The 57,671-nt window shown below is 50.8% G+C and carries 53 protein-coding genes (2 of these 53 only partly in view); 26 read left to right on the top strand and 27 right to left on the bottom strand.

The annotated features are described in order from the left end of the window. Together BZK40_RS01440 and ydfG are read right to left on the bottom strand one after the other, a co-directional pair. Window positions 1-132, bottom strand: partial view of a GntR family transcriptional regulator gene (locus BZK40_RS01440; RefSeq protein WP_003032396.1) — the beginning only. 555 nt of this gene lie to the left of the window's left edge; the window shows 132 of its 687 coding nt (coding positions 1-132); its start codon is at window positions 130-132; its stop codon lies off the left edge, out of view. 86 nt (window positions 133-218) lie between these two features. Continuing rightward, entirely contained in the window at window positions 219-965 is a 747-nt protein-coding gene (gene ydfG, locus BZK40_RS01445) for a bifunctional NADP-dependent 3-hydroxy acid dehydrogenase/3-hydroxypropionate dehydrogenase YdfG (protein ID WP_020996406.1), read from the bottom strand. Window positions 966-1,102: 137 nt separating this feature from the next. On the opposite strand from ydfG, the gene dcp reads away from it, so the two are divergent. The 3 genes from dcp to BZK40_RS01460 all read left to right on the top strand — a co-directional run bounded on the left by dcp (window position 1,103) and on the right by BZK40_RS01460 (window position 4,709). Then, a complete protein-coding gene (gene dcp / locus BZK40_RS01450; RefSeq protein WP_079934012.1) occupies window positions 1,103-3,148 on the top strand; it encodes a peptidyl-dipeptidase Dcp in 2,046 nt (681 codons plus the stop codon). A 218-nt stretch (window positions 3,149-3,366) separates the two neighbouring features. Continuing rightward, on the top strand, window positions 3,367-3,627 hold the full coding sequence (locus tag BZK40_RS01455; RefSeq protein WP_020996405.1) for a hypothetical protein: 261 nt from the start codon (window positions 3,367-3,369) through the stop codon (window positions 3,625-3,627). Window positions 3,628-3,782: 155 nt separating this feature from the next. Then, window positions 3,783-4,709 carry a diguanylate cyclase gene (locus BZK40_RS01460; protein ID WP_079934014.1) on the top strand — a complete coding sequence of 309 codons (927 nt, stop codon included), beginning with the start codon at window positions 3,783-3,785 and terminating at the stop codon, window positions 4,707-4,709. A 284-nt stretch (window positions 4,710-4,993) separates the two neighbouring features. Here the strand turns inward: BZK40_RS01460 and mgtS are convergent, their stop codons facing one another. Further along, the gene (gene mgtS, locus BZK40_RS24125) at window positions 4,994-5,089 is read right to left on the bottom strand and encodes a protein MgtS (RefSeq protein WP_003032406.1); all 96 of its coding nucleotides are present in this window, start codon (window positions 5,087-5,089) and stop codon (window positions 4,994-4,996) included. Window positions 5,090-5,575: 486 nt separating this feature from the next. Here mgtS and urtA point away from each other — a divergent pair, with 486 nt between their 5' ends. The 5 genes from urtA to urtE are packed head-to-tail and all read left to right on the top strand — an operon-like array spanning window position 5,576 to window position 11,043. After that, a complete protein-coding gene (gene urtA, locus BZK40_RS01465; protein ID WP_003832925.1) occupies window positions 5,576-6,847 on the top strand; it encodes an urea ABC transporter substrate-binding protein in 1,272 nt (423 codons plus the stop codon). A gap of 43 nt (window positions 6,848-6,890) precedes the next feature. Beyond that, window positions 6,891-8,465 (top strand): urea ABC transporter permease subunit UrtB, encoded by a 1,575-nt coding sequence (urtB, locus tag BZK40_RS01470; RefSeq protein ID WP_079934015.1) that lies wholly within the window; start codon window positions 6,891-6,893, stop codon window positions 8,463-8,465. Then, a complete protein-coding gene (gene urtC / locus BZK40_RS01475; protein WP_048214208.1) occupies window positions 8,465-9,538 on the top strand; it encodes an urea ABC transporter permease subunit UrtC in 1,074 nt (357 codons plus the stop codon). The genes urtB and urtC overlap by 1 nt, the downstream gene beginning before the upstream one ends. Then, window positions 9,538-10,335, top strand: coding sequence for an urea ABC transporter ATP-binding protein UrtD (urtD, locus tag BZK40_RS01480; RefSeq protein ID WP_079934016.1), 798 nt, complete (start codon window positions 9,538-9,540; stop codon window positions 10,333-10,335). Before urtC ends, urtD begins: the two co-directional genes overlap by 1 nt. 9 nt (window positions 10,336-10,344) lie before the next feature. Beyond that, the gene (urtE, locus tag BZK40_RS01485) at window positions 10,345-11,043 is read left to right on the top strand and encodes an urea ABC transporter ATP-binding subunit UrtE (RefSeq protein ID WP_079934017.1); all 699 of its coding nucleotides are present in this window, start codon (window positions 10,345-10,347) and stop codon (window positions 11,041-11,043) included. Between the two features lie 40 nt (window positions 11,044-11,083). On the opposite strand, the gene ydeE is transcribed toward urtE, so the two are convergent. After that, window positions 11,084-12,271: an efflux MFS transporter YdeE gene (gene ydeE / locus BZK40_RS01490; RefSeq protein WP_032943415.1), complete on the bottom strand. Its 1,188-nt coding sequence runs from the start codon at window positions 12,269-12,271 to the stop codon at window positions 11,084-11,086. Window positions 12,272-12,469: 198 nt separating this feature from the next. On the opposite strand from ydeE, the gene eamA reads away from it, so the two are divergent. After that, window positions 12,470-13,369, top strand: a complete 900-nt coding sequence (gene eamA, locus BZK40_RS01495) for an O-acetylserine/cysteine exporter (protein ID WP_032943417.1) — start codon at window positions 12,470-12,472, stop codon at window positions 13,367-13,369. A 761-nt stretch (window positions 13,370-14,130) separates the two neighbouring features. On the opposite strand, the gene marB is transcribed toward eamA, so the two are convergent. The 3 genes from marB to marR are packed head-to-tail and all read right to left on the bottom strand — an operon-like array spanning window position 14,131 to window position 15,216. Beyond that, window positions 14,131-14,349, bottom strand: a complete 219-nt coding sequence (gene marB, locus BZK40_RS01510) for a multiple antibiotic resistance protein MarB (protein WP_008784747.1) — start codon at window positions 14,347-14,349, stop codon at window positions 14,131-14,133. Window positions 14,350-14,379: 30 nt separating this feature from the next. Continuing rightward, entirely contained in the window at window positions 14,380-14,763 is a 384-nt protein-coding gene (gene marA, locus BZK40_RS01515) for an MDR efflux pump AcrAB transcriptional activator MarA (protein ID WP_003032424.1), read from the bottom strand. Between the two features lie 18 nt (window positions 14,764-14,781). Next, window positions 14,782-15,216, bottom strand: a complete 435-nt coding sequence (gene marR / locus BZK40_RS01520) for a multiple antibiotic resistance transcriptional regulator MarR (protein ID WP_003832935.1) — start codon at window positions 15,214-15,216, stop codon at window positions 14,782-14,784. A gap of 257 nt (window positions 15,217-15,473) precedes the next feature. Here marR and BZK40_RS01525 point away from each other — a divergent pair, with 257 nt between their 5' ends. After that, complete coding sequence (locus BZK40_RS01525) at window positions 15,474-16,139, top strand: MarC family NAAT transporter (RefSeq protein ID WP_003832936.1); 666 nt, start codon at window positions 15,474-15,476, stop codon at window positions 16,137-16,139. A gap of 43 nt (window positions 16,140-16,182) precedes the next feature. Here BZK40_RS01525 and BZK40_RS01530 read toward each other — a convergent pair whose 3' ends face one another. Next, complete coding sequence (locus BZK40_RS01530; RefSeq protein WP_032943422.1) at window positions 16,183-17,379, bottom strand: sugar transporter; 1,197 nt, start codon at window positions 17,377-17,379, stop codon at window positions 16,183-16,185. Between the two features lie 222 nt (window positions 17,380-17,601). Next, entirely contained in the window at window positions 17,602-18,477 is an 876-nt protein-coding gene (ptrR, locus tag BZK40_RS01535) for a putrescine utilization regulator PtrR (RefSeq protein WP_008784750.1), read from the bottom strand. A 102-nt stretch (window positions 18,478-18,579) separates the two neighbouring features. Between ptrR and sad the strand changes: the two genes are divergently transcribed. The 7 genes from sad (at window position 18,580) to BZK40_RS01570 (ending at window position 26,293) form a co-directional block, all read left to right on the top strand. Continuing rightward, a complete protein-coding gene (gene sad / locus BZK40_RS01540; protein ID WP_060682221.1) occupies window positions 18,580-19,968 on the top strand; it encodes a succinate-semialdehyde dehydrogenase in 1,389 nt (462 codons plus the stop codon). 103 nt (window positions 19,969-20,071) lie between these two features. Next, the gene (locus BZK40_RS01545) at window positions 20,072-21,649 is read left to right on the top strand and encodes a methyl-accepting chemotaxis protein (protein ID WP_008784752.1); all 1,578 of its coding nucleotides are present in this window, start codon (window positions 20,072-20,074) and stop codon (window positions 21,647-21,649) included. 62 nt (window positions 21,650-21,711) lie between these two features. Beyond that, window positions 21,712-22,638: a glutaminase B gene (gene glsB / locus BZK40_RS01550; RefSeq protein ID WP_003832944.1), complete on the top strand. Its 927-nt coding sequence runs from the start codon at window positions 21,712-21,714 to the stop codon at window positions 22,636-22,638. Then, window positions 22,638-22,997, top strand: coding sequence for a DUF4186 domain-containing protein (locus BZK40_RS01555; RefSeq protein ID WP_008784753.1), 360 nt, complete (start codon window positions 22,638-22,640; stop codon window positions 22,995-22,997). Before glsB ends, BZK40_RS01555 begins: the two co-directional genes overlap by 1 nt. 80 nt (window positions 22,998-23,077) lie before the next feature. After that, the gene (locus tag BZK40_RS01560) at window positions 23,078-23,605 is read left to right on the top strand and encodes a GNAT family N-acetyltransferase (protein WP_079934019.1); all 528 of its coding nucleotides are present in this window, start codon (window positions 23,078-23,080) and stop codon (window positions 23,603-23,605) included. 106 nt (window positions 23,606-23,711) lie between these two features. Further along, window positions 23,712-25,163, top strand: coding sequence for a tagaturonate reductase (locus BZK40_RS01565; protein WP_079934020.1), 1,452 nt, complete (start codon window positions 23,712-23,714; stop codon window positions 25,161-25,163). 215 nt (window positions 25,164-25,378) lie between these two features. Continuing rightward, the gene (locus BZK40_RS01570) at window positions 25,379-26,293 is read left to right on the top strand and encodes a bestrophin family protein (protein WP_048235395.1); all 915 of its coding nucleotides are present in this window, start codon (window positions 25,379-25,381) and stop codon (window positions 26,291-26,293) included. Here BZK40_RS01570 and BZK40_RS01575 read toward each other — a convergent pair. Beyond that, window positions 26,290-26,667, bottom strand: coding sequence for a GFA family protein (locus tag BZK40_RS01575; protein WP_003832953.1), 378 nt, complete (start codon window positions 26,665-26,667; stop codon window positions 26,290-26,292). The two genes, BZK40_RS01570 and BZK40_RS01575, sit on opposite strands and share 4 nt — an antisense overlap. 131 nt (window positions 26,668-26,798) lie before the next feature. Next, window positions 26,799-27,557: a trans-aconitate 2-methyltransferase gene (gene tam, locus BZK40_RS01580; protein WP_057067518.1), complete on the bottom strand. Its 759-nt coding sequence runs from the start codon at window positions 27,555-27,557 to the stop codon at window positions 26,799-26,801. Between the two features lie 110 nt (window positions 27,558-27,667). Between tam and BZK40_RS01585 the strand changes: the two genes are divergently transcribed. Then, the gene (locus BZK40_RS01585; RefSeq protein ID WP_079934021.1) at window positions 27,668-28,189 is read left to right on the top strand and encodes a GNAT family N-acetyltransferase; all 522 of its coding nucleotides are present in this window, start codon (window positions 27,668-27,670) and stop codon (window positions 28,187-28,189) included. 9 nt (window positions 28,190-28,198) lie between these two features. Here the strand turns inward: BZK40_RS01585 and BZK40_RS01590 are convergent, their stop codons facing one another. The 11 genes from BZK40_RS01590 to BZK40_RS01640 form a co-directional block, all read right to left on the bottom strand. Beyond that, on the bottom strand, window positions 28,199-29,035 hold the full coding sequence (locus BZK40_RS01590; protein ID WP_079934022.1) for a DMT family transporter: 837 nt from the start codon (window positions 29,033-29,035) through the stop codon (window positions 28,199-28,201). A gap of 52 nt (window positions 29,036-29,087) precedes the next feature. After that, entirely contained in the window at window positions 29,088-29,465 is a 378-nt protein-coding gene (locus BZK40_RS01595) for a hypothetical protein (protein ID WP_048235393.1), read from the bottom strand. A gap of 23 nt (window positions 29,466-29,488) precedes the next feature. Continuing rightward, the gene (locus tag BZK40_RS01600; RefSeq protein ID WP_079934023.1) at window positions 29,489-30,490 is read right to left on the bottom strand and encodes an HAD family hydrolase; all 1,002 of its coding nucleotides are present in this window, start codon (window positions 30,488-30,490) and stop codon (window positions 29,489-29,491) included. After that, window positions 30,487-31,500, bottom strand: coding sequence for a BatD family protein (locus BZK40_RS01605; protein WP_079934024.1), 1,014 nt, complete (start codon window positions 31,498-31,500; stop codon window positions 30,487-30,489). Before BZK40_RS01605 ends, BZK40_RS01600 begins: the two co-directional genes overlap by 4 nt. Then, window positions 31,497-33,011 carry a vWA domain-containing protein gene (locus BZK40_RS01610; RefSeq protein WP_079934025.1) on the bottom strand — a complete coding sequence of 505 codons (1,515 nt, stop codon included), beginning with the start codon at window positions 33,009-33,011 and terminating at the stop codon, window positions 31,497-31,499. Before BZK40_RS01610 ends, BZK40_RS01605 begins: the two co-directional genes overlap by 4 nt. After that, window positions 33,008-33,985: a VWA domain-containing protein gene (locus BZK40_RS01615; RefSeq protein ID WP_079934026.1), complete on the bottom strand. Its 978-nt coding sequence runs from the start codon at window positions 33,983-33,985 to the stop codon at window positions 33,008-33,010. Before BZK40_RS01615 ends, BZK40_RS01610 begins: the two co-directional genes overlap by 4 nt. After that, a complete protein-coding gene (locus BZK40_RS01620; RefSeq protein ID WP_079934027.1) occupies window positions 33,978-34,418 on the bottom strand; it encodes a DUF4381 domain-containing protein in 441 nt (146 codons plus the stop codon). Before BZK40_RS01620 ends, BZK40_RS01615 begins: the two co-directional genes overlap by 8 nt. Next, window positions 34,419-35,324, bottom strand: a complete 906-nt coding sequence (locus BZK40_RS01625) for a DUF58 domain-containing protein (RefSeq protein WP_079934028.1) — start codon at window positions 35,322-35,324, stop codon at window positions 34,419-34,421. Next, a complete protein-coding gene (locus BZK40_RS01630; protein ID WP_079934029.1) occupies window positions 35,324-36,328 on the bottom strand; it encodes an AAA family ATPase in 1,005 nt (334 codons plus the stop codon). The genes BZK40_RS01625 and BZK40_RS01630 overlap by 1 nt, the downstream gene beginning before the upstream one ends. After that, window positions 36,325-37,620: an anaerobic sulfatase maturase gene (locus BZK40_RS01635; protein ID WP_079934030.1), complete on the bottom strand. Its 1,296-nt coding sequence runs from the start codon at window positions 37,618-37,620 to the stop codon at window positions 36,325-36,327. Before BZK40_RS01635 ends, BZK40_RS01630 begins: the two co-directional genes overlap by 4 nt. A gap of 81 nt (window positions 37,621-37,701) precedes the next feature. Continuing rightward, entirely contained in the window at window positions 37,702-39,294 is a 1,593-nt protein-coding gene (locus BZK40_RS01640; protein WP_079934031.1) for an arylsulfatase, read from the bottom strand. 626 nt (window positions 39,295-39,920) lie between these two features. Between BZK40_RS01640 and BZK40_RS01645 the strand changes: the two genes are divergently transcribed. From BZK40_RS01645 to BZK40_RS01670, 6 genes are all read left to right on the top strand, one after another. Continuing rightward, window positions 39,921-41,534: a mechanosensitive ion channel family protein gene (locus tag BZK40_RS01645; RefSeq protein ID WP_079934032.1), complete on the top strand. Its 1,614-nt coding sequence runs from the start codon at window positions 39,921-39,923 to the stop codon at window positions 41,532-41,534. Then, window positions 41,534-42,649, top strand: coding sequence for a BamA/TamA family outer membrane protein (locus tag BZK40_RS01650; protein ID WP_071446452.1), 1,116 nt, complete (start codon window positions 41,534-41,536; stop codon window positions 42,647-42,649). Before BZK40_RS01645 ends, BZK40_RS01650 begins: the two co-directional genes overlap by 1 nt. A gap of 28 nt (window positions 42,650-42,677) precedes the next feature. Then, window positions 42,678-43,616, top strand: coding sequence for a hypothetical protein (locus tag BZK40_RS01655; RefSeq protein WP_008784763.1), 939 nt, complete (start codon window positions 42,678-42,680; stop codon window positions 43,614-43,616). Further along, window positions 43,616-44,746, top strand: a complete 1,131-nt coding sequence (locus BZK40_RS01660; protein WP_048235381.1) for a BamA/TamA family outer membrane protein — start codon at window positions 43,616-43,618, stop codon at window positions 44,744-44,746. The genes BZK40_RS01655 and BZK40_RS01660 overlap by 1 nt, the downstream gene beginning before the upstream one ends. After that, window positions 44,747-45,862 (top strand): DUF4056 domain-containing protein, encoded by a 1,116-nt coding sequence (locus BZK40_RS01665; RefSeq protein WP_079934033.1) that lies wholly within the window; start codon window positions 44,747-44,749, stop codon window positions 45,860-45,862. A gap of 92 nt (window positions 45,863-45,954) precedes the next feature. Continuing rightward, window positions 45,955-47,142, top strand: coding sequence for an OmpP1/FadL family transporter (locus BZK40_RS01670; RefSeq protein WP_079934034.1), 1,188 nt, complete (start codon window positions 45,955-45,957; stop codon window positions 47,140-47,142). Window positions 47,143-47,439: 297 nt separating this feature from the next. Here the strand turns inward: BZK40_RS01670 and BZK40_RS01675 are convergent, their stop codons facing one another. The 3 genes from BZK40_RS01675 to BZK40_RS01685 all read right to left on the bottom strand — a co-directional run bounded on the left by BZK40_RS01675 (window position 47,440) and on the right by BZK40_RS01685 (window position 50,312). Beyond that, window positions 47,440-47,922: a GNAT family N-acetyltransferase gene (locus tag BZK40_RS01675; RefSeq protein WP_079934035.1), complete on the bottom strand. Its 483-nt coding sequence runs from the start codon at window positions 47,920-47,922 to the stop codon at window positions 47,440-47,442. Then, window positions 47,910-48,176: a type II toxin-antitoxin system TacA family antitoxin gene (locus tag BZK40_RS01680; protein WP_008784769.1), complete on the bottom strand. Its 267-nt coding sequence runs from the start codon at window positions 48,174-48,176 to the stop codon at window positions 47,910-47,912. The genes BZK40_RS01675 and BZK40_RS01680 overlap by 13 nt, the downstream gene beginning before the upstream one ends. A gap of 153 nt (window positions 48,177-48,329) precedes the next feature. Next, window positions 48,330-50,312 carry an alkyl/aryl-sulfatase gene (locus BZK40_RS01685; protein WP_079934036.1) on the bottom strand — a complete coding sequence of 661 codons (1,983 nt, stop codon included), beginning with the start codon at window positions 50,310-50,312 and terminating at the stop codon, window positions 48,330-48,332. A gap of 254 nt (window positions 50,313-50,566) precedes the next feature. Here BZK40_RS01685 and BZK40_RS01690 point away from each other — a divergent pair, with 254 nt between their 5' ends. After that, the gene (locus BZK40_RS01690; protein ID WP_008784771.1) at window positions 50,567-50,953 is read left to right on the top strand and encodes a KPN_03583 family lipoprotein; all 387 of its coding nucleotides are present in this window, start codon (window positions 50,567-50,569) and stop codon (window positions 50,951-50,953) included. 116 nt (window positions 50,954-51,069) lie between these two features. Here the strand turns inward: BZK40_RS01690 and BZK40_RS01695 are convergent, their stop codons facing one another. Continuing rightward, window positions 51,070-51,699 carry a winged helix-turn-helix transcriptional regulator gene (locus tag BZK40_RS01695; protein WP_079934037.1) on the bottom strand — a complete coding sequence of 210 codons (630 nt, stop codon included), beginning with the start codon at window positions 51,697-51,699 and terminating at the stop codon, window positions 51,070-51,072. 237 nt (window positions 51,700-51,936) lie between these two features. Continuing rightward, window positions 51,937-53,124: an OmpP1/FadL family transporter gene (locus BZK40_RS01700; protein WP_079934038.1), complete on the bottom strand. Its 1,188-nt coding sequence runs from the start codon at window positions 53,122-53,124 to the stop codon at window positions 51,937-51,939. Between the two features lie 632 nt (window positions 53,125-53,756). Here BZK40_RS01700 and BZK40_RS01705 point away from each other — a divergent pair. Then, window positions 53,757-57,671, top strand: partial view of a peroxidase family protein gene (locus tag BZK40_RS01705; RefSeq protein ID WP_079934039.1) — the 5' portion only. 1,419 nt of this gene lie beyond the right edge of the window; only the first 3,915 of its 5,334 coding nucleotides appear in the window; the start codon lies at window positions 53,757-53,759; its stop codon lies off the right edge, out of view.

The following is a 57,671-nucleotide window of genomic DNA, read 5'->3' on the forward strand; positions in this document are numbered from 1 at the left end:
GCGTACAGAAACCTCTTTCTCCGACAGCGGTGTACCGGGTGCAATCAGACAATGCACGATATCACGGCGAAGAATACGGTAAATCTGTTGATTTACTGGCTGTGTAGGGTTGAGCTGCGTTTCTACGGTCATTCATTCTTACTTTTTAGAGAGTTAACCCGGATATTTTATCACTTCTTTCAGGCTATCTATACCCGGCACAAGGCCGGGCAGAGAAATTAGCTCCGGTGGATACTCAGCCCGGCAAAAGACTGTGTGACAGGCATCATTTCAAGGGTGTTGATATTGACATGAGCCGGTAAAGAAGCCACCCACCATACCGCTTCTGTAACATCTTGCGGAGTCAGCGCCGTGGTATTTTCGTAGGCTTTTTCAGCTTTGGCGTCATCACCTTTAAAACGGACATTAGAGAACTCCGTACCGCCAACCAGACCCGGTTCGATGTCGGTAACGCGAATTGCAGTGCCGTGTAAATCAGTACGTAAATTCAGGCTAAACTGGCGAACAAACGCTTTGGTCGCACCGTAGACGTTACCGCCAGCGTATGGCCAACTGCCCGCGGTAGAACCGATATTGATAATATGACCGCGGTTGCGTTCAACCATGCCAGGCAGAACGGCACGGGTCATATAAACCAGCCCCTTGTTGTTGGTGTCGATCATATTCTCCCAGTCTTCAATGCTGGCCTTGTGAGCAGGCTCAAGGCCCAGCGCCAGACCCGCGTTGTTGACCAGAACATCAATATTGCGCCATTCAGCAGGAAGGGCGTCCATCATCTCTTCAATCGATGCACGATTACGTACGTCCAGTTGCGCGGTATAGAGGCGGTCACCCAATTCCTCTTTCAGTTCCTGCAGGCGCTCCTGGCGGCGTCCGGTGGCAATAACTTTATGCCCATTCTCAATAAAACGACGCGTAATGCACTCACCAAAACCTGCGGTTGCTCCGGTTACTAAAACGATCATCTCACTGTTCCTCAACGCTTTTTATGTCGTACTACCATAGCACGTCATTTCCGTTCAGAGCTATTCCTGCGTAACGCGATTGCGGTTGATTCCTGGGAAGTCTACTCTGGTAAACAAATCGTTTTCAGGAGTGAAAGATGTCGTTAACGAATCCTTTTTTACGTCACAGCACGTTGCCGTACCAGGCACCGCAGTTTGATCAGATAGAGGTGCAGCACTATCGCCCAGCGTTCGATGAAGGCGTGCGGCAAAAACGTGCAGAGATCGAGGCGATTGTGCAAAACCCGCAGGCCCCTGATTTTGCCAATACGTTGCTGGCGCTTGAACAAAGCGGCGCTTTGCTGACACGCGTAACCAGCGTTTTCTTCGCGATGACGGCGGCGCACACCAACGATGAACTACAGCGCCTTGACGAAGAATTTTCCGCAGAACTGGCGAACCTTGCCAATGATATTTATCTCAATGGCGCGCTTTTTTCGCGCGTTGAAGCGGTCTGGCAACGGCGAGGTTCGCTGGGGTTGGATAGCGAATCATTACGCTTGCTGGAGGTCATCCACCAGCGTTTTGTATTAGCCGGCGCGCGTTTAAATGAGGTCGATAAAGCGAACCTTAAAGCGCTCAATACAGAGTCCGCCACGTTGACCAGCCAGTTTAATCAACGTCTGCTGGCGGCGAACAAGTCCGGTGCTCTGGTGGTGGATGATGCACGTTACCTGGACGGACTCAGCGCAGAGGAAATTGCTGTTGCCGCCGAAGCTGCAAAGGAGAAAGGGCTTGAAGCGCGTTGGGTTATCCCGCTATTGAACACGACTCAGCAACCGGCGCTTGCGGCGTTACGCGATCGCCAGACCCGTGAGAATCTGTTCAACCGCGCATGGACGAGAGCAGAAAACAATGACGCTAACGATACTCGGGCGATTATTCAGCGACTGGTCGAGATCCGGATGCAGCAGGCGAAACTACTCGGTTTTGCCAATTACGCCGCCTGGAAAATTGCCGATCAGATGGCAAAAACACCGGAAGCTGCACTCAATTTCATGCGGGCGATTGTTCCCGCTGCGCGAGCCAGGGCATTGGATGAACAGGCCGAAATCCAGAATGTTATCAATCACGAACAGGGGAAATTTAACGTCGAGGCCTGGGACTGGGCATTTTATGCCGAGCAGGTTCGTCGTGAGAAATATGCACTTGATGAGGCGCAGTTCAAACCTTACTTTGCCCTTGATACGGTGCTGAACGAGGGCGTTTTCTGGACAGCTAATCAACTCTTTGGCATAAAATTTATAGAACGGTTCGACATTCCTGTTTATCACCCGGATGTTAGGGTATGGGAAATATTCGATCACGATGGCGTAGGGCTGGCGTTATTTTACGGCGATTTCTTTGCCCGGGAATCGAAAAGCGGTGGTGCCTGGATGGGCAATTTTGTTGAGCAATCGCAACTCAATGAAACCCGGCCGGTTATTTACAACGTGTGTAATTATCAAAAACCAGCAAAGGGTCAGCCTGCATTGTTATTGTGGGATGATGTTATTACGTTATTTCATGAGTTTGGGCACACGTTGCACGGCCTGTTCGCCACTCAGCGTTATGCCACGCTTTCAGGGACCAACACTCCGCGTGATTTTGTTGAGTTTCCTTCGCAGATCAACGAACACTGGGCGAGTCATCCGCAGGTCTTTGCTCGTTTTGCTCGTCATGTTGATACCGGGGAGCAAATGCCGCAGGCGTTGCGGAATAAGATGCAGCGGGCCAGCCTGTTTAACAAAGGTTACGACATGACCGAACTGCTCAGTGCCGCATTGTTGGATATGCGTTGGCACAGTCTGGAAAAGAGCGCGTTATCTCTTTCGGTCGAACAATTTGAACAGCAGGCGCTGGCGGCTGAAGGTTTGGATCTCAAGGCTGTGCCGCCTCGTTATCGCAGCAGCTATTTTGCCCATATCTTCGGCGGCGGTTATGCCGCAGGTTATTACGCCTATTTGTGGACGCAAATGCTGGCCGATGACGGCTATCAGTGGTTTGTAGAGCAGGGCGGATTAACTCGTGAAAACGGGCAAAAGTTCCGTGAAGCGATTTTGTCCCGCGGTAACGGTACTGATTTAACTGAACTTTATCGCCAATGGAGCGGGCGAGATCCAAAAATGGAGCCAATGCTGGAACATCGTGGTTTGAGCGTCTAAGAGATTATTAGCCAGAATATTGAGCCGGGCGTGATGCCCGGTTTTTTATTATTTTTAAAGATGGCAATTTTTAGGGTTTTATATGAAAGTTGACAATAATGGTTATCAACAAATGATGATGAAATATATTCAGGAATGCTAGTTTAATAATGATGATGCCTTTGGATGTTTGATAAGATTAGCGTTCATGTACGGGCAGGTTTCTCAGGTAATTGTTAATGAAAATAGGGGTTCTAATAGCTGTGCTTGTTATGTCCGGATGTGCAGATAGTACAATTGTACAATCCAGCGTCACTCCGTTTACGCCACATGTTTCACGTTCAAATGCTGAAATCATCGCACGGTATAAAGAAGCGCGTGAATCCGGGTTTTCCCATGGTTCTGCGTATCAATATGCCAGAGGCGACAAAACCTACACATCCGATCAATTAGAGGTGATTGGGCTTAATGAAATGCTGAATGAACCGTTATTGGTTTGACCACTTTAGTGACAACGCTATGCCACAACAGATGGTATAGCGTAATATCCTGTTAATTATGATTTATTAATTACTATTAAAAAATTTACATAAATTTTCTTTTTTATCGTTAAGATAATTCCATCAGAAACGCTCGAACAGGGAGGGAGAACGTGATGATGAGAAATACGAAGGAAATAGATGCAATTTTGATTGAGTTGAACAAATCCATTGATGCCCACTACAAATGGTTAGTGACCATGTTCCGCTGCGTGGTGTCTTCAGATGTTACGCAGCCAGATATTATGGGTGAAAACTCGCATTTTGTTTGTCGATTTGGACAGTGGCTTGATAATCAATCACGGTACAATGAGGATGATTGTAGTTACGTAAGCAAGATAAGCGCCACCCACGAAAAAATGCATTTATCAGGCAAGAAATTGCTAATGGCTATCGTGGAGAATCGTAGCCATTCATGGCATTTCGACAGCTTCCAGGACGCGCTGCTGGCATTTACCTCATCTGTAATGGACTACAAAATATATTTATTGAGTATCCGCAGTAATATCGACGCATTAACAGGTTTACCTGGCAGAAGAATGCTCGATGAGTCTTTTGATCGGCAGTTGCTCGATGCCGAACCGCTTAATCTTTATATATTGTTGTTAGATATCGATCGTTTTAAATACGTTAACGATACCTACGGCCATTTGGTTGGTGACGTGGTATTGCGGGCTCTGGCATCAAATTTATTGTCATGGACGCGATATGATGAGGCGGCGTACCGCTACGGTGGAGAAGAGTTCATTATCATCATCAGGACAAAAACGGACGAGCAGGCATGCCAGGCGGGTTTGCGACTTTGTCGTCTGATTGGTCAGAAAAAAATTCCCTACGCTGAGGGAGAGATCGGTATCACGGTGACGGCAGGCATAACCCGGGTTCAACAGGGTGAAACGCTGGATACCGCGCTTGGTCGGGCCGACAGGGCGATGTATCAGGGGAAACAGACCGGCAGGAATCGTTGCATGTTTATAGATGAAAATGAGCAAATTGCGTTGGTGGACACCAATGACGGAACCTCGTATCCCCTCAGTGCGTGAGTTTTCGAAAAACGCTTTGAGGTAGTTGCGTTTCGTTTAACTTTCATTGGGGTTGTCGGTGATAGGTTAGCTGACTATCCGTTATCTTCGCAGGGAATTGCCAGATAGCGTATAAAAGCAAAACACAAATCTATCCATGCAAGCATTTACCGCTGGTTTATCCGGCGGTTTTTTTTATCTGTAAATCAGGAAAAAGGCACAGCGAGTGCGATTCAGGTAAAAAAATGGCCCCTTGTGCAGTTACGCTACAAGGGGCCGGGTCGGTGCAGGACTATCTCCGTTCATCAATCATCCCATCTGTGGCTAAAATACGCGGCCAGGAAACCGGAAAATAAAATAATTCCCAGAACAGCCATAAAAATATTCATATTACCCAGCATAGTAAATGCTCCTTTATCTGTGAGTTTCCTCTCTTACCTTAAGTTCACCTCGCTTATGACTATAGTAGCAATTCAATCTTAAACAAAGGCTGAACTGTGTGATTATTTCGACTGAAAAGTAAATTTTTGACATGATCACGTCGAATAAAATAAATAATAGTGACGAGACACATTTATCTGCGCACAAATAACTCTGTTTTTAAACCCTGAGACGCGGTTATGACGGTGTGCTGCTGATACAGATTGTTGCACGTTTATAATGCAGAGTTGTCTCATTGTGGTTCAATTTTTCGTGTGATTAATCCTTTTGGCGGGAAAATGTAATACTGATCTATGTGCGCGAGATGCTAATTTGTTGATTTTATATGATGTTTTAATATCTGGCATCGTTTTTGCCTTATCACTTCTGAACACCCTTAATTTGCACCGTTTTGTCTGCCCGGCTGCACCGGAGCTTTCAGCAAGTCTAATTTCAGGAGTGAAACTATGCAGCGTCGTACATTTTTAAAAGCTTTTGCACTTTCTGCCTCTGTTGTCGCAATGGGCGTGAGTTTTAGCGTTCAGGCAGCCGACACCATTAAGGTTGGCATCATGCATTCGTTATCCGGCACGATGGCCATATCCGAAACGCCGCTAAAAGATGTGGCGTTGATGACCATCGATGAAATAAATGCTCAGGGCGGTGTGTTGGGTAAAAAGCTGGAACCGGTGGTGGTTGACCCGGCCTCGAACTGGCCGTTATTTGCTGAAAAAGCGAGACAACTGCTGAGTCAGGACAAGGTGGCGGCAGTTTTCGGCTGCTGGACATCGGTTTCGCGTAAATCGGTTCTACCGGTATTTGAAGAGTTGAACGGTCTGCTGTTTTACCCGGTGCAATATGAAGGTGAGGAGATGTCGCCTAACGTCTTCTATACCGGCGCAGCCCCCAATCAGCAGGCGATCCCTGCGGTTGAGTATCTGATGAGTGAGGACGGCGGTAGCGCGAAACGCTTCTTCCTGCTGGGCACAGATTATGTTTATCCGCGCACGACCAACAAAATTTTACGCGCTTTTTTGCACTCAAAAGGGGTCGCCGATAAAGACATCGAAGAGGTGTACACCCCATTCGGACACAGCGATTACCAGACCATTGTCGCCAGTATTAAAAAATTCGCCGCAGGGGGAAAAACGGCGGTGGTATCAACCATCAATGGGGATTCTAACGTACCGTTCTATAAAGAGTTAGCGAATCAGGGGCTGAAAGCCACCGATGTGCCGGTGGTGGCTTTTTCCGTGGGTGAGGAGGAGCTACGCGGTATTGATACCAAACCGCTGGTGGGTAACCTTGCCGCCTGGAACTACTTTGAGTCCGTCGATAATGCGGCCAACAAAAAGTTTGTCGCTGATTACCGGGCGTATGCCAAAGCGCACAAATTACCGAATGCTGATTCGGTGGTGACGAACGACCCAATGGAAGCCACATATGTTGGCCTGCATATGTGGGCGCAGGCGGTAGAAAAAGCCGGAACTACCGATGTGGATAAAGTTCGTGCAGCTATGGCGGGGCAATCCTTCGCTGCGCCATCAGGTTTTACCCTGACCATGGATGCGACCAACCATCACCTGCATAAACCCGTCATGATTGGCGAGATTGAAGGCAACGGCCAGTTTAACGTGGTGTGGCAAACCGATGAGCCGGTCCGCGCCCAGCCGTGGAGTCCGTACATCGCCGGTAATGATAAAAAATCTGAACAGCCTGTGAAAACCGCCAGCAACTGATCTAACGCCCTCCTGCGGGAGGGTAATGCTTTGGAGAACGCTCATGAAAGCTATGCGCTTTATTCGTGGTGTGTTGTTGCTGATGTGGTTTTTGCCGTGGATAGCCCAGGCCGCAGATGCTGATACCTTTACCGCCGCCAACCGTGCTCAGCAGGCCGCCTTGCTTGAACAATGGGCGGTGAATCCTGACGTTCAGCGCATCCCGCTGCTCAGCGCACTGCGAGATGAGAACCTGCTGACCGATAACACGAAAAATGCCTTCATCATGAACGGCTCGCACGTACAGCCGTTAGGAACAGCGACAGCCCCAAACGGCGAGCTAAAAAAAATTCGCCTGACTAACCGCCTGCGTAATCTGGTAGCCGGAGCGTTGGCTGTCCATCAGCTTTTAAGTGACAGTGTCACGATAAGGGAGGGGGCAGCTCGTACATTACAGCGTGAGGCGCAGCCGGGCATGCTGCCGTTTTTACAACAACGACTGGCTCAAGAGTCAGATGGCGATGTGAAATCCGCACTCGCTATTGCACTGGCAAATCTGCAACTGAGCAGCACCTCGCCGGAGGTCAGGCTTCAGGCAATCGAACTATTAGGGGCGTCAAATGATCCTGAAACTCAGGCGCGCCTGCAGCCATTCACCCGGGCTGAACATGAACCCGATGCCCGAGTGCGTGCTGCCGCTGATGAAAGTCTGAATTCCATCTCGCATCGCATGAAGGTTGGGGATCTTCTAGGGCAAGCTTTCATGGGACTGTCACTGGGTTCTATTTTGCTGCTTGCGGCATTGGGTCTGGCGATAACCTATGGATTACTCGGCGTCATCAATATGGCGCATGGCGAGATGTTGATGCTCGGGGCGTACTGTACCTGGATGGTGCAACAGCTGATGGGGCAGTTTTTCCCGCACGGGTTAGCCTGGTATCCAGTTATTGCGCTTCCGGTCGCCTTTTTACTTACCGCGGCGGTGGGAATGCTGCTCGAGCGCGGGGTGATTCGCCATTTATACGGACGTCCACTCGAAACACTGCTGGCGACCTGGGGGATCAGTCTGATGCTGATCCAGTTGGTGCGTATGACCTTCGGCGCGCAAAACCTTGAAGTCGCCAATCCGGCATGGCTTTCCGGCGGCATTCAGGTTTATGCCAATCTGATATTGCCGTGGAACCGAATTGTGGTGCTTGGCTTTGCCATGCTGGTGCTGTTCTTCACCTGGCTGCTGTTGAATAAAACGCGCCTCGGGCTGCGCGTGCGTGCCGTGACGCAAAATCGCAATATGGCGGCCTGCTGCGGCGTACCCACCGGACGAGTCGATATGCTGGCCTTTGGCCTTGGTTCAGGAATTGCCGGACTGGGAGGCGTGGCGCTCTCGCAACTAGGTAACGTAGGACCGGAGCTGGGGCAAAGCTACATTATCGATTCGTTTTTGGTGGTGGTACTGGGCGGCGTTGGACAGCTTGCCGGGAGCGTGGCTGCGGCATTTGGGCTGGGGATCTTCAATAAAATTCTGGAGCCTCAGGTGGGGGCGGTTCTCGGCAAAATCATGATCCTGGTGCTGATCATTCTGTTTATTCAGAAACGACCTCAGGGACTGTTCGCGCTGAAAGGGAGGGTTATTGACTGATGACGATGCCAATGACAATAACGCTGGCGCGTAAAGCGCCGCGTACAACACGCGTGCTGGGTCTGGGCTTACTGCTGGCGTTGATTATTCTGCCGTTTCTTGCGCTGTTACCTGCGGAGCATCCGCTGGCCATATCGGTTTGGACGTTGACGCTGGCCGGGAAAATTCTCTGCTATGCCATTGTGGCCGTTGCGCTGGATCTGGTGTGGGGCTATGCCGGAATGCTCTCGCTGGGACACGGTATTTTCTTCGCGCTGGGGGGCTATGCGATGGGAATGTACCTGATGCGCCAGGCTTCCGGCGAAGGATTACCGGCCTTTATGTCGTTCCTGTCGTGGAGCGAGCTGCCCTGGTTTTGGTGGGGGACGCAACATTTTCTCTGGGCAATGCTGCTGGTTGTTCTGGTGCCGGGCTTGCTGGCGCTGGTATTTGGTTGGTTTGCCTTCCGTTCAAAAATCAAAGGTGTCTATTTCTCCATCATGACCCAGGCCCTGACTTTCGCCGGAATGCTGCTGTTTTTCCGCAATGAAACCGGCTTTGGTGGAAATAACGGTTTTACCGGTTTTACCACCATTCTGGGGTTTCCGGTGACCGCGACGTCCACCAGGATCGCGCTGTTTCTGGCGACGGTTATGCTGCTGGTGCTGGCAATATGGCTGGGACTTGCGCTGGGCCGCAGTAAGTTTGGTCGTATTCTGACCGCCGTGCGCGATGCCGAGAACCGTTTGATGTTCTGTGGTTACGATCCGAAAGGTTTCAAGTTACTGGTGTGGACGCTTTCCGCTGTGCTGTGCGGCCTGGCCGGGGCGCTTTATGTCCCGCAGGTAGGGATTATCAACCCCAGCGAAATGTCGCCGACCAACTCGATTGAAGCGGCGATTTGGGTTGCTCTCGGCGGACGTGGAACCCTGATCGGCCCGGTATTTGGCGCTGTACTGGTGAACGGTGCTAAAAGCCTGTTTACCGTCATTATGCCGGAATACTGGCAGCTGTTTCTTGGCCTGATCTTTATTGGCGTTACGCTTTTTTTACCCCGTGGTGTGATTGGCCTGTTTCGCAAAGGAGACAAATAATGCAGCCGGATGAAGGACTTTTTACTCGCCAGATGCCGGGCGATCGGTTTCGCGAACAAACGGACCCGGTACTCCAACTGGAAAAAATTAACGTTAATTTCGACGGATTCCAGGCATTAACGGATCTCTCGCTCAATATTGGCGTCGGGGAGCTGCGCTGTATTATTGGCCCCAACGGCGCCGGGAAGACGACGTTAATGGATGTCATAACCGGTAAAACCAGACCGCAAAGTGGTCGTGCGATATACGATCAGTCGACCGATTTAACAACGCTGGATCCCATTGCCATCGCGCGTCAGGGGATTGGACGGAAATTTCAAAAGCCCACGGTATTTGAAGCATTAACGGTGGAAGAGAACCTGGAGCTGGCGCTGAAAAATGATAAATCTGTCTGGGGGGCTCTACGGGCACGACTCTCAGGCGAACAAAGGGATCGTATTGATGAAGTATTGGCGCTGTTGCGGCTTGGTAATGAGCGGGGCCGCCGCGCCGGTCTGCTTTCGCATGGGCAAAAACAGTTTCTCGAAATTGGCATGCTGCTGGTGCAGGAGCCGCATTTACTGCTACTGGATGAACCCGCGGCGGGGATGACGGATGCGGAAACGGAATACACGGCGGAGCTGTTTCGCCAGCTTGCCGGTAAGCACTCTCTGATGGTTGTTGAGCACGATATGGGATTTGTTGAAACCATTGCCGATCGCGTCACAGTATTACATCAGGGACGTGTCCTCGCTCAGGGGAGTCTTCGCGATGTGCAGGCCAACGAGCAGGTTATTGAAGTCTATCTCGGGCGTTAAGGAGTTCATATGCTGCAGGTGAAAGAACTGAATCAATATTATGGTGGCAGCCATATTCTGCGCGGGGTGAGCTTTGAAGCGCGTATCGGTGAGGTGACATGCCTGCTGGGGCGTAACGGCGTGGGGAAAACAACACTACTAAAGTGTCTGATGGGACTTATTCCGGCCCGTAGCGGAAGCGTGCTCTGGCAGGATAAAAATGTCACTCACTGGAAGCCGCATCAGCGGGTCAGGGCCGGTGTGGCGTATGTCCCACAGGGGCGTGATATTTTTCCGCGTTTGACGGTCGAAGAGAATCTGCTGCTCGGTCTTTCCCGTTTTTCAGCACCGGATGCCCGACATGTGCCTGATGATATTTACGCGCTCTTTCCGGTTTTACAGGAGATGAAGCATCGGCGTGGCGGAGATTTGTCCGGCGGGCAACAGCAGCAACTGGCCATTGGACGAGCGCTGGCAAGTCGCCCACAGTTGTTGATTCTTGATGAGCCAACGGAAGGGATCCAGCCGTCGGTGATTAAAGAGATTGGTCAGGTGATTTCTCAACTGGCGCACCGGGGGGATATGGCTATATTGCTGGTGGAGCAATTCTACGATTTTGCGCAGCAGCTTGCCGACAAATACCTGCTCATGTCGCGGGGCAGCATTATTCAAAGCGGCGATGGTAAAAATATGGAGGCCGAGGGCGTTCGGGGACTGGTTGCAATCTGAGGTATGCGACAGAGCGGCTTCGGCTCTGTCGCTATACTCATCAGCAGACCACCGTCTGCCCCCAGGGCTTGGCGCGCATGCCTTTTATCATGAGCGCCCAGGCAAGAACGATCGCCACTATCAGCGCGACAAACAGCGACCATGGCGGCAATGTGGTTAAAATGACGCCGCTGACTAATGGGTTAACCGCTGCGCCAAGCCAGCCCAACGACTGGGCGGAAAAATAGCTGGCTTTCATGCCTGCTGGCGCGATGTTGTCGATAAGCATGTATTCACCAGGCGCGTAAATGACTTCGCCGATAGTGAAAAAGGCAGCAGAAATCCCCCATAACAACAGACTGTTGCCGGAGAAAGCGAAACCGACCAGGCCAACGACAAAGAAGACTGTACCCACTGTCATCAGCGGGCGGATATTCGTGGCGGTGAGCCTGCGGCCAAGCGCGTATTGCAGTGATACTACGATGGCGGCGTTAACGGGCAAGACGACTGCTACCACTTTCTCGGCAAAATCGCCATCGGCGACCACCATAACGTATTGCGAAATACAGGACGCAAAAGCACCGCCAACAAACGATGCCAGAAAGGCCGACAACGTAAACCAGAATAATGCCCGGTCGCGCAGAAGTACCGATGGGGACCACACCGCGGCGTTTAAACCTTCTGATGGTGCTGTCGAACGTTTTACCCAGGTCTGGATAAACACCAGTGGCAATGCTGAACAGGCGGCAGCCAGCCAGAATGGCAGGTTAATGCTTTGCATCACCAGTAGAGTGCCCAGCGGTGGACCAACGGTCCAGCCAATATTCAGCACGGTATAGTTAAGCGAGAAAATTTTAGTCTTGTTGGTGGCAGACAGATTATCGGCAAACCAGGCCTTCAGCACCGTGGCGAAGACGGAGTAGGCACAGTTGATCAGGGCAAAGAGTAAAACCACTACCACCACGTTATGCACCAGCGGGATTGCAATAAAGCCGGAAGCAAAGCCACAAATTGCCAGCAGCATATAGCGTTTTTTATCGAACTTGTCGGCCAGAATACCAAAGCCAAGGCTGAACACCACGCCAATGGTCAGCGCGACCGTCATCGCATAGCCGATCAGGTCAACGCTCAGATGATACTGCCGACTGAGGTAAATCGTCATAAATGGCAGAGTGGCGCCACGGCCAATTGTTAATAATAATGATGACGCGAGTAACGCGAGAGTGGACCTTCTCAAGGAGATATTCATTTTCCTGCCCGACAATGCATGTTGTTATGTTTTTTTTAGATATAAGAAACAAATAGCATGTCAAAACTGTGATGTACACTCAATAAGTTGTCCGAAAATGCCTTGCGTGGCCTACCTGAAATAATGATCTGTTACGGCACAACGATTTCCGTTACTTTAACTTGTTTACAAAAATTTAATATTTGCAGGGGCGGTGGTATGTCGCGTAAAGACGGGTTGTTAGCGTTACTGGTTGTCGTGGTTTGGGGGCTGAACTTTGTCGTTATTAAAGTGGGTCTGCACAATATGCCACCGCTAATGTTGGCGGGATTACGTTTTTTACTGGTGGCGTTTCCGGCAATACTCTTTGTTGCCAGGCCGAAAATCCCACTTTCGCTGTTGCTCGGCTATGGCCTGACCATCAGTTTTGGGCAGTTCGCATTTCTCTTTAGCGCTATCAAATTCGGTATGCCTGCAGGGTTAGCTTCTCTGGTATTGCAGGCTCAGGCGTTTTTTACCATTGTTCTGGGCGCATTTGCTTTCGGTGAGCGCCTGCAGGGTAAACAATTGGTAGGGATTGCGCTGGCGGTATTTGGCGTGCTGGTACTGATTGAGGCCAGTCTGAACGGTCAGCATGTTGGCATGCTCGGTTTTATGCTGACGCTGGCGGCGGCGCTAAGCTGGGCCTGCGGTAATATCTTTAACAAAAAAATCATGCAGCATACCTCGCGCCCAGCCGTTATGTCGTTGGTGGTATGGAGCGCGTTAATTCCTATTGCTCCGTTCTTCCTTGCTTCATTAATTCTCGATGGCCCAACGCAAATGATCCACAGTCTGGTGGAGATAGATATGACCACCATTCTTTCACTGGTTTATCTGGCGTTTGTGGCGACCATTGTGGGTTACGGTATCTGGGGTTCGTTACTCGGACGCTATGAAACCTGGCGTGTCGCGCCGTTGTCGCTGTTGGTGCCGGTCGTTGGACTGGCAAGCGCCGCCGTGCTGCTGGATGAAACGCTGACCGGATTGCAACTGCTCGGTGCGCTACTGATCATGGCAGGGTTGTATATCAATGTGTTTGGCTTTCGGTTGCGTAAGGTTGCGTCGGTGAGGGGCTAAAAAAGCCCCGCAGTGGAGTAATGCTCGTCAGTTAAGCATGTATGGTGAACATGTGATTATTGCTCATGGTTCCGTTCACCTCAGCGGTGTCATTTCTCTGAAGCGTAGATACCCGTGAACGTGCAAGGGAGACTCACCGCCGTCTCCCTTGCATCCCAGGCTCCCGGCGGGAAAATCGTCGCTGCGCGAGTTATTCGTCTTATGTCGTCTGCCTGTCGGGTCGGGGCCGAGCCTGCGTCCCTGCGGGCCGTCCCCTCTGTCCGCATCCCTGCGGACAGACCCGGTCAGCCGTCAACGCCTCATCGATTTTCAGCCGGACCGGGGTCATCGCTTCAACGCACTGACTTCCAGTTAAATCTTTTTTGCTGTTTAAACAAAAAACGCAGATGGTCAGGTGTGGGCTGGTCCGGCTGAAAATTGCCGACGTGTTTCCGTAAGGCCGGGAGAGCCAGCATGGATGCTGGCTCAGGGCGCGCTTTGCAAGGACGCTTCCTCGCGCCCGGCCCGGTAGCCTGTAGGAATAAGCGGAGGGTATTGCGCAGCAACAATTTTCCTGCCGGGAGCCGGGATTGTAAAGGGCGTGGCGGAGAACGCCCTTTACACGTTCACAGGAGTCAGTGTTTTAGAGAAGCAATGCACATGAGGTGAACGGAACTCTTTCTCCGAGATAGCATGTTATTTACCTCCGCCAGCACAGGTTGATGCTTACTGAAACTGAGGCGCTAACTGACAGGCATTACCGCAGTTGCTGGGCAATATAATTACAGGTTGCGCATATTGTAATAAGGCACACCTAATTCGTCGGACTTGTCGCTGCCTGCACCCATATGATTAAAATCGAACGGGGACTGATCGTGCGCAGGGGGCATAATCATCGCGTCGCGACTGTTCTGGGTGGCAGGTTGCGCGGTCTGTTCCGCCATGCTCTGGCCCGAAATAACAAACATCAGGGCCAGCATTGCATAAGACAGAAGTTTCATGATTTCCTCGGTTACGTCGTTAACTGGCGATTAGCAATTACATTGATTGAGTGGAAGCAAATAGCGTGATTCGCCGTGCATATTCGTCATACGGTACTTATGCGGCGGAACATCAAAATAGTTTTTGAATGTCCGGGTCAGCGTCTGCTGAGACTCAAAACCGTAACGCTCTGCCAGATAAAGAATGGGCTCGTTACTCTCTTTTAATTTTTGCGCTATTTCAGTCATTTTACGGCTGCGAATGTATTGACCCAGTGAATGACCGGTTTCTTTTTTAAACATCCGTTGCAGGTGCCATTTGGAGTAACCTGAACGCTCAGACACTTTTTCCAGCGAGAGCGGCGATTCAAGGTTATTTTCGATCCAGTCCAAAATGCTATGAATAGTGATTGTGTCAGTATTGCGTCTGGACATCGTCATACCTCTTTCTGTTTACGGCAGGATTCTCTTAAGCAAGTGCTCAAGTGTGGCTACTTCATCCGCCGTTAAGTTTTTTGTTAGTTCCTGGTGCAGGTCTTGCCCTACTAATTGATGACACTGCTCGCAAATTGCTGCGCCATGCTCAGTGAGTTTCACCAGCACGCCACGCTTGTCATGTGGATTCGGAAGCCTTTCGATCCAGCCTTTACAGGCCAGTCTGTCCAGCATCCGCGTCAGGGCGCCAAGGTCGACAGACAGCACTTTTTTCAATTCGACAGGGGTGATGCACACCGCGCAACGGATGGAGCAGAGCACCTTGAACTGCGATGCCGTGATATCCAGCGGTGACAGATAGTCGTTTAACAAACGATCTTTTTTCTGATTAACCATATAGATCAAACGACCCAGTGGGATGATTTCGTTAAACAGATCACTGGTGTTTTTCACAATGGTTGCCCTGGCAAGTAGTTAGTCACGGCTGATATTATTGCTTAGGCAAATATAAGTCAAACGAATGGATCGGCAAATGCCACGTTTTGCTAAATCATCAGACTTAATACCTGGCGAGTGGAATTTTAACGGTTTGATAATTATGGTTTATACGTGCTGATGAAAAATGAATCCTTACACCACGAAAATGGCTTATCTCGCGGATTTCACCGTATACTTGCCGTTGACGATTAACGCACAGGAAAGATGACATTATGATGGACTTGTTTAAAGCAATAGGACTGGGGCTGGTAGTCCTGTTACCGTTGGCAAACCCGTTAACCACCGTAGCGTTGTTCCTTGGCCTTGCCGGCAATATGAACAGCGCAGAGCGTAACCGTCAGTCACTCATGGCGTCCGTTTACGTGTTTGCCATCATGATGGTGGCGTACTATGCCGGGCAACTTGTGATGAATACCTTCGGGATTTCGATTCCCGGACTACGTATTGCGGGTGGGTTAATCGTTGCGTTTATCGGCTTCCGGATGCTGTTTCCGCAGCAGAAGGCGCATGATTCTCCGGAAGCGAGAAGTAAGTCAGAAGAGCTGGAAGACGAGCCGACTGCCAATATCGCCTTTGTACCGCTGGCTATGCCAAGCACTGCCGGTCCGGGGACGATTGCGATGATCATCAGTTCCGCGTCAACCGTGCGTCATGGTTCCGAATTTCCGGACTGGGTGATCATGGTTGCACCGCCGATTATTTTTGCGGTTGTTGGGATTATCCTGTGGGGCTGTTTGCGCAGTTCCGGGGGGATCATGCGCCTCGTCGGCAAAGGTGGTATCGAAGCGATTTCTCGTTTGATGGGCTTCTTACTGGTGTGTATGGGCGTGCAGTTTATTATTAACGGCGTGCTGGAAATTATTAAAACCTACGCTTAGAACGCTGTGCCCGGTAATCGTTAATGTCTACCGGGCACATTTTTCACGAATGCTGAGGCTGTTCTTCCAACGATACCGGCCATTTACGAAAGATAATCACCGACCATATCAACGCGGCAACGGCAGGCACTGCGCCGACGTAACCAATCGTAGACATCGACCAGTGTAAACTCACCTGATTGCCTACCAGCGCACCCGCGCCAATACCGATATTAAAGATACCTGAGAACAGTGCCATTGCGACGTCAGTCGCATCCGGAGCAAGCGCCAGCACTTTCACCTGCATTCCCAGACCTATCAGCATGATGGCGACGCCCCAGAAAATACTCAGGACAGCAAGGTGCATTTCGCTGTCAGCAGCCGGAAGTAACAACACCAGGCATACCGTCAACAGGGCAATGGCACTGCTAATCAGCACGGATGCATGCAGATTCCCCAGCTTACCGAAAATGACGCTACCGACAATTCCCGCGCCACCCAGAACCAGCAACAGCACGGTAGCAAAGTTTGCGCTCAGACCCGCGACGGTCTGCACAAACGGCTCGATATAGCTGTAGGCCGTGTAATGTGCGGTGACCACAATCACCGTCAGTAGATACAGACTCATCAATGCCGGACGATGAAATAACACCGGCAGGCTTTTTAAAGAGCCGGAGTGCTCACTGGGTAGTTTGGGCAGGAGCTTAATCAGGCAAAGCAGGGTAACTAACGCCCCCATACCGATGGCGAAGAAGGTCGTGCGCCAGCCAAAATACTGACCGACGATACGTCCGATTGGCAGGCCAAGCACCATCGCCAGCGCGGTGCCGGTGGCAATCAGGCTGAGAGCCTGTGCACGTTTACCGGCAGGGGCCAGGCGGATCGCCAGCGATGCGGTAATCGACCAGAAAATAGCGTGCGCAAAAGCAATACCAATACGGCTAATTACCAGCACGGTAAAATTCCATGCCAGGAAAGAGAGCACATGGCTGGCGATAAACACAACAAACAGACAGATCAGCAGTTTTCGGCGCTCCACCTGACTGGTAAGTAACATAAAAGGGAGCGACATCAGGGCGACAACCCAGGCGTAGATCGTCAGCATGATCCCGACCTGAGCGGTCTGCATATTGAAGCTTTGTGCGATGTCGGACAGCAAGCCGACAGGGACAAACTCGGTGGTATTGAAAATAAAACCGGCAATGGCAAGCGTAACTACCCGTAGCCACGCGACCTTGCGGGAAACAGTGTCTGTTGTCATATCAAAAAAGAGGATTAGCTGCGAAAAGGTAAGGCCACGATCTTAAAACGTTTGCTGGCGAAAATACAATCATTTTGTGATATGGATCTCATTTCATTGGTAGGGCGCTACAATTTGCTGCCGAACATTCCTCGTATTTTTAAGTATTTCAATAATAATGAAATTCCGGGCGTATGACTTCACCCGGATTTACAGGTACTCATGTTTTTTGAGGATCGCCAGTTACTCCGGGTCGTGTGATAACTGAGGGTTCAACACCTCAATAAACGCTTCCAGTTGACGTGTCATTGCACCTCTGCGCCAGACCAGCCATGTATTCAGCCAGCGCCAGTTCTCGCTTAGCGGCCAGGCGTTGACCTGATGATGCCCTGGCATGCTCTCCAGCATCGAACGCGGGATCAGTGCGATACCCGCGCCGGCAATGACGCAGGCCAGCATACCGTGATATGACTCCATTTCATGAATGGTGCCGGGCATGGCGCGATCGGCATGAAACCAGCTTTCAAAATGGCGGCGATAGGAACAGTTGGCGCGAAAGGCGTAAATACTGCAACCGTTGACGTCGCTGGCCCGCTGAATGGGGGGATGGCCGTGCGGCGTCACGATCATCATCTCTTCACGGTAGACCGGCATTCCTTCAAGTCCCGGATGGGTAATCGGGCCATCGACAAAGGCCGCGTTCAATGTACCGTCGAGTACGCCGTCCAGCATTGTGCCTGAAGGACCTGTCGCCAGCGCGAACTGAATTTTGGGGTAACGCTGGTTATATTCAGCCAGCGTGGCGGGGATGCGTACTGCTGCTGTACTTTCAAGCGAGCCGAGAGAGAAGAGTCCTTGTGGCTCATCCCCGGCGACGACCATCCTGGCTTCCTCAACCAGTGCCAGGATCCGCTGGCTGTAGCGCAAAAAGTTGTGCCCGGATGGGGAAAGCCGCAGGCGCTGGTTTTCACGAATAAACAGATCAACGCCCAGGTCGGCTTCAAGCTGACGTATACGGGTGGTGAGATTGGATGGCACGCGATGCACTTTCGCGGCGGCCTGTGTAATACTGCCAGTCTCCGCGACGGCATTGAACATTTCCAGCTGCGTCAGATCCATAATCTTCTCTATTCGTGAATGGTATGGTTAATATTATTCATTTTTCAGAAAGAGTAAATATGCTCATGATATAACCATACCCTGCGATAAAAAGAGGCACTTATGACTATCACAGCAGCAACACATGCGATTTCCATTGACCCTGCCAGCGGTGAAAGGCTGACGGCGATGCCGTGGGCCAGCGCGGAAGAGATTGATCATGCGCTGAACCTTGCCGCGAATGGCTATAGCGAATGGAAACATACTTCCGTTGAGCACCGTGCGCAAACGCTGCGCCAGATCGGGCAAGCTCTGCGCCATCGTGCGGAAGAGATGGCGCGGTGTATCTCACGTGAAATGGGTAAACCCATTAAGCAGGCGCGTGCTGAAGTCGCCAAGTCAGCTGCATTGTGTGACTGGTACGCCGAGCATGGACCGGCGATGCTCAATCCGGAACCTACGCTGGTGGAGAATAATCAGGCGGTGATTGAATATCGTCCGGTAGGAACCATTCTGGCGATCATGCCGTGGAACTTCCCGCTCTGGCAGGTAATGCGAGGTGCCGTCCCGATTCTGTTGGCCGGAAATGGTTACCTGTTAAAGCATGCGCCTAACGTAACCGGCTGTGCTGCAATTATTGCGCAGGTTTTCGCTGATGCGGGTGTACCTGCGGGGGTTTACGGTTGGGTGAATGCCGATAACGCCGGGGTCAGTCAGATGATCAATGACCCGCGTATTACGGCGGTAACGGTGACAGGCAGTGTACGTGCCGGTGCGGCGATTGGCGCCCAGGCGGGTGCCGCGCTGAAAAAATGTGTGCTTGAACTGGGCGGCTCCGATCCGTTTATTGTCCTCAATGATGCTGACCTCGATCTGGCCGTTAAGGCAGCGGTCGCTGGGCGTTATCAGAACACCGGGCAGGTTTGTGCGGCAGCCAAGCGCTTTATTATCGAAGAAGGGATTGCGGCAGAATTTACTTCACGCTTTGTGGCCGCTGCGAGCGAGCTCAAAATGGGTGATCCGCTGAACGAAGAAAACGATCTGGGGCCGATGGCGCGATTTGATCTGCGTGATGAGCTGCACCAGCAGGTAGAAGCCACCCTTTCCGAAGGGGCACGGTTACTTCTCGGCGGGGAAAAAATTGCGGGTCAGGGCAATTACTATGCCGTGACGGTACTGGGCGATGTCACTCCAGAGATGACGGCGTTCCGCCAGGAGCTGTTTGGTCCGGTTGCGGCAATTACCGTGGCGAAGAATGCTGAACATGCCTTAGCGCTGGCGAATGACAGTGATTTCGGCTTATCCGCCACGGTGTTTACTGCAGATGAAGCGCTGGCGCAGAAGATGGCGTCACGCCTGGAGTGTGGTGGCGTATTTATCAATGGTTACAGCGCCAGCGATGCTCGCGTTGCGTTTGGTGGTGTGAAGAAAAGTGGCTTTGGCCGCGAACTTTCTCACTTTGGCCTGCATGAGTTTTGTAACGTGCAGACCGTCTGGAAAAACCGCCTTTGATGGTGTGGGTGCCTCCGCTGGGGGCACCTGTCTTATTTCTGCAATTTTTCTGTCATTTACTCTCCGTACACTCGCAGCTAACGCTTTGATACAGAAGAGTAATATGAACATAACGCAAATTTTCCATCGTCTAATACCCCGTCAGTTCGGTCTGTTAACCGGCATTTTTTGCATTATTGCGCTGTTCTCTGTTTTGCAGGTCGTGTCCTCCTTGATGCTCTCGGCCTCAGTCAGCGACGCACAGCATAATGAAGGGCGTAATCAACTCGCGCTTTTGCAGCAGGCAAAGGTCGATGAAGCGCGGGTGGCGTTATTATCTGCCAGCGATTTACTTAACCGTGCGGGAATTTATTTTATGCAGGATGCCGCCACCGGTTCGGACGGGAGTTGGCGTCCGTTAATGGAAGAGGCGTATCGGGCGCTGGCGCAGTCAAAAAGTGCATGGGATGCCTGGCGGGATATGAAGCCGCAGTCGGATCCGGATCTAACTGAGAGCTATCAGCGTTTTTATAGCGGTATTCAGGAGCAGGCGGATGGGCTGATGCAGTCAGGTTCCATTGATGCGTTTTTTGCCGTACCCGTGCAGGCCTTTCAGACAGACTTTAACGGTAATTACGCGCGCTTTCAGCAGGACAGTGGGCGACATGCGGAAGCTGGGCGTCAGCAGCTGTTGACCAGTCTTGAGCGTTTACAGAATCTATTTTTGTTTATTCCTCTGGTGCTGGTGGTTATCGCCTTTCTGGTCTGGCGTAGTATGTTCCGTTGGGTGATTATGCCGCTGCGACGGCTGATCGATCATATCGATATTTTAGCGGCGGGTGATCTTTCTCGGCCAGCCCCGCAGGTGAGTCAGTTTAATCGGGAAGTGACGCAATTAAGTTCGCGTATTGCTGCAATGCAGCAGGGGCTCTGCGCGCTGGTGCGGCAGGTGAATGATGCCACCACCGCAATGGTAGGAAATATCAACGAACTTGCGCAGAACAATAAACAACTATACCAGCAGTCGGCAAAACAAAGTGAAGAGTTGAGCACTGTGACATCGCATATTTCGGTTCTGGAAACGCATGTTGAGGATAACAGTGGCTTTGCTGAACTGGCGAATCAACGCGCAGTGCAGGCGCGTGATATTGCGGCAGGTGGAGACCGAATGATGGCGACGGTAAATGCGTCAATGCAGGCGATTGTGACTCGCTCGTCTGAAATGCGAGGGATTACAACGCTTATCGACAACATTGCATTTCAGACAAATATCCTGGCTCTCAACGCCGCAATCGAGGCAGCACATGCCGGGGAGCAAGGGCGCGGGTTTGCCGTGGTTGCGAAAGAAGTTGGGCTGCTGGCGCGGAAAAGCGGTCAGTCTACGCAAAACATTCAGACACTGATTAAACACTCGTTACAGGGCATTGAAGAGGGCTTTCACGCGGTTAACGGACTGGATAAGAATTTGCAGCAGGTTATCGCACTGGTGGAAAACCTCGGCGCGTTACTGAACGACATTTCGACTGCAACGTTAAATCAGGGGAACAGTATTCACCAGTTAACCCGTCAGCTCCATGTCCTGAACGGCGAAGCCCGACAAACCAGTGATCTGGTGAATGCTGCATCTGATTCTTCCTTACAGCTTCACCATGAATCTAACCAGCTTATGCAGGCCGTGGCCAGATTCCGCCTTCCGGCCTGACGCTGCGTATTCAGCTCTGTTATACTCGCAGGCCTTTCATACCTGCGAGCAAGGAGCATGTTGTGGCCAGGGCCATGGACAATTCAATTTTAGAGACCATTGTGCAGCAGGTTCGTCCGCTGATTGGTCAGGGTAAAGTCGCTGATTACATTCCGGCATTAGCCTCCGTCGACGGTTCAAAACTGGGTATTGCTATCTGTACCGTTGATGGACAGCACTATCAGGCGGGAGATGCGCAAGAACGTTTTTCTATACAGTCGATTTCAAAGGTGCTCAGTCTGGTCGTGGCGATGCGTCACTATCAGGAAGAGGAGATCTGGCAGCGCGTCGGCAAAGATCCTTCCGGTCATCCTTTTAACTCCCTGGTGCAGTTGGAAATGGAGCAGGGTATCCCTCGCAATCCCTTTATTAATGCCGGGGCGCTGGTGGTTTGCGATATGCTGCAAGGGCGTCTAAGCGCTCCGCGTCAACGGATGCTGGAAGTGGTGCGGGCATTAAGCGGCGTTTCGGATATCGCCTATGATGCGACGGTCGCGCGATCGGAGTTTGAGCACTCGGCGCGTAACGCCGCTATTGCCTGGCTGATGAAATCCTTCGGCAATTTTCACCATGACGTGCCCACCGTTTTGCAGAACTATTTTCACTACTGCGCGCTGAAAATGAGCTGTGTGGAACTGGCGCGGACTTTTGTCTTTTTGGCAAATCAAGGGCATGCATTTCATCTTGCTGAGCCTGTGGTCACACCGATGCAGGCCCGGCAGATCAATGCGCTGATGGCGACCAGCGGCATGTATCAGAACGCAGGGGAATTTGCCTGGCGGGTCGGGCTTCCGGCGAAATCAGGTGTGGGTGGCGGCATCGTGGCGATCGTGCCACACGAGATGGCGATTGCTGTCTGGAGTCCGGAACTGGATCCGGCGGGAAACTCACTGGCCGGTATCGCCGTGCTGGAGCAATTAACACAACAGCTGGGGCGCTCGGTTTACTGATGAAAACGCTCGATCCTCTTTTTGCCCGGCTGGCGAAATCAACGTTTCGCTCGCGGTTTCGTCTTGGTCAGAAAGAAAGGCAGTATTGTCTGGATAAAGGGGCGCCAGTTATCGAACAACATGCTGCGGATTTTATAGCTAAACGACTGGCACCTGCGTTTCCCGCCAATGATGGAAAACAGACTCCTATGCGTGGTCACCCGGTATTTATTGCTCAACATGCTACGGCGACGTGCTGTCGAGGGTGTCTGGCGAAATGGCATGATATACCTCAGGGTGTAGCGCTAAACGATGAACAGCAACGTTACGTTGTCACGGTTATTTACCACTGGTTAGTGCTCCAAATGAACAAGCCATAGATAACATTATCCTATGATATGCCCCCTTGAGTTGTGTAATTGTTAAAAGCAGTATGAAGGGGTCAATCTAAGGAGAAACCATGGCTTCCGGCAAACCCTGCTTTGTGCTGAGCGCGGCACAGATTCTGTCGAGAATCGACGAGCTCAGCGATGTTCTTGAACAGTGCGTCAATGACGGCGCCTCCATCAGTTTTATGCTGCCCTTTAATCGCGAAAAATCAGAGCCTTTCTGGATGAAGGTCGCGCAAAGTGTTTCTCGCGGAGAACGGATCGTTCTTGGTATGCAGAATGCGCAGGGGGTGCTTGTCGGTACCGTCCAACTCATTATCGATCAACCCGAAAATCAACCTCATCGTGCTGATGTCGCCAAACTGCTGGTTCACCCCTCAGCGCGACGCGGTGGCCTGGCCCGTGAATTGATGAACGAACTGGAAAGTTGCGCGCGTCAACAAGGTAAAACGCTGCTGGTGCTTGATACGGCGACGGGCAGTGGTGCGGAGTTGTTCTACCACAATTGTGGGTGGAAAAAGGTAGGGGTGATACCTGACTATGCCCAAATGCCCGATGGGATGCTGACCGGAACCACACTTTTCTATAAAACGCTCTAATTTGTCGCCGGGGATTGATCAAAACAGGGTTTCAATGTATTAAAGTTTGCTAACCTATTGGACCAATTCAATCAGGTTGTATGACTAATCATAAAGGGAACCCATTGTGCAAACACTAAATCGTCGCGATTTCCCCGGTGCTCAGTATCCTGAACGCATTATTCAGTTTGGTGAAGGAAACTTCCTGCGCGCCTTTGTAGACTGGCAGGTAGATCTGCTGAACGAGCATACCGATCTGAACGCTGGTGTGGTCATTGTTCGTCCTATCGAAAGTTCCTTCCCGCCATCGCTGAGTACGCAGGATGGCCTCTATACCACTATCATTCGTGGTTTGAATGAGAAGGGCGAGGCCGTCAGTGATGCCCGTCTAATTCGTTCAGTTAACCGTGAAATCAGCGTCTATAGCGAATACGATGAGTTCCTGAAGCTGGCGCATAATCCTGATATGCGTTTTGTGTTCTCTAACACCACGGAAGCAGGTATCAGTTACCACGCGGGCGATAAGTTTGACGACGCGCCAGCGGTTAGTTATCCGGCTAAACTGACGCGTCTGCTGTTCGAACGCTTCAGCTATTTTAACGGCGCATTGGATAAAGGCTGGATTATCATCCCTTGCGAACTGATTGATTATAACGGTGATGCGCTGCGTGAACTGGTTCTGCGCTACGCTCAGGAATGGGCGCTGCCGGAAGCGTTTATTCAGTGGCTGGATCAGGCCAATGCATTTTGCTCCACGCTGGTGGACCGTATTGTTACCGGCTATCCGCGTGATGAGGTAGCTAAGCTCGAAGCTGAACTGGGCTATCATGATGCTTTCCTCGATACCGCAGAACATTTCTATCTGTTTGTCATTCAGGGGCCGAAGTCATTAGCCGCAGAACTACGTCTGGATAAGTATCCGCTGAATGTCCTGATCGTGGATGACATCAAACCGTACAAAGAGCGCAAAGTGGCGATTCTCAACGGTGCTCACACCGCGCTGGTCCCTGTTGCCTGGCAGGCAGGGTTGGACACCGTGGGTGAGGCGATGAATGACGCTGAGATTTGTGCTTTCGTGGAGAAAGCGATCTATGAAGAGATCATTCCGGTACTGGATTTGCCACGTTATGAGTTAGCTTCTTTCGCCAGCGCGGTAACCGGTCGATTCTGCAACCCGTATATAAAACATCAGCTGCTGTCGATTGCCCTGAATGGCATGACCAAATTCCGCACCCGTATATTGCCGCAACTGCTGGCAGGGCAACAGGCCAGCGGTAAGCTGCCGGCGCGTTTGACGTTTGCGCTTGCCGCGTTAATTGCTTTTTATCGTGGAGAGCGCAACGGTGAGTCTTATCCGGTTCAGGATGATGCGCACTGGATAGAACGTTTTCAACAGCTGTGGTCCCAGCATCGCGATCGCCAGATAAGTACCGAAGCGTTGGTCAAATCTGTACTGGGTGTCAAAGAACACTGGGAACAAGATCTGACGCAGGTTTCTGGACTGGTGGAACAGGTCTCTGCCGATCTGGATACCATTCTGGCAAAAGGTATGCGTGAAGCCGTTAAGCCACTTTGCTAAGACGACTACCGACAACCCGGCTCAGGCCGGGTTTTTTCTGGATATACATTAGTTACAACATACTGTGTGGTTTATATCATAAACCCGGTCTGTGACTTAGGTGCGGCTTCATTTTAAGCAGGGCAAAAGTTGTTGGGTTAATGTTGCGATTAACTTGCAACATTGATCGCTATCGCGTCTAATGTGACGGATTTCACATTTTCCCGAAGATAACCATGATCGTTCGTCCCCAACAACACTGGCTGCGCCTGATATTCGTCTGGCATGGTTCAGTATTATCTAAAATATTCTCACGGTTGCTGCTGAACTTCCTGCTCTCCATCGCCGTTATCATCATGTTGCCCTGGTATACGATGTTGGGTATTAAATTTACCCTGGCACCGTTCAGTATTCTGGGCGTGGCGATTGCTATCTTTTTAGGTTTTCGCAATAACGCCTGCTATTCACGTTATGTCGAAGCCAGACACCTGTGGGGACAGTTGATGATTGCTTCCCGATCGCTACTTCGCGAGGTGAAAACCACCTTACCGGATGACGCTGAACTGGGGCAGTTTGTTCGTCTGCAAATCGCATTTGCCCACTGTTTACGCATGACATTACGTCGAAACCCACAGGCAGAGCCGTTGGCGAAATATCTCAGCGAGAAAGATCTGCAGACGGTATTTGCCGCACAATCGCCAGCAAACCGCATTTTGTTGCTGATGGGGGAGTGGTTGGCCATACGCAGACGTGATGGACAGCTGTCCGATATATTATTTCATAGTTTAAACAACAGATTAAATGATATGTCGGCAGTACTGGCAGGTTGTGAGCGAATCGCGAATACACCAGTTCCGTTTGCTTATACTTTGATCCTTCATCGCACTGTTTATCTGTTTTGTATCATGCTGCCATTCGCGTTGGTGGTGGATCTTCACTACATGACGCCGTTTATTTCAGTGCTTATTTCCTATACTTTTATCTCGCTCGATGCGCTTGCGGAAGAGCTTGAAGATCCGTTTGGTACTGAGAACAATGATCTGCCGCTGGATGCGATTTGCAATGCAATCGAAATCGATTTACTGCAAATGAACGATGAAACTAATGTGCCAGCAAAACATATGCCGGATAAACATTACCAACTAACTTAGTTTCGTTCTGTTTCCCACCATGCTGGCCGCATATCAGAAAACGAATGAAACTCCGGCGCCAGATCTTCATCATTAGGATCGTCAAAAGCGCCGGCTAAAAGCGCAATGACCGGAGCGTCATCGATGGCGCCCACGGAACTACCGCACTGAGGGCAAAAAGCCCGACTGGTGGTTTCAGATGAGCGCCAGGTTGTTGGTTTTCCGGCTTTTCCCGTCCATTCTACATTTTCTGCATCAAACTCAATCCAGACGACAGTCGGGGCCCCCGTATGTTTCCGGCATATATCGCATGAGCAGGTATGGGAATTATTAGGACTGCTGGCAGTGAAGCGGATCGAGCCACACAGACACCCACCAATGTAGACTTTAGACATAACAACCCCCGTCAGAAACATGTGGCAAGACACTAGCAGATGCCTGACATAGCCACTAGATCCTTATGATAAAAAGGCGAGGGCGCGCATACTCGGTAGCCCTGTCCTGTGATCTGTCTGATGATAAACGCTTAACTATTGCGTCTGGCAACAATAAACAACCGCGGAAATGCCAGCAAAATATTGCCGTTTTCCTGCAACGGATATTGATCCTGAAGCAGTTCATGGTAGCGAGCCAGGTAATGACGCTGCTCGCTTTCGCTCAAATCCTGCAACCAGGGGCGTAGTCCCGTTGAGCTTACCCAGTCGATAATCGCCTGATGCGAATCCATAATGTGATAATACGTTGTACGCCAGATATCCACATCACAACCCGCTTCGGTCAAAATATCATAGTAGGCGTGAACGCCAGGAAGCGGAGCACGCCCTCGGTCGGGGTAATCTTGTTCATAAGCCACTTCGCGCATCAGTACATGCGTGGGCTCCAGCCAGTTATCCGGCATTTGCACGGCCAGAACGCCGTTGTGACTCAGTTGTGAGACCAAATGTGGGAATAATTCATAGTGATCGGGCACCCACTGTAACGACGCATTTGCATAAAGCAGATCCACGGGATGCTCGGGCTTAAACTGGCTAATATCCGCTTCGATAAAATGGCAGTCAGGTAATGCGTTGCGCGCTTCATTCAACATAGCAGGTGAAGAATCGACACCTGTTGTCTTTGCCGTGGGCCAGCGCTGATGCAGCAATGCCGTACTGTTTCCCGGACCACAACCAAGATCAACAACTGAGCGGACATTTTCTAACGCCACACGGCTGAGTAATTCTGCTGCGGGTCTTGAACGTTCAGTTGCATATTGCAGATAAAGCGAAGGGTTCCAGTCGGCCATGTATAAATCTCCAGTATGAGAGGAAAAGTCGGAAAAGGACGGTATAAGACCTTGCCGATGAGCCACTTATTTTAGAAGATTATATGAAAATGAATGATAAGGGCAGGAATATGCTGGAAACATCAAGGTTGATATTACGACAGTGGGAGGCTAAAGACCGAGCCCCTTTTTCTGTACTCAATGCCGATTCTGACGTGATGCGTTATTTCCCCGCGCCGCTACAGAAAGCTGAAAGCGATAACCTGGCCGATAGATTTAGTGAAGGTATTGCAGAACGCGGCTGGGGATTTTGGGCCGTAGAGCTAAAAGAAACACACCAGTTTGTGGGCTGTGTGGGGTTGCATCCACAACCTGATAAATTTCATTTTTCACCCTGTACCGAAATTGGCTGGCGCCTTGCTAAAGCATACTGGCACCAGGGTCTGGCGTTAGAAGCCGCGCAAGCGAGTCTTGCATTTGCTTTTGACGTACTGGCGCTAAATGAAGTCGTTTCATTTACTTCTGTGCTGAATAAACCGTCAGAGAATCTGATGATACGACTTGGTATGAATAAAACAGAAGAGTTTACGCATCCCGCGTTGCCGCCAGATCATCGATTGGCACAACATGTTCTGTATCGTCTTTGCCGATAATTAATCAGTCTATTTTGCTCCTTTTCTCATATCAGAGAAAATAACTAAGCCAATTCCAGCCAAAATAATGACGCTTGCGAGAAGGATTCTGACGGTGAGCGTTTCGCCCAAAAATATGATCCCACCGAGAGTGGCCAGACAAGGTACGCTGAGTTGAATAGTACTGGCCGTTGTGGACCTGAGTAAGGGGAGCAATGAATACCACAGCAGATATGCACCTCCCGATGTAATTGCACCAGAAAGCACGCCCAGAACTAATCCATATATATCGATATGAAGATGAGAATGGAAGAACAGAGGAATAATCAATGCGACCGGGATTGACAGGATGAAATTCCCCCCGGTAGAAGCAGCAGCATCCGTGATTTTTTTCCCTGTGATACTGTAGAACGCCCAGGCTAACCCAGCAATAACCATCATTATTGCAGCATACAAGGAAGGGCGTTCTGCACCAGGAAGCAGCAATATGGCTATTCCAGCCAATGCTCCGAGTATTCCTGTTATTTTTAAAATTACGAGCTTTTCTCCCTGAGCTATCCCCCATACTGTCATGACGAGCTGAACGGTACCAAAGAGCAGCAGGGCACCAGCGCCGGTGCTGAGAGAAACATAGGCAATGGAGAATGAAAAAACATAGATGCAAAGGAGCAGGGCATTTAACCACTTGAACTCAAATTTTCTGCTGTCAGATGTTATCGCAATAAATAAAAAAAGGGCAATTGCGCCACTTATCAACCGGAGGCTGCTGAATGAAATAGCATCAGCATGCATCCCCTTCAACGCGAGTCGGCAAAGTACGGAGTTGCCGGCAAATGCGACCATTGCGATGATGATTCTGATGAGCAAGATAACGTCCTTTAGTCGATACGATAATTAGCACAAGATGCAGGTGTTGTCTTTAAAAACAGGTGTGTTGATTAACATAATTGCCAACATCAACGACTCTATTCGTGTTGGGATCGACATTAAGAACGACAAAACGCATTTGCGGGCAGAACAGCTCTGCACTTTTCTTGCTGCATTCAGTTTGTAGCCATCGATGCTCACCCTGTTCGGTTACAACCGTGTTCACGTTTCCGTATTCGCTGCACACAAAACCTTTTTCAGTTGCTCTTTGCCTTGCTCCCTCCAGGCTCAGACCAATAACATTCAGCTCATCGACCTCTTTGGCATGTGTGCTGTCGGAAACACGGGTTAATGTGCAGCTCGACAGCGTAGAGGTAGAAAGTAGTAATAATATGATACGTAAGAAGATGTTATCGTCTTTTAGGAACATGGACTGATGCCTTAAACTGATCGTTATGGTGATGATTTCACGACGCACTGCGCCGGGTCAAATACGGTCTTCCAGTCCTGTTTCATATCAACCACGGTCCAGCCATGCGATTTCGCCTGCGTTAATCCATCAACAAGTTTTCCGCTTGCGGGGGGGTGACTATCATAGGCGTATTCACGTGCGGCATCGGTATGATGGACCAGCAGTCCGAAGGTTTTCGCGTCCGGATTGGCGGCCGTGTACTGCAGCATGGCGAGATCGCCATCGCTATTGCCAAATGCGCCCACGGGGCGCTGCCCCATAAACAGGTGGATCGCCACGGGCTTGTTCGCCGCGTCATCATTGAAGGCTCCCGACATCGTCTTGGTGATTGTTGTCCCATCTCCGGATAACGCGAATTCGCCGAGCGCGAACGATCCGATCACCTGTTCTGGCGGAATACCATACATTTTTTGCGAGAGCACGCGCATGAAATCTATCCCGCCGCCGGAAACAATCCAGGTTTTAAAGCCATTCTCTCGTAGATAATCCAGCAACTGACGCATAGGTTGATATCCCATCTGGTCATACTGGCAGCCAAAACGTGGGTCTTTATGCGTTGAAACCCAGTTGGTAACGCGCTGAGTAAAGTCCTCCGTTGTCATGCCACTGTGCGTGAGCGATAGCAGGTGCATAAGCCCTTTTTCTCCTGAACCGACGACGCTTTTGAGGTCGTCTTTCAATACGGCCTGCACCAGCGGATCGTTCGACCAATTGGGATTTTCTGGGGCAAGACGTTTAATCTCGTCCAGCGCGAACTGGATCTGAAACGTCATCGGCGCTTCCGGCCACAGTGTGCCGTCATTATCAAATACGACGTAGCGTTTATCAGTGGGAATAAACGTTGGACGATCGGGGTTGGTGGCATTTTGTACCCATTCTTCAATAGCGTGTTTGGCTGCCGTGTCATTCCATGCGGAGAGGGGCTCAGCCGCGGCGGTGCTGCAAAGGCCGCATAAAGCCAGTGTAATTAACGTATGCTTCATTGTGAGTTCCTGTTATCTGGGGTTTGTCCCGGTAACGAAATCGGCTGCCAGAATCGGCACCAGCGGTGAGATAAATAACGCGCGCTACGCAGCAATGTGCGGCGGAAAATAAACATAAGAACGAGTAAAGCGAGGCTGCCCGTCAGCAGCAGCACGGTCGACCATGTGAAGGTGTCGCGGCTGCCTTTTAACACAGATTCTGCCCCAGCGGTGCGTGAAGCGGCAACGGTATATTTACTGCCGGGCAGTTCAGCGATTTGCCATTGCTGATGGGTTGTATCCCACCAACGTAATTTAATCGGCGGTAGTGTGATTTCTCCTGCATCAACCAGTAAATAGCGGAGTGTTTCCACGCGTTCAGCGCCTGTAATGTCACCGCGCCCCGACGTCAGCATACGGTTTTCTGGTGTCAATCGTTGGGTGTGCGTGCCGTTTATAGCATACAGCAGCTGTGGGATCTGAGCGGGCATCACATCGGTAGCATTGGCTGTGACGACGCGTTCGATTACGTCACCGGCGCGCAGCGTTTTATCTTCACCACTGCGGTAAATATTGACCTTCTGGCTGAGCGAAAAGCTGGAAGCGGGCAGAAAACGGTCCGGTTGTTGGACACCTGTCGGCCAGCTAACCGCCGTTTCCAGTGCAGGCAGTTTGACCGTAACGGGTGCTTGCCCGGATGCGGTTAATGTCATTTCGAAAGCCGGTAAATCCAGCTTACCCTGATCCCATGCAGTGATTTGGCGTTCCATGCGCACGCCGCTCCAGCTTGTACCGCCATCGTGACGGGTCAGCAATTGATTCGGTGACGTGCTGGTTAGAATATCGCCATTTTCTACTGGGAAATCGGGCCACTGCGGCGGCGGGTTAAACCAGGAATCTGTCCAGAACGTTACCGCTACCCGCACCGGCTGGCCAGGGACAACGTGTTCTGGGGCGATCAATTCGCGGGAGACCGTCATTGCCGCCTGGCAGGGAAGTACCGCCAGCAGTAATAACCAGATAAGCTTCATTGGTCTTCTCCTGGCTGGGTTCGGTAGAGGCTTTCTAACAGCCCAGAAGGTGAAACCGCCAGATTTTCATACCACTGATTCACCTGTGGATTCCCTCCGGCAATGGGCTGAATATCCTTTTGTTCTGCCCCCTGGTGGGGCTTCAGGTCGTGCTTAATTTCATCGGGTTTATAATCTTCTTCTTCTCCCTGAGCCGATTTATTTTCGCGCTCCTTTTGTCGCAGTTGCATAATGATTGCGGCGATTTTTGCGCGGTTACCCTGCGCCAGCTTCCAGTCCGGGCGCAGGCTTAACGCCCGATCGTAGCTGTTCAACGCCTGTTGCCACTGCTTTTGCTGGGCGTAGCTATTGCCTGTCCAGAGCAGTGCTTCCGGGGTTTGTTCCGCCTGTCGGAACGCGGCGGTAGCGGCGGGATAATTTCCCGCCCGATACCATGCGATACCTTGCCGGAGTGGATCGTTAAAATGCTGGGCCGCGCGGGCGTAATCCCCTTTGGAGAACGCACGCTGCCCCTGCACATCGGGGCTTATCCAGGCATCCAGCCAGGCGGCGTGGCCGGAAGGCTGCCAGAGCAGCAGCGGCGCGACCAACACCCAGCAAAAGAGCTGGCGTCGCCAGATTAACAGCAGGGCAAGTATTGGGAGCGTTAGCATCCAGCCATCGTTCCGCCAGTGTAAATCGCTGCGGGCATTGTTTTGCGCGGTGACGCTTTGCTGGATGTGGCTCTGTACCACGGGCAGGTCGTCATCATCGGCGGTCACCAGCGTGACCGGAATTCCGTCGTCGCGCACCTGCTCGAAGCGCGAAACGTTCAACCGTGTATCCGTACCACTGGCGGCATATTTCTCGGGCAGCGCGCCCCCTTGCGCGGTTCCGGGCACCCAGATTTGTAGCGGCGTCTTTTGTTCGCCAAGCCATCTGGCGTCTTCTGCGCTTAAGGTATCGGCCACCAGGATAATGCTGCGCGGCGCGGCGGGCATATTACGCATTGCCAGCGAGACCGCATGTTGTAATCCAGAACCTTCGCCAGACGGTAATAGTGCAGGCGTTTGCGCATGCAGGAACAGCGAGTAAAAGGCCGTATCGACGGTAAGTGGAGTGGTAAGCCAGGCCCCGGCGTTATAGACCACCAGGCCAAAGCGTGTTCCCGGCATGCGTTCCATCAGCGACATAATTTTGGTCTGCATCCGCTGATGTCTGCTGGGAGGCAGGTCGCTGGCAAGCATCGCGGTATCCTGCTGCAAAATCACCATCACGTTGCTTTCTGGCGTCAGGGCGGCAGGAAGCTGACGCTGCCAGCTTGGGCCTGCGAGCGCGATAACACCAAGCATCACCAGCCACGGCAGCGCCCGACTAAGTTTACGTTGTCGCCCGACGATCAGCGCGTTTGCCAGCGACTTATCCATAATGCGTGACCAGGCGCTACGCCCGGCAGAGGGTAACCACCACAGCGCGATGGCAGGAATCAACAGCAGCAAACGCCAGGGGTATAAAAAGTGAAAATCACTCATGCCATTCTCTCCCTGAGCGCGCGATAAATATTAAAAGCCAGCAATAAAACCAGTGCGGCAGCGAGAGGCCAGGCAAACAACGGTATTCGCCATGACCAGCCAATACTCTTCACCTGCACCGGCGTGATGGCGTCAATTTCTTGCCAGACCGCATCCAGCGACGCACCGCTGTTCTGCGCCGTCCATGCGCGCCCGCCGGTGGTATGGGCGATATCCTGCAAAAGACCTAAATCCACCTTGTCATCGCCGCTGCTGTTGACGTCGCCAAAAGCGATGGTGTGGACCTGTACGTGATGGCTGGCCGCCAGCTGTGCGGCAAGGCGAGGTGTCAACTGCGAAGCTGTGTCGTTACCGTCGGTCAGAAGAATGGCCAATTTGCTGGCTTCATTATCACCGCTGGAATCTAACAGTTTCACCGTCACGCCCAACGCGTCGCCAATCGCCGTCTGTTGCCCCGCCATGCCTGGCGCAAGCTGATTGATACGGGTTTCCAGCGCCTGTTTATCCTCACTGACGGGCGCAAATGGCCAGGCGCTGTTAGCAAAGATCACCAGACCGATACGATCTGATTTGCGGGCGGCCACGAATTTTTTAACCGATTCCTGCACCGCCTGTAGCCGGGTAATGCCCCCCGCAACATCGTTTTTTTCCATTGATCCAGAAACGTCCAGAATCAGCATGATGTTGCGCATTGGTTTTTCAATATGTTGTGGCGGAGTCAGCAATTCCGGGCGGGCAAGCGCGCAGACCAGCAGCGCCCAGACCAGCCAGAACAGCCCGGTCGATAACTTTCTGCTGTGGGCAGGCTGGCTATTGAGCTGGAGTTCATTGATCAGCCCGGGCAAAAAAGGGACCCGAACATACTCTTTAAGTGAGCGCTCTTTGGCCATCACAAAGTGGCCTACCAACGGTAGGATAAGTAGCAGCCAGGCCCATGGCCAGGCGAACGCCAGGCGTGAGAAGTATTCAGACATGGGGTAGTCCTTCAAGCCAGGTGCGAAGCTGCACACGCAGCCGCGCGGTATCGGCATCACTCAACTGGTTGTCTGGTTGACAGTATCGTTCGCAAAGACGTTGGCGCAGCGCATTATCCAGTGGGACGGACGGGAGCCATTGGGCAGGGTCCAGCGCACCGCTAACCTGTTCACGCGGCTGATGCACCAGCAAAATACGTTTCATCAGCAGCAGCCAGCTGTCCACCGTTTGCGGTTGAGTGAGGGCAGTCAGGGCCTGACGACGCCACAGATTGCGGCGCCATCTGGCGACGCGAAAGATGAGAAAAACCAGTATCACGAGAAGCACGACGCCGCCCAGAGCGAACCATCCCGGCGGCAGGGGAAACCATGACGGTGAATCGGGGAGAACCGGTTCCGCCAGTTCGGGTACCGTAAATCCTTTCTCCAGCATCTAAACCCCTTTTTGTAGCTGTCTGAGCAGATCCCCGGCGACAACAATCTGCTTCACCTGGACGCCAAGCCGCGTGAGGCGCGACGCCTGCGCCGAAAGCCGCGCTGTAATACTCTGTTTGATGCCGTCCTGTAGTGTAGGCGAGAGTGAAAATGCCGCCTCTTGCCCTTCATAACGGGCCGCCAGCCGCCCGTGAGCAGGCAGGCGCAAATGCAGGTCGTCGAGCATCACGAACGCGCTCACTTCTCCCCGACGGCGCAGGGCCGCCAGCAGTGCATCGCATTCACTATCCATATCGTGAAAGTCGCTGATTAACGCGACCCAGCAGCCGTTTGGAATCAACGGCAGGCTGTGGCGCAGGATGGCTGCCAGCGTGAGCGGATGGGGGGCTTCATGCGGATAGTTGTCCGCCACGGCGTGGTTGTACTGCACTAAATCGTCGAGAAATGCAGGGAGTGAAGCGTTTGGCGCACGGCATTTGCGCAGGGAAAAGTCCTGGTCACCAAAGACGATACCGCCTAAACGATCGCCGTCATGCCAGCTGCGCCAGGCCAGCAGCCCGGCGGTTTTAGCCGCAGCGACGGATTTTGTCTGCACGCGCGTCGAAAAAAACATATCCCGCCGCTGGTCGACCAACAAGAACACGGGACGTTCTTTCTCTTCGTTATACAGGCGAATCCACGGCGTACGCATGCGCGCGGTGGCCTGCCAGTCAATCAGCCGGACGTCGTCGCCGGGCTGATAGCGACGTAGGCTGTCAAAGTTCAGCCCGCGACCTTGCTGTCGTGATGTGCGCTCTCCGCCAAGTGCGCCTGGTGGGATCTGCCCTGGCGGATTGGCAATGGCTCGCGCATCGCCAGCGAGCTTCAGCAGCGTATCGCGGTCAACGCGAACGGCACTGTTCATCACGCTACCACGGCATCAAGGAGCATCCGTACGGCATCATCCGGCGTGCAGTTGTCGGCGCTGGCCTGGTAGCTGAGCATCAGGCGGTGGCGCAACACGGCCGGGGCTATCTTTTTAATGTCTTCTGGCAGCACCGCATCCCGACCTTCCAGCCAGGCCTGCGCGCGACCGCAGCGCTCCAGCGCCAGAGTGCCGCGGGGACTAATGCCAAAGGTCAGGTACCCGGCCAGCGTATCGCTCACCGACTGCGGATGGCGGCTTAAGTCCACCAGATTGACGATATAGTTTTCGACAGTAGAGGAAACATGAACGGCGGAAATAGCCTGCCAACATTCGGCAATTTCTTGTTGGCTAAGCATCAGCGCATCGGGTTGTTCAGGTGCGGCCGGTGTGACGTTCGTCAATTGTTGGTACTTTTGCTGCTGTTCTCTCCGCACCAGTTGCATCACTTTCTGTTCGTTTTCTTTAGACGGGTAATGCACCAGCACCTTCATCAAAAAACGGTCCAGTTGGGCTTCCGGCAGCGGCCAGGTTCCTTCCTGATCCACCGGGTTTTGCGTGGCAAGGACCATAAAAACACCGGGCAGAGGCCAACTGTTGCCCGCCACCGTTACGTGACGTTCTTCCATGGCTTCCAGCAGAGCGGACTGCACGCGCGCCGAGGCGCGGTTAATTTCATCGGCGAGAATGATATTGCCGAACACCGGGCCAGGGCGGAAGCGGAACTGATCCTCTTCGCGGGAAGCGTTTTGCTGATAGATTTCGCTGCCGGTGATGTCTGAAGGCAGAAGGTCCGGCGTGAACTGAATACGGCGGTAATCCCCCTCAACGTGGCGCGCAAGCTCACGCACAGCGCGAGTTTTCGCCAGACCCGGTAGGCCTTCCAGCAGAACGTGTCCATCACAAAGCAGGGCGATGATCAGCATGCGCACCAGCTCTTCCTGACCGAGAACCTGCTCGTTCATGCGTTGTTCAAGCTGTAATAATTTTTCTCGATTTATCATCGGCGTAGCCCTGCAAAATCACGTTTAAGTAAGGTTGTGATGCCCACCAGAATCGGCTCGGCATAGTTAAAAAAGGCTTTAATGCCCGGGCAAAGGTAGTTCAACCCCAGCTCGCCGTCCGGTGTGCGGACAATGCGGTTTTTCGGGCATTCGCCCCAGCACAGCTTCAGATAAGGGCAGGTTTTGCAGTAGTTGGGTAGCGTGTCGCGTTTGCCCATGCCGAAGGCTTTTTGCCGTTCGGAAAAAGCCAGGTGTGAAAGCTGGGCATGTTCAATATTGCCGATCTGGTACTCGGGATAGACGTAGTGATCGCAGGAAAAAATATCGCCGTTTTTCTCGATCGCCAGCCCTTTACCGCAGAACTCTGAATGGGTACAGATTTGAGCAGGCATTCCCATCGTCTGCGCGACCGCCGTTTCGAACAGATTGACCTGTACGCGGCCCAGATCGTTATTAACCCACTCTTCAAACACGGCGATCAGAAATGTGCCCCAGTCCTCCGGGTCAACTGACCAGTCGGTGACGATCGAATCGAGATCGCCAGGGCGCGCGCGGCGGCTACCGGTCAGCGGGATGCTTTCGTCCTGCCAGAACTGTGGTGCGGTTTGCTTGAAATCGACCGGTTCGACGCACGGGTTAAACTGTACGTAGGTTGCGCCCAGTTCACGGGTGACGAAGCGGTATACTTCCAACGGAAAGCGGGCATTGGTGCGGTTTACCGTGACCAGGGCGTTAAATGGGACGCCGTGACGCTTGAGGGCCTCAACGCCCGCCATCACTTTGTCGAATGTCGGTTTGCCGCTACGGGTAACGCGATAGCGGTCATGCAGTTCTCGTGGGCCATCAATGGATAGCCCCACCAGAAATTGATGTTCTTTAAGAAATTCAGCCCATTTGTCGTTCAACAACACGCCATTAGTTTGTAAATCGTTCTCGACGCGCTGGCCGGGCTTCTGGTACTGCTTCTGAAATTTGACTACTTTCTGGAAGAATTCCAGCCCCATCAATGTGGGTTCGCCACCTTGCCAGGAAAAGACCACCTGGTCGCCGTCCTGGCCATCAATGTATTGACGAATGAAATTCTCTAGCACTTCATCGCTCATGCCAGTATGTCTGTCCTGATGCAGCAGCTCTTCTTTGTGCAGGTAAAAACAGTAGGAACAGTCAAGGTTACAGGTCGAGCCGGTGGGCTTGGCCATCACATGAAAGCGGCGCTTGTATTCTGGCCCTTTGCCGTCATATTTTTCCGCCGACGGAAGCGCTTTAACCGGTAGTGTGGTGCTGTACTTCATATAGCAGACCCCTAACAAGAAAACGTCACTACTCTTCAAAAAACGGGCAGGCTGTCTGAACAGCCTGCCCGGAGGCTTAGGTTATTTATTGATATTAGAGCCTTGTTCCAGCATTGCCGAAGCGTCGGAAATGGTGAACGAACCCGGTTTCTGACGCGGTGGGAACTCTTTGAAGGTTTCCAGCATCTCTTTCGCGTATTTCTGCGCGCCGCCCATCAGGAACAGACGGTCGTAGAACCAGGAGTTGTAGCCCATACCGTCGCTGCCTTTCTCCAGCGGATCGACTTCAAGGTCAAAGATCAGTGGCGTACGCAACTTGGTGAATGGGTATTTCCACAGATCAAGACCGGTATGCTCCTGAATCATAAAGTGAACTTTCCAACGCTCGTAGCGCATAGCCAGCAGATCGCCGTCATCGCTCCAGTAGAAGAACTCTTTACGTTGATTCGGGCCCTTGCCCTGGAGGTAGTCGAGCTGGTTGTAGCCATCCAGGTGCACCTTGTAGGTAATGGACGGCGTTTTGTAGCCTTTTAACAGCTCGTTTTTAATGTTCGGATCGCCCGCAGCCGCAACCAGGGTAGGGAACCAGTCGTTACTGCCGAAAATGCCGTCAACGATGGTGCCTGGCTTAACGTGGCCCGGCCAACGAATCATCGCAGGTACGCGGAAACCACCTTCCCAACCGGTGTTCTTCTCGCCGCGGAAAGGCGTTTCGCCTGCATCCGGCCAGGTTGCTGTCATCGGGCCGTTATCGGTGGTATAGACGAGGATCGTATTGTCTTCGATGCCGAGATCTTTAATCTTCTGCAGCACTTCACCAATCATCTTGTCATGTTCCACCATGCCGTCGGCGTAGGTTCCAAGGCCCGTAGCACCAATGCTCCCGTCTTTCAGGTGCGTTTTGTTATGCATACGGGTGGTATTGAACCAGGTGAAGAATGGCTTACCGGCTTTAACCTGACGTTCCATGAAGTCGTTGTTGGCCGCGAGCGTTTCTTCGTCCACGGTTTTCATACGCTGGACGGTAAGCGGACCGGTATCTTCAATCTTGCCATCGGCGGTGCTCTTAATGACGCCACGTGGGCCAAACTCTTTGCGGAAGGCCGGATCTTTCGGGTAGTCCGGGTTCTCCGGTTCTTCTTCGGCGTTCAGGTGGTAAAGGTTACCCATGAACTCATCGAATCCGTGCGCGGTTGGCAGGAATTCATCGCGATCACCGAGGTGGTTTTTACCAAACTGGCCAGTAGCGTAGCCCAGTTGCTTCAGGATGTTCGCAATGGTCGGATCTTCTTTTTGCAGACCCTGCGGCGCACCCGGCATCCCCACCTTACTCATCCCGGTACGGAACGGCATTTGTCCGGTAATGAATGAAGAACGGCCAGCGGTCGAGCTTTGCTCAGCGTAGTAGGAGGTGAACTTGGCACCTTCGGCAGCGATGCTGTCGATATTTGGGGTTTTATATCCCATGGTGCCCTGATTGTAGGTACTCAGGTTCCAGTAGCCGATGTCATCGCCAAATATAACGACAATATTTGGTTTAGATGAGTCTTGCTTTGGCGCATTTTCCGGTGCGGTAGATGTCGCCGGTGCAGCATGAACAGTGGACACAGCGCCAGCTGCTAACGTTAGCACACTGGCAATCATCGTCCTTCTAAAAGGGACACTTTTATGCATGGTGGGGAACTCCGTTCATTAGGAAAGCCTTTTGAGTATAGACACGAAAAAAATCCTCCAAATTTTTTCTAATGGAGGTTAATTACTTTCACAAGATAACTATTCGAGAATTCCTGCAAAAATATGAATAATGCAGGGCATATCTTTCGCATCGTGATTAATTTAATGCAGCTTAATTAAGGCGGAGGGGTTATTCCATCTGGAAGTTATTTAATAATAAATTATGGAAGAAGTTATGATTATTGGATTTCAACATAATGCTGAATCGATGCAACACATACTGACAGTTAATTTCATGCACCAGGGCGCGATGCAAACCACGCGGATACATAGCTGCCAAATGCTCTATTCAGGTCAAAGAGGAGCTATTTCTTTACGAATGGATACGCTGACTGACCCCGTAGGGAAACGTTATTTACCTTTTTATCAGAGGGGATAATCGAACGCTTATATTTAGTGATGAGGAAAAGAACCTTTGAAAAGCAATATCATCTTTCACATGAAATGAAGATCTCTTTATCACTAACATTGCGTAAGTGAAAGGCTGGTCTATGCTAAAAAAAGCAATCAAATTTGCGTTGGCTTTTTGAATAATAACGATAATTCTCGTGTTTTCGGTGGCGAATATGAACAGGATTGTGATCGCTTTTTTAATGTGCTTTCTTTCCTCTTTGGTTGTTAACACATATGCGGCGGAACCTCGTCAGGAGCCCACCGAAAAGGAACGCGCGCGAACGGTTTATATTTTTCATCAACCGATTGTCATGCTCCAGGCGAAATTCGGCCTTACCACGCCAGAAGAACGGGTGCTGCGCATCCGCAATACGCTACGAAATTTCACTGAAGCCGATGTTCGCGAACCGCTACAGGTTGTGTCGGTCACGCGTTATAACCAGCCGGGAAGGCTTATCGTGATGAACGGTAAACCGGTGATGTTGCTGACACAAGGCGATCTCGACGAAGGAGACGATCTTACGCTCGACCAGGCGGCTCAGCGCGTACTGGCACGCATGGAGGCGCAGCGGTCTGCATTGAGCGATCAGTATAACAGCGGCTGGCTGGCGCTGTCGGCGGTGAAAACGGTGGCTGGTCTGGTGGGACTGGTGCTGTTTTGGTTCGGTGCATACCGTTCCTGGCGTTGGGTCAGACGCGTTTATCGTCGTCGCATTTTTGAGAACAAAAGCTGGATCCCCCAGAGTTGGCGGCGTTTTATCGGCGCTATCGAGACACGCCTGTACGCACTGTTGATGATCCTGCTGGGTATCGTTGCACTTTACGTTTGGCTGAGTTGGGTCTTTAGCCTGTTTCCCTGGACGCGCGTCTGGGGAGAGTCCCTTGGTTACTGGTCTGTACGCGTAGTGCGTGATATTGCATTGTCGATTGTCTCAGCGTTACCTGGCTTGATGATCGTCCTGATCATTTTTCTCATCACTGCGTTCATACTGAAGCTGCTTAAGGTGGTTCTCAACCAGGTGGAGGCAGGGCGTTTGCAGTTGCCTGGAATTCACCCTGAAACTGTGGGCGCAACCCGGAAGTTGATCTCTGTGGTGGTGTGGCTCTTTGCGCTATCTGCAGCCTATCCCTTTTTGCCCGGTGCCAATTCACTGGCGTTTAAAGGTATCAGCGTTTTCTTTGGCCTGATGCTCACGCTGGGGTCGGCCGGGGTGATGAACCACGCAATGAGCGGACTGGTTTTGATCTATTCGCGCGCGCTGCGCAAAGGCGACATGATTCGGGTAGCGGACAACGAGGGGTTGGTAAGCGAAATTGGTATGCTCGCGACCAAAATTATTACTCGTGAAAATTACGTGGTCACAGTGCCAAATGCGGTAGTGGTTAGTGGAAAAATTACTAACCTTAGCGCGCAAAGCACCAACGGCGGCGTCAACCTGACGGTCGGCGTTACCATTGGCTACGACACGCCCTGGCGCCAGGTCCACGCAATGCTGGAGTTGGCAGCCAAGCGGGCCAAAGGAATCGATCTTTCACAGCCGCCGTTGGTGCGTCAGCTGAGTCTGATGGACTGGTATATTTCCTATGAATTGCAGGTGCGCCTGCTGCCGGATGTATCTCTGGCAGATGCCCGTAATGAACTGCATAGCAATATTCAGGACGTCTTCAACGAATTTAACGTGCAGATTATGTCTCCGAATTTTGTGCTACAGCCAGAAAACAGCGTGATGGTGGCCAAAGAGAATTGGTATACCGCACCCGCAACACCGCCAGAAGGCGGGAAATAATGCGTTGGCTTTTTCTGCTAATTCCTCTGCTGTGCTGGCGCGCTATGGCGACAGGGCTTATTGATCCTGAAGACGGCATGGTGGACATGAGCCGTTATTTACAAGAAAACCCGTACGGTTTTCTACCTATTCCGCTGGTTATTACCGAACCGGCCGTTGGTTATGGCGGCGGCCTGTTCGGTCTGTTTCTGCATGGCAAGGGACGACAGGTTGATGGGCAGTTTATTCCCCCGGCCATGAGCGCGTTTGGCGGTGGCGGAACGCAAAACGGTACCTGGTTTGTAGGAGGGGGGCATCGCCACACCTGGCAGGATGACCACATTCGCTATCTGGTTGCAGGAGGCTATGCCGATGTCAATCTGGATATATATTCCGGTGACGTATTGGGCTTTGGCAATAACCGGGCCGTGGAAACCGAAACTCGCGGTTATGGCGGTATGCAAAAACTTCTCTTTCGCGCAGGGGATTCTCCCGTTTTTCTGGGAGCATCACAGTTCTGGGCAAAGATGGATATCTCCGCCCGCAATAATCCGCTCGTCAACCAGGTATGGCGGCAGCTATTGGGTGAAAGCAGCATCACCTCTGCATTGGGGCTGGTAGCGGAATACGACACAACTGATAACTTCTTTTGGCCCGGACGCGGGCTTTCTCTTAGCGGCGAGTATCAATTCTACGGTCACTATCTTGGGGGCGACTATCGCTACGACCTGCTGACGCTCGAAGGCAAGTTTTTCCTGCCACTGAACGCCGACTGGACGCTTTCACTTGCAGGGGACTATCAAACGCTGTCGCAGCAGGATAAACATCTGCCACCAATGGCGCGCCCTTATATCGAACTTCGTGGTATCTCTCGCTATCGCTATCAGGGGGATGACGTGAGTACCGTTCAGACGCAGTTAGCCTGGCAAATGTCGTCGCGTTGGATTGTTTTGGGTTTTGTCGGTGCTGGAAGTGCGGCAGACAGTACATCAGAGCTTTACCGTAGCGCAGAAGTGGCCTGGGGCAGCGGTATTCGATATTTGATTGCGCGCGAATACGGACTGCGTACCGGTGTAGATGTCGCTTTTAGCGATAACGAACAAGCAGTTTATTTTAATGTTGGCTCTGGCCTGTAGGGATGAGCGGAATGAATGAGGACAAATAATGAAATGGTTCCACGCGGTTGTTCCGTTGCTGTGGGTTTCCGGCGTGGCCAGCGCAGCTGAAACTGATGCCAGCACGTTTCCGATTTGGGGCGAGGAGGCCAGGGCGCGGGGATATGCCATTCCGCTACCGTTTGGCATCAACCTGAGCTATATGAACATGCGGCAAAATATTGATGTCGATAGCATCAGTTTTTCCGGACTGGCGCTTGGCAATCACCCGATTCCTGTCGATATGTTCAATATTGATGCCGGCCATACGCGTGAACAGAGCAAAACTGAAAACCTACGTCTGGACATGTGGGTCTTTCCGTTTTTGAACATTTACGGGCTGGTAGGGCACACACGCGGATCGTCGGTCTCGAATGTTTCAGTAGATGCAGACCCTTCGCGCTACACCGGTGTTGACCGCATTATCGCATCATCTGTGCATCAGCTTTATCAGAGCGGTGAGCTACAGGATATTGATTTTGTTCTCGATTTTAAAGGCACAACCTGGGGAACCGGTATTACTTTGGCAGGAGGATACGAAAACTGGTTTGCCCTGGTGGATACCAACTATACCCGTACTGATTTTGACATTCTGGATGGCAAAATTTCAGCCCTTACCGTGTCTCCCCGTGTTGGATATCGCTTTAAATTTCAGGGGCCGGTGGGCGAATCGCATCTGAGCGTCTGGGTGGGGAGTATGTACCAGAACGTGCAGCAGGAGTTCAGGGGTAGCCTCTCCGATCTGCATATGCCCGCTGAGCTTCAGCCACTGATCCAGGCCGTAAACCAGGATGGCAACGGGCGATTTGATGTTAAACAGAATCTGACCTCTCCGTGGAACATGCTGCTGGGGACTCAGTTTGAAATGACGCCACAATTTAACGTCCTGACGGAGTTTGGATTTAACGAACGCAATAGCTTCTTTATTGCCGGTGAATATCGCTTCTGATGAACGGTTATCGCGTCATGTTGACATCGCTATTGGCTCTGACGACCTGGTCTGCGGAGGCGTTAACATTGGATCAACCCTCAATTGACGCTTTCCTCGGGAAGCTGGGTGCGGATAACCAGTACGATCCGGCAAAAGGGGTGAACTGGAGCGTGTTGCCGGGGCCATTTTACACTCCAGAGCTGAAGCTGGGTCTTGGCATGGCGGTGGCGGGGATCTACCGGGTGGATGCGGCAGATAAAACAACTCAGAACTCTTCTGTTTCCTTGACGGGTTATGTCAGCGCCAGCGGGGCGTTGGGAATGGGGATCAGCAGTTATACCTTTTTTACCGACGACCGTTGGCGATTGTTTGTGGACGGCTCAGTGAACAAAGTGCCAACGGGTTTTTGGGGCATTGGCTACGACGCAGCCCAGGGTAATGAACAGGATTACACCAACAACTCCGTGAGTTTGCATCCTGTATTGATGCGAGAAATCGCTGAACGCGTTTATCTCGGCGCGGGTTGGGATTTTTCTTCTATGCAGGCGGACGTTGACGATCCGCATCAGGGGGACGTGTTCAGCCTAAATAATGCGCAGACATCGCCGTTATCGTCTGGACCCAGTGTAAGTCTGAGTTACGACACGCGTGACGTTGTCACGCGGCCACAGCATGGACACTATTTTAAGCTGGAGTACACCTGGTTTGATCCGTCTTTTGGTTCAGATACTCATTTTACGGCAGCACAGGTTCAGTACGATCGTTACCTTTTACTTGATGACAGGACTGTGCTGGCGTTCGATTTATGGGGACGTTTCACTCGCGGAGACGTGCCGTGGGATCGTTTATCAATGGCCGGAGACGACCGCCGTCTGCGGGGGTATTACCAGGGGCGTTATCGGGATAAGGATGTGGTAAGTGGGCAGGTGGAATATCGAAAAAAACTCAACTGGCGACATGGTTACGTGTTGTGGTTGGGCGCAGGAGCTTTAGGCAGAAACATTGACGATATGGGACATCATCCGATCTTACCTAATGCGGGTGTCGGTTATCGCTTTGAAGTGAAGCCCGCCATGAATATCCGCCTGGATTTAGGTTTTGGGAGAGAGAGTGCAGGATTCTATTTTCAAATTGCGGAGGCATTCTGAATGGCTAAAGGATTTCTGTTTTTACTGCTGGTAGCCGGATTTGCCTGCGCGGAAGTTCCTGGCCTCACTCTTAAACAAGCGCATAAGGCATATCCCGTTGTCGGCCATTTAGCACCGCCGGAGTCACTACGCCCATGCTGCGCGTTTGGCTATGATCTTCATGTCAGGGCGATAGGTGTGCCGATCCCTGTCTACCAGATTGGCAATGTATTAACGTTAGATTCACTGGGGCGTCATCACTATAACGATAGTGCGTTGGGGGCCGTGAAAAATATCGTTGGACTGAGTGAGGAAAAAAACGGACTGCTTTATACCCACCGTGGGGGTTTTATCGACATAGCGCACGTTCGCGATACGGCGGATAACACCTTTTACCTCTTTTCTCGTATTTATCCAAAACTTGGTCAACAGTGGCGTTTTTTTTACAGCGAAGAATTGGGCGTCAGACGGATACAGCTACACGGTTTCACACCTCCTGCAGCAATGGCGCAGCGTTACACATTGGCCGCCTGGTTGGCGGGGAATCTGGCCTTTGAACTGGCTCAATGGCACGAAATTGCACAGTGGTATGGATTCGAGTCTGTTCCCGGTTTTTCTGAGCAGATTTCTGCATTTTCCCCGGAAGATCTCTATTCAAATCTACTGGGTGCTCGTATCGCCATCAATGTGATTTTACAGGGCAGGGTGGAATCCATTGCGGCCTACAACGCGGCGGTGGATCGCGAACTGCAGCGGGTTTTACTGCAACTTGGCGTCGCAACCCGGACTGAAACTGAGCGTAAGTTTCGCGAATTGGACGGTGACTGGTGGAACAGTAAACGTAGGGTTCCAGATAAATTTCTGGTGTTAAAGCGTAACTATAATCTTGAGCATAACCGGTTACCAACCCCAGTTTCGTACGAGAACGCCACGCCACTGCAACTGACTTTTCCCGCCGTGATCGAAGGATATCGGCTTGCGCGCCTGGGCGAGTTACAAATTTACCCGGGCACTTCCATGCAATCGCTTCCGCGACCGAAAACTTATTACGCACCAGATAGTTTTCAGTCCCTGGCTGACACAGCGAGTGAAGCAGACAAAATCCAGCTCGAACGTATGCACAAGTCGCGCTTTTAATCCGGTGCTTTTGCCTGACAATTTAAATGCTGCGAGCTACGCTTTTACAGACGCTAACTACTTCAATAATGAAGAAATTCTGCAGGTGGCCTATGAAAAAATTGACCTTGATTTATCTTAGTCTTTTTTGCTCGCCGTTAGCACAAGCTAGCGCACTCTATTTTTATGAAATAGGCACCGAAGATACGGCTTTGGCAGGGGCGGGGCAGGCAGCGCGTGCGCAGGATGCCTCCACCATCGTGACTAACCCCGCAGGAATGACGCGACTTCCGGATCATATGTTCACCGGTGGATTACAGGCAATGGATGGTGATGTGTCCTACACCCTTGAAGACGAGACGGGGCGTAAAAGCCCCGGTGACATCATGCGCTTCTTTCCAAATGCCAGCGCATTCTATGCCCAGAAGGTGAATGACGATCTTTATGCTGGTATTGGGCTATACGGAAATTACGGTCTGGGGATCGATTTTGGCAATTGGTCCGGCGACCGGCTGATTAAGAAAAGCACCATGGTTGCGATGACGCTCAGTCCATCGCTGGCTTATAAGCTTAGTGACAGGGTTTCCGTTGGGGGCTCTGTTAACGTCAATTACGGTTTTCTGTCACTCACTCGAAATGTTGATGGCAACGATGAAAAAGAAAAGGATCATGACTGGGCGATGAGCTATCGTCTGGGATTATTGATGGAACTGACCGATCAAACCCGGGCCGGTATCTCCTGGACCAGCAAAACTGAGTACGATTTTGATATTGACGGCAAAGCGCGTTTCCCGAACTTACCGAACGTGGAATACGATTTGCCTATTTCTGCGCAGGTACGTGCTCCACAGCAGATTATGTTAAGTCTGGTTCATGACATTAATAAACAGTGGTCAGTGATGGGCGATCTTGGCTGGCAGGACTGGAGTCAGTTCGGCGCGCCGCAAATAACGGTGGTCGGGCAAGAAGTTGATAAGTCCAGTCGTCTTAAGGATTCGTGGCATACAGCTTTAGGTGTGCAATTTCGACCTACGGAACAATGGCGTTTGAATGCGGGCGTAGCTTTTGATAGTACAGTCTATAATTCGCAAAGCGATGTGGCGCTGACGTTGCCGACCGGTGATGAATGGCGATTTGCTACCGGAGCGCAATATCAAATTACACCACAAAGCAATATCGGTGCTGCTGTGTCGTATCTGCATATGCAGTCGTCCCACGTACAGTCACCATCAATTTATCAGGGGAGTTACGATAATCCGTATCTGTGGTTTGCCAGTGTGAACTACAGTTATCAGTTTTAATGTTCAGTGAAGTGAGAGTCGCGGTGGAATTGTAGAAGACATAAAACAGCTATTTGCAGAACCAGCTGTAGTCGAGAGCCATCATCCAGAACTGTTAGCGCTGTTGAGGCAACTGCGCTTGAAAGGGTTTTGAGGCGTCATTATTGAGCAGCACAAGGATGACTATAAAACATCAGATTCAGCCTCTATCTACGTTGGTGCGCATAATGTATATTATGTTAAATGCAATTTGATACGTACTCAGTTAAGTCCCCATGTGGCCCACGTTTGGCCATTGACCTCCTCTGCTCATTACAATCATGAAAGCCTGAGAAACAGAGTTCGTTCCTGCAGTTGAGATGCTTTGAATCCGTGGTGAAGATAAAAACGTTTAGCTTCGTCTGTGAGCGCATGCACCATAACGGCACGCACGCCAATATTTTCTGCCACTTTGTAACACCGCAGTACCGCATCGTGAAGCAGATCGGCCCCTAACCCTTTTCCACGAACAGAAAGATCTACGGCCAATCTGGCAAGGATAATTACGGGGATTGGATCTGGCATGTTACGCCGAAGATTGCCTGTTACTTCTGTGCGGTTGACGCTACCAGTGGCCAGTGAATAAAAGCCAGCGACTTTTCGCGTGTCTGTTTTGCAGACAACAAACGTTCTGGCTGCGCCGAGAGCCTGATTTTTTAGCCCTTTTTGCTTTAACCAATCATCGAGAACAATTTCTCCGCTGACAAATTCCGCCAATTGATGAATGTGAGTTAGTGGCTCAGGTGCGGTTACAAATCCCACTGTGGTTTCCTTGCCAGTAGCTTCCTGATAGCGGGATCTTCGGCAACCGGAGCATCAAGCATCTCGATAAACTCAGCGTATTGTTCATCATTAAAATTAAACACTCGGCGATCGAGAATAACGTTCTCTGCCGCCTGACAGGCCATTTCCAGAATAAAGTCTGTACGCGATTTATGTAGAATCTCTGCGGCCGCATCAATAAGCGCGCGTTGGGATTCTTTAGCTCTAAGGTTGAGCTGGACATCTGATTTCATTATTAAGCCTCTTGTATAGCAATTGCTTTACAAGCATACCATAAGGCTTATGTATAGCAACTGCTATACAGTCTCGTACAACTCAATACTCTGATAAGCAACAATAAAAAACCCGCCAGTGCTGGCGGGTTATGGCATGGTTTGTCTCTACAATTAAGGCGTTACCATGTTAAACCAGAAATCAAAGCTATCTAAATACCCGAGGAACTCATCAAGCTTGGCATGATTGCCGGAAATTTGTACATCACCCTTCTCTTCTGCCTGTTTCAGCGATTCTTCCTTGAGAATGATTTTGTTCAACGTTGCACGGTTAAGTGTAATGGAGGCATCAGCGTTGCTGGCCTGTGCATCAGCGCTATGGTTAAGAACACCGTTTTCCAGTTCCAGTTTGTATTTACCGCCGTCAGCACCTAAATCGACGTTGAAGACTGCCTGCGCATTTGCCGCTTTTTCTCCGTTAATATGTACCGCGAGATAATCAAAGAACATCTCCGGCGACATGGCCTTAACGGTATCCGGGCTGGCGGTATTTGGCGTCGCGCCTTTTACCACACCGTTGCGTAATTCTTGTGCACCTGTCAGATAAAAATTACGCCATGGACCGGACTCAGCCTGGTAACCCATTTGTTCAAGGGCATCGGCTTCCAGATTACGGGCTTCTTTATTGCTCGGATCAGCAAAGACGATATTGTTAGTGACTTGCGCCACCCAACGGTAATTGCCCTGGGCGTAATCCGTTTTCGCTTTTTGCATGATTGCATCGGCGCCGCCCATATAATCGACATATTTCTTCGCGGCATCAACGGGCGGTAATTCATTCAGTGTTGCCGGATTACCGTTGAACCAGCCGAGGTAAAAGACATACGTTGCTTTCACATCATGGCTGACAGAACCATAGTATCCACGGCTGGCCCATGATTTTTCCAGACCAGACGGCAGTTTGAAGTTAGCGGCGATTTCGTCACGGGTCAGCCCCTGGTTAGCCATACGCAGCGTCTGATCGTTGATGTAACGGTACATATCACGCTGACTTTTCATTAACTTCACCACATTTTCATTACCCCAGGTCGGCCAGTGATGCTGAGCAATAATAATGTTTGCCTTTCCACCCCAGCGGCCAATAACGTCATTGATATATTTTGACCATGCCAGCGGATCGCGGATCTTCGCGCCACGTAATGAATAGGTGTTATGCAGCGTATGGGTGACATCCTCTGCAGCTTCGATCATTCCCTTCTCTTCTACATACCACAGCATTTCAGAAGGAGCTTCCGATCCCGGCGCCATCATGAAATCATAGGTAAGGCCGTCGATAACTTCTTTCTGTCCGGTGTGGGTAATATAGTTAGTGGGTTCAATCAGCGTCACCGTACCCGCGGAGGTTGTCGTTCCCAGACCCGCACCGACCTGACCTTTTGCATCCGGTTTCAACAGATTGCCATACATGTAACTGGCTCGGCGACTCATGGCGTTACCTGCCATAATATTTTCAGATACAGCTTCCTTCATAAAACCAGCCGGTGCATATACCTTCACTTTACCGGATTTTACATCAGCTTCATCAATCACGCCGCGGACGCCACCGTAGTGGTCAACATGGCTGTGCGTATAAATGACGGCAACAACGGGTCTTTTACCGCGATTCTTATAATAAAGGTCCATTCCCACTTTCGCGGTTTCTGCCGATACCAGCGGATCAATGACCGTAATACCCTCTTTCCCTTCCATAATTGTCATATTCGAGAGATCAAGATTACGGATTTGATACACGCCATCGGTGACCTGGAACAAACCGCCAATATTGATCAACTGCGACTGACGCCACAGGCTTGGATTAACCGTGTCGGGGGCTTTTTCGCCCTCTTTGATAAAGGCATATTGCTGAGGGTCCCAGACAACATTTCCCTGCTTCCCTTTAATCAATTCATTGGGAAGCGGAGCAATAAAACCTTTATGAGCGTTCATAAAATCGGTTTTATCAGTGAATGGCAATTGACCATATAAGGCGTCATTCGCACTTTTGGTCTGAGCAGTCGCATCTTTTGCCCCTTCCTGTGCCAATACAGGTAGTGATATTAATGATGTTGAACACACACCAGCTAAAGCCAGATAACTCACTAGTTTATTAAGTTTCATAAATCCTCGCTAATAATATATTATCAAGAAGAAAGAAACCCTGCTGCTCTGTTTGTTGAGAAGCTTCCGTAATACTGTATTTATCAGGTTTCTATGATCTAATGCTCGTAGGCTAACATGGTCTTATGAAACAATGTAATGCAATGACATTTATTTTTAAATTTCCTTTTGTTTTTATTTAAACAAAATAGCTGTAGACACCTGACTGTATAAGAAGATAATGGCTGGTATCCATTGTCTTTAGAATACTATATATGCGCACTCTCTATCTACTTCTCATCACTGGGATACTTTCTGGCTGTAATACTTCTCCCCCAGAGAAAGTTGTTAAGATCAATAAAATGGTGATCCCTGTTGTTCAGGCACAACCCGAGTCAAAATCAAGTAGTGACTCGGCATCCCTGTCCTTATATCAGGATAATAAACAGCAAATTGAAAACGTCGTGAGTTCGTTAAAAAATGAATATCTTCATGAGGTTAAGCCAAGAGAGATGTTTGACGTTCATAGCCAGGCATACCAGGTTTATGCTTCTTTAACCAAGCTCGAACAAATGCAGCAAATGAACAATTTTTATTATAAGGAGCATAATCAAACAGGACTGTTAAGCATTAATCAGTCCGTGAACTCTCTTATTGAATAACAAGAAGTCCTCCTCAGAGAATGATGAGGAGGTTTTTTTACGATTGATATATGGCATGCTACTACAATAGAATATTAAAGTTAGATAATCGATTTGTAACTTGTTTGTGGGTTTATTTAAAATCGCTCAGGCAATTTATTGATGGAAGTAAGATACCCTCCGCGTTCAAAATCAATATACCCTCCTTTTTTTAACGCAGATACAACATTTAAAACACTGCTGCGCGATAAGTGGGTCCGATCCTGAATATAATCCAAAATAGAAACACGCTTGCGCGTCTCTTCCGGCAACAAAATCATCTCTTCGAGGTGGTTACGTATCACTGAATAAGTACGCTGCTGTACGACTAAATCATCACGATAAAAGAGATAACCCGTATGATATGAAAGCACTGCCGCCGCATCTTCCCACAAGCCTTGTTGATGAAAGAGTTCTCGTGCTTTATCGGCATCGACGCGTAATAAGATTGATTCAGCTTCAGCGCGCAATAAATGGCCGTGTACCGGTTGGATCATTTCGGCAATACCGAACAGATGGGGTTCATAGACGGTCACGATTAACAGACCATCAGAAGAACGTAAAATGGACAGCTCCCCTTGCAAAAAAAGGTAGAGTTGAGGCTTATTCTTGTATTTCCACATGATACGCCGCCGCGGCACAACCTTCATCTTTTCTGCAATCGGTTCAAGTGCTTGCATTAAACGTTGTATGCTTTGTTCTGGGCGTACCGGAGGTGAAATTTGCATAATCAAACCTGTATTATTTAGATTGAAAACAATATGCTTTTACCTATATTCCATGAAGGTAGTACAGATTCATATTAAAACCATAAATAGCTCAATAATAAAAGTACAAATTTGTTTTTATTTAAACGAGCGTGTGTGATACGACCACCAGCAGACGGTTACCAGACACTGTCGGATAGATAATCCGCTATGGTGACTATTAACAATGCGTGAGATATTTAATCGGGAATAACGGCGCTAGAATTGATAGCTGTAGTTGACACTGGCAAACCATAACCACGGGTTCTTATACTGGCCTGCAAAGATATCAGATTTGACGTTGGACGACTGCATGTGCAAGTACTCAACGGCAACGCCAATATTGCTGGCTGGCGTAATCTGGTACTGTGCACCGGTGGCAAGTCGCCATTCATCGCCGGTTGGCATCGAAAGCGCTACATCACTTTGCGATTTGTACGGTGAACTGTCATACGCAATACCGGCATTAATGCGCCACTGCTCATCGGGATGATATTGCACGCCCAACGCTGTATGCCATGTATCTTTCAGACGATTATCACGATCGCTTTGCTGACCATTTATTGTAATCTGCGGGCTGCCAAACTGACTCCAGTCCTGCCAGCCAAGATCGCCCATCACTGACCATTGACAGTTGATATCGTGAACCAGACTAAACATCACCTGCTGCGGAGCACGGACCTGTGTGGAGATCGGCAGATCATATCCAATATTAGGTATATTGGGAAAACGCGCTGTCCCGTCTATATTAAAATGATAATCAGTCTTGCTGGTCCAGGTTATACCCGCCCGAGTATTGTCAGTTATGTCCATTAATAACCCAAGGTGGTAATTCATCGCCCAGTCATGATCGCTTTGTTTCTCATCGTGGCCATCGACATCTCTGCTTAGCGACAGAAAACCATAGTTTAGCCCTGCAGCTGCGCCAACCGACACCTTATCACTTAGTTTCCATGCAACGGCGGGACTCAGCGTCATCGCAACCATGGTACTTTGTTTAATTAACCGAGCCCCTGCCCAGTTGCCGAAGTCGATACCTAACCCATAGTTGCCGTACAAACCCAAACCGGCAGAAACGGTATCACTCAGCCGTTGCGTATAAAACATGCTGGCATTGGGGAAAAGCGTCATTACATTACCGGGGCTTTGTCTGCCATCTGTCGTATTATTCAGCGTATAGGGTATATCTCCGCCCATCGCCTGTAATCCTCCGGTGACCATATGGTCAGGTAAACGAGTCATCCCCGCAGGGTTAGTTAACAGCGTAGAGGCATCCTGAGCACGAGCGGCCTGCCCTGCACCAGCCAGTGCGGTATCCTCCGTTCCGATTTCATAGAAATAGAGCGCACTGGCGTGACCGACCGATGAAAAGATCATCCCGGAGAGAAAAATTATATTTTTTTTCATTGTATTACCTGTTTGCAGAGGTCGTTCTTTACTAAACGTAGGGTCAGCTATCACACGGTATTGATTTATGCTAATAGCATAATCAGGCATCAGGAATGATGTCGTGTTAAATTTTATCCAATATTAAATTTTATAATTCAACACAACGACATCTTAAAATTCGACTTAATGAGAACTCTTCTTAATAAGTGATTTGACATAAATTCTAATGTAAAGAAATGAAAATTTAATCTTTTCATAAAAAAGTATGAGTGAAGTCGCCAACGGAAAAACCATAGTTATGATCATCACATAACTGTAATATGCGGTTTAAAAAGTAAAACCTTTACAGCCTTGAGGAGACCTTGTCTTCTCAAAACTTCGCGTCTCAAATATGTCTTTGATTTCAATGGGATACGATGATCGTTAACCTCTAAAACCTAATATATAAGTGAGGTGAATATCTTATTGTGCTAACTAATCCTCAGGAGAATAACGCTAATCTGGTCATGGATACATCATTTTTAAAATATGGACTTTTAATCATGCAATAACAATCAGGTATCTGATACGACTCATTCTTCTGTCATTTTTTGTAAGCGGAAGAAAAGAGTGATGATAGCTAATACAGGTAAAGATAGGGGTAATGACTTATGGCCTCACAATATGACTTTACTGTCACTCTGCACGATCTTGCTTTTATTCTTAAGCAGATCAAAATATCCGAAGCGGCAACTAACCCGGATGGCAGCGTTAATGCTGAATTGCTTAGAGAATTAGTTTCCAGTCCGCTATTGCCTTATGGACTTCGCACGGTAGATGGTTCATGGAATAATCTTCTACCGGGTCAGGAGTTATATGGCTCTGCCGACCAGACAATGCCGAGATTAACCGCGTTAAACTGGCAAGATGCGGACCAAATGACCAGTTATATCCAAATTGGTGGCACCGTTATTGATGCCGACCCACGTATTATTAGTAACTTAATTTCCGATCAAACGGCATCTAACCCAGCCGCGCTGGAGGTATTTAACGCGTTAAAAGATGCTCCCGGCGGGGGGACTATTACAGGAGACGGAGAAACGTTATCCATTCCTAACCAGTCTCCCGATATCGGTCTCTCCCCTGCTTTTAACGGCTGGATGACCTTCTTTGGCCAGTTTTTTGACCACGGTCTGGATTTGATTCCCAAAGGAGGCAACGGTATCGTTTTCATTCCGCTACAGCCGGATGACCCTTTATATGTGGAAGGGTCGTCAACAAACTTTATGCTATTAACCCGGGCAACGGTGGATGAAAATCGAGAGACAGTAAACCTGACGACCCCCTTCATCGACCAAAACCAAACCTACACCTCCCATCCTTCACATCAGATTTTCATCCGCGAATACGTCATTATTGATGGGAAACCTGAGCCTACCGGGAATTTATTAGGCGGTGCGAACGGTGGACTGGCGACCTGGGCCGACGTTAAAAACCAAGCTGAAACTCTGCTTGGCATTAAACTCACCGATCAGGATGTGTTTAATGTTCCCCTGCTGGCTACGGATCGCTATGGTAATTTGATTTTAAGTGAAAATGGAAAGGTACAGATTGTTACCACCGGGGGACTGGTTGAAGCCAACGGCGGTCTGTTGCCTGAGGGAACATTCCGCACCGGACATGCGTTTCTTGATGATATTGCGCATACTGCCGCGCCAAAAGCGGGTCTGCTGGCAGATGATGACACTGCGATTGGGGGCGAAGGAGCGCAACCGGCAGGAACCTATGATAACGAACTGCTCGATCGTCACTTTATTACCGGTGACGGGCGTGGGAACGAAAATATAGGTTTAACCGCGGTGCACGCCGTTTTTCACAGCGAGCATAACCGTCTGGTTGAGCAATATAAAACAACACTGCTGGAAACCGGTGATATCGACCTCATTAATCAGTGGTTGATGCCCAATCATCAAATCACGGAATTACCTGCCGATACCAGTACGCTGGTATGGAACGGTGAGTACCTATTCCAGGCAGGTCGTTTCTTCACGGAAATGCAATATCAGCACCTCGTATTCGAGGAGTTTGCCCGTACCGTACAACCCGCCGTCGATCCGTTTGTTTTCTCCAACACGGCGGATATAAACCCGATGATCTTTGCCGAGTTTGCGCATGTGGTTTACCGTTTCGGGCATTCAATGCTGACAGAAACCGTGGCGCGCACCGACATTGATATGCAAAGCGGCGATATTGACCTGATTTCAGCATTCCTGAATCCGGTAGCATTTAATCAAATCAACGGGGCCACCGTCACGGACGATCAGGCTATTGGCGCAATTGTGCGTGGTATGACGCGTCAGGTGGGTAACGAAATTGATGAATTTATTACCGATGCTCTGCGTAATAATCTCATCGGCCTGCCCCTCGATTTAGGCGCGCTTAATATAGCCCGTGGCCGTGACACCGCAATGCCGACGCTGAACCAGGCCCGCGAGCAGTTTTTTGCATTAAGCGGTGATAGTCAACTGAAGCCTTATACCAGTTGGGCTGACTTCACTACCTACCTGAAAAATCCCGCTTCAATCATTAACTTTATGGCCGCCTATGGTCAGCATGAGCTGATCCTCAATGCCACCAGCCTTGAAGGTAAGCGTGCAGCGGTAAACTTCCTGTTGTTTGGTGATGCTAACAATGCCCCGCCTGCGGATGCGATGGATTTCTTTAACAGTACCGGAGCGTGGGCAACCAAAGAGACCGGCCTGAATATGGTCGATTTCTGGATTGGCGGGCTGGCAGAGCGCAAAAATGAATTTGGCGGTATGCTCGGCTCAACCTTCAACTTCGTCTTTGAAACACAAATGGAAATGCTTCAGGACGGCGATCGTTTCTACTATCTGAGCCGCGTTCAGGGATTGAACTTGCTCAATGAACTGGAGGCCAACTCGTTTTCCGCACTAGTAATGCGTAACAGCGATCTTGGTGATGAGGGGTCCTCCCACCTGCCCGCAAATCTGTTCCAGACACCGGACCATATTTTTGAAGTGAACCGCGTGCTGCAAACGGAAATCGACCCGAAATGGGGAAATCCACTGAAGGATCTGCTCTCGCCGTTGTTGGTGCGTCGCGACCCAGGTGTGGATGTTGACGGCGATAGTTTTGCCGATGGCGGGTATCTGAAATATACCGGCGATGGGCATGTGGTGCTTGGAGGGACGGCAGGCAATGATACGTTAATCGGCGGTAAAGGGATCGACAGTCTGTGGGGTGATGGCGGAGATGACCGACTGGACGGCGGCGACGAAGCAGACGTGGTCCATGGTGGTGACGGTGATGACATTATTACCGATACCGGTACGCCCGTTGGTGATGCGGACTTCCTGCACGGTGATGCCGGACATGACGTTATCTTCTCCGGTAACGGAAACGATCTGGTCTTTGGTGGCAGTGGTAGCGACTTCGTGGTGGTCGGCGAAGATGCACAGGAGGTCTTCTCGGGTCAGGATAACGACTTTGCGCTTGGCGGCTCGGGTGGTGATTTCCTGATGGGCAACGAAGGCGATGACTGGCTGGAAGGCGGTGACGGGTTTGACACGCTGGCGGGTGACAACTCCGAGTTGTTCTTCAACAGTACCATTATCGGTCACGATGTCCTCAACGGTCAGGGTAACGACACCGACTACGATGGCGAAGCCGGTGACGACATCATGGTTCAGGGCGCGGGGATCCAGCGCAATAATGGCATGGCCGGTTTCGACTGGGCAATCCATAAAGGCGACCCAAATGGCGCTAACTCTGACCTTGGGATCCCTATTTTCGTCAACCAGCAGGAGTTTATTCTACGCGACCGTTTTGATCTTGTTGAAGGGCTGTCGGGCTGGAAATACGACGATATCCTGACCGGGACAGAACAGCCGATAGGTACTGCGCCTGTTCAGGGCGTTCCCCTCTCTAACAACCTGACCCAGGAAGGTGCGGATCGGATCACCGGTTTACAGGCTATTCTCGGCGTAGAGCGTTCTACAAATCCGGACGCGGTGCTCCTGAATCCTGATGATGGTAGCGATATTTTACTCGGCGGTGGCGGTAGCGACCGCATTATGGGTAAAGCCGGTAACGATATCATTGATGGTGATGCATGGCTCAACGTGCGTATTGCCGTTACGGGTATGGCAGGACTCACCAGCGCCGAAGGAATGGCCGAACTGAAATCGTACATGCTGGCCGGCACGCTGAAACCGAATCAGCTGTCGACTGTGCGAGAAATCCTGCATGAAGGTAACGGCACGGAAACTGACGTCGCGGTGTACCGTGATGTCAGCAGCAACTATGTCTTTACCCGTATGGCGGACGGTAGCCTGCGCGTCGATCACGCCACGCCGGATGCCGCGCTGAACCTGAATGATGGCATCGATCGCCTGTTGAACATCGAAAAGCTCGAGTTTGGCGATGGGAAGCAGCTGTGGGTGACGGGGCAACAAGCGACGGGCGATCTTACCATCAGTAACCCTAACCCTTCGGTGGGCGACCTGCTGCGCGTCAACGTGGCGAACTTGCTGGATGGTAACGGGCTTGCGGCGGATGTGGCC

It is taken from the genome of Citrobacter portucalensis (assembly GCF_002042885.1).
Classification (GTDB): domain Bacteria; phylum Pseudomonadota; class Gammaproteobacteria; order Enterobacterales; family Enterobacteriaceae; genus Citrobacter; species Citrobacter portucalensis.

Bases quoted from the DNA above. Each gene is read 5' to 3' on its own strand.
- ydfG (WP_020996406.1), bottom strand. From the start codon at position 965: ATGATCGTTTTAGTAACCGGAGCAACCGCAGGTTTTGGTGAGTGCATT.
- dcp (WP_079934012.1), top strand. From the start codon at position 1,103: ATGTCGTTAACGAATCCTTTTTTACGTCACAGCACGTTGCCGTACCAG.
- BZK40_RS01455 (WP_020996405.1), top strand. From the start codon at position 3,367: ATGAAAATAGGGGTTCTAATAGCTGTGCTTGTTATGTCCGGATGTGCA.
- BZK40_RS01460 (WP_079934014.1), top strand. From the start codon at position 3,783: ATGATGAGAAATACGAAGGAAATAGATGCAATTTTGATTGAGTTGAAC.
- mgtS (WP_003032406.1), bottom strand. From the start codon at position 5,089: ATGCTGGGTAATATGAATATTTTTATGGCTGTTCTGGGAATTATTTTA.
- urtA (WP_003832925.1), top strand. From the start codon at position 5,576: ATGCAGCGTCGTACATTTTTAAAAGCTTTTGCACTTTCTGCCTCTGTT.
- urtB (WP_079934015.1), top strand. From the start codon at position 6,891: ATGAAAGCTATGCGCTTTATTCGTGGTGTGTTGTTGCTGATGTGGTTT.
- urtC (WP_048214208.1), top strand. From the start codon at position 8,465: ATGACGATGCCAATGACAATAACGCTGGCGCGTAAAGCGCCGCGTACA.
- urtD (WP_079934016.1), top strand. From the start codon at position 9,538: ATGCAGCCGGATGAAGGACTTTTTACTCGCCAGATGCCGGGCGATCGG.
- urtE (WP_079934017.1), top strand. From the start codon at position 10,345: ATGCTGCAGGTGAAAGAACTGAATCAATATTATGGTGGCAGCCATATT.
- ydeE (WP_032943415.1), bottom strand. From the start codon at position 12,271: ATGAATATCTCCTTGAGAAGGTCCACTCTCGCGTTACTCGCGTCATCA.
- eamA (WP_032943417.1), top strand. From the start codon at position 12,470: ATGTCGCGTAAAGACGGGTTGTTAGCGTTACTGGTTGTCGTGGTTTGG.
- marB (WP_008784747.1), bottom strand. From the start codon at position 14,349: ATGAAACTTCTGTCTTATGCAATGCTGGCCCTGATGTTTGTTATTTCG.
- marA (WP_003032424.1), bottom strand. From the start codon at position 14,763: ATGTCCAGACGCAATACTGACACAATCACTATTCATAGCATTTTGGAC.
- BZK40_RS01525 (WP_003832936.1), top strand. From the start codon at position 15,474: ATGATGGACTTGTTTAAAGCAATAGGACTGGGGCTGGTAGTCCTGTTA.
- BZK40_RS01530 (WP_032943422.1), bottom strand. From the start codon at position 17,379: ATGACAACAGACACTGTTTCCCGCAAGGTCGCGTGGCTACGGGTAGTT.
- ptrR (WP_008784750.1), bottom strand. From the start codon at position 18,477: ATGGATCTGACGCAGCTGGAAATGTTCAATGCCGTCGCGGAGACTGGC.
- sad (WP_060682221.1), top strand. From the start codon at position 18,580: ATGACTATCACAGCAGCAACACATGCGATTTCCATTGACCCTGCCAGC.
- BZK40_RS01545 (WP_008784752.1), top strand. From the start codon at position 20,072: ATGAACATAACGCAAATTTTCCATCGTCTAATACCCCGTCAGTTCGGT.
- BZK40_RS01555 (WP_008784753.1), top strand. From the start codon at position 22,638: ATGAAAACGCTCGATCCTCTTTTTGCCCGGCTGGCGAAATCAACGTTT.
- BZK40_RS01560 (WP_079934019.1), top strand. From the start codon at position 23,078: ATGGCTTCCGGCAAACCCTGCTTTGTGCTGAGCGCGGCACAGATTCTG.
- BZK40_RS01570 (WP_048235395.1), top strand. From the start codon at position 25,379: ATGATCGTTCGTCCCCAACAACACTGGCTGCGCCTGATATTCGTCTGG.
- BZK40_RS01575 (WP_003832953.1), bottom strand. From the start codon at position 26,667: ATGTCTAAAGTCTACATTGGTGGGTGTCTGTGTGGCTCGATCCGCTTC.
- tam (WP_057067518.1), bottom strand. From the start codon at position 27,557: ATGGCCGACTGGAACCCTTCGCTTTATCTGCAATATGCAACTGAACGT.
- BZK40_RS01585 (WP_079934021.1), top strand. From the start codon at position 27,668: ATGCTGGAAACATCAAGGTTGATATTACGACAGTGGGAGGCTAAAGAC.
- BZK40_RS01595 (WP_048235393.1), bottom strand. From the start codon at position 29,465: ATGTTCCTAAAAGACGATAACATCTTCTTACGTATCATATTATTACTA.
- BZK40_RS01600 (WP_079934023.1), bottom strand. From the start codon at position 30,490: ATGAAGCATACGTTAATTACACTGGCTTTATGCGGCCTTTGCAGCACC.
- BZK40_RS01605 (WP_079934024.1), bottom strand. From the start codon at position 31,500: ATGAAGCTTATCTGGTTATTACTGCTGGCGGTACTTCCCTGCCAGGCG.
- BZK40_RS01610 (WP_079934025.1), bottom strand. From the start codon at position 33,011: ATGAGTGATTTTCACTTTTTATACCCCTGGCGTTTGCTGCTGTTGATT.
- BZK40_RS01615 (WP_079934026.1), bottom strand. From the start codon at position 33,985: ATGTCTGAATACTTCTCACGCCTGGCGTTCGCCTGGCCATGGGCCTGG.
- BZK40_RS01620 (WP_079934027.1), bottom strand. From the start codon at position 34,418: ATGCTGGAGAAAGGATTTACGGTACCCGAACTGGCGGAACCGGTTCTC.
- BZK40_RS01625 (WP_079934028.1), bottom strand. From the start codon at position 35,324: ATGAACAGTGCCGTTCGCGTTGACCGCGATACGCTGCTGAAGCTCGCT.
- BZK40_RS01630 (WP_079934029.1), bottom strand. From the start codon at position 36,328: ATGATAAATCGAGAAAAATTATTACAGCTTGAACAACGCATGAACGAG.
- BZK40_RS01635 (WP_079934030.1), bottom strand. From the start codon at position 37,620: ATGAAGTACAGCACCACACTACCGGTTAAAGCGCTTCCGTCGGCGGAA.
- BZK40_RS01640 (WP_079934031.1), bottom strand. From the start codon at position 39,294: ATGCATAAAAGTGTCCCTTTTAGAAGGACGATGATTGCCAGTGTGCTA.
- BZK40_RS01645 (WP_079934032.1), top strand. From the start codon at position 39,921: ATGAACAGGATTGTGATCGCTTTTTTAATGTGCTTTCTTTCCTCTTTG.
- BZK40_RS01650 (WP_071446452.1), top strand. From the start codon at position 41,534: ATGCGTTGGCTTTTTCTGCTAATTCCTCTGCTGTGCTGGCGCGCTATG.
- BZK40_RS01655 (WP_008784763.1), top strand. From the start codon at position 42,678: ATGAAATGGTTCCACGCGGTTGTTCCGTTGCTGTGGGTTTCCGGCGTG.
- BZK40_RS01660 (WP_048235381.1), top strand. From the start codon at position 43,616: ATGAACGGTTATCGCGTCATGTTGACATCGCTATTGGCTCTGACGACC.
- BZK40_RS01665 (WP_079934033.1), top strand. From the start codon at position 44,747: ATGGCTAAAGGATTTCTGTTTTTACTGCTGGTAGCCGGATTTGCCTGC.
- BZK40_RS01670 (WP_079934034.1), top strand. From the start codon at position 45,955: ATGAAAAAATTGACCTTGATTTATCTTAGTCTTTTTTGCTCGCCGTTA.
- BZK40_RS01680 (WP_008784769.1), bottom strand. From the start codon at position 48,176: ATGAAATCAGATGTCCAGCTCAACCTTAGAGCTAAAGAATCCCAACGC.
- BZK40_RS01685 (WP_079934036.1), bottom strand. From the start codon at position 50,312: ATGAAACTTAATAAACTAGTGAGTTATCTGGCTTTAGCTGGTGTGTGT.
- BZK40_RS01690 (WP_008784771.1), top strand. From the start codon at position 50,567: ATGCGCACTCTCTATCTACTTCTCATCACTGGGATACTTTCTGGCTGT.
- BZK40_RS01695 (WP_079934037.1), bottom strand. From the start codon at position 51,699: ATGCAAATTTCACCTCCGGTACGCCCAGAACAAAGCATACAACGTTTA.
- BZK40_RS01700 (WP_079934038.1), bottom strand. From the start codon at position 53,124: ATGAAAAAAAATATAATTTTTCTCTCCGGGATGATCTTTTCATCGGTC.